A 53027-nucleotide genomic window follows, 5' to 3' on the forward strand; every position below is an offset into this window, starting at 1 on the left:
CCTCCAGGACGCAGACCAGCAACCTCATCCGCTGTAACTCCTTGGGAGTCATCGAAATCATGTCCTTCTTCATGGGGGACATAATCGCTAAGCAGTTACAGGGGACAAAGTCGCTAAGCTAATACAGGCGCGAACCGCGTTTTTCACTCCGCGATATTTCGTACAAAACGCCGATTTTCGTCGGTTTTGTTTGGCCGGCCGATGAGGAAAACGGCGAACCGGGCGCGTAAACTTTTTTTCCTCGCGGGGAAAAATCGTATACAATGGTTCGGCACACTGATGTGAGGAGGTCACATGCCGTATTGTCCCCGATGCAAAACCGAGTACGTCGCCGGCGTGTCCGTTTGTTCCGATTGCGGCGTGGAACTGGTTCCCGCGCTGACGCCCGAACAAATGGAGGACGAAGACCACCCCAATTACCAATACGAAGTGGCCACCGAGGCGCTCGGCGAAATCCAAACCCGGATCCTCTGCGCCGAACTCGAACAGGCCGGCATCCCCTACATCCTGTCGGGCGACGAGTTGGGCACGGTGCACGTCTATCCCGCCAAGGATTCGCGCGTCTGGGTGCCCAAGCGCTACCTGGAAAAAACCAAGGAACTGCTGGAAACCGTTCTGACCCCGGCCGACGACGAGTCGTTGGAAACCGACGCGGCCGGCGACAATGTCGAAATCTTCTTTTGCGACCATTGCGGCGCCGAGGTACCGAGCGACGCCAAGAAATGCCCGGAGTGCGGCGAATCGTTCGAATAAAAGAAAAACAATCCTGATCAGGCCGGGGCGCGTTTCACCGCCCGCACGATCACTTCACTGCCCAGAATGGCGATCTCTTCGTCGACGGCCAACCCGAGCCGCTCCAGTTCGGCGCGCAGGCGCTCGCGGGTGTAAGGGTTCGGATGCCGGCCCGCCGTGCGGGTCGGTTGGATGCGGGAATAAAACCAATTGACCAGCGGCCAGCGCCACGAGCCGTAATCGGGCGTGCCGACGATCAGCGAACCGCCCGCGGCCAGGACGCGCGCGGCCTCGGCCAGGAGGTTCCGGTCGGCGTTATCCTCGATGACCTCCGAACAGACGACCGTGGCGAAGGCGCCGTCGGCGAAGGGGAGCCGGCCGGCGTCGGCCAGCACCACCCGGCGGTTGTAGCGCCGCAAAAACCGCAGCTTCGCCGGATTGGCGTCCACCGCGATCACCCCCGGGTACTGCGCGGCGAAGACCGACGATCCGCTGCCCACGTCCAGCACCGGGCCCGGCGCGCGTAGCAGCGAGGTCACGGCCCGGTAGCGGCGGCGTTGCCAGAACCGTTGCAGGGGAATCCGGCTGTAAAACGCGTTGAAATCGTAATCCGCCGCGTTCAGGTCGTGGCGCTGCTTCCAGAGGTCGACGACGGTCCGCAGATAGCCGACGCCGAAGCGCAGAATGCGGGCGTTGCTGGCCCCGGCCAGGCGCGGCTGGTAAAAAAACGGTACCTCGCGCACGTGGTAGCCGCCGCGCAGCAGCGCCACCAGGATTTGCTGCAGCACGTCGAAATTGCCGCCCGCGAACGACAGCTCGCGCAGCGCGGCGCGCCGGTACAACCGGAAGCCCGATGACAGGTCGCCGATGGGAATCGACAGCGCCGTCGCGAAAAAGGCGTTGAGCACGCGCGACAGCAGGTAGCGCCCGTAGGGCATCACGGCGTAACCGCCCGGCACGTAACGGCTGGCGATGACCAGGTCGGCGTCCGCCCGCGCCCGCCAGAGGCTTTCGACGAATTGCGGCGGATGCGAAAGGTCGGCGTCCATCGTCAGCACCCACTCGCCCCGGGCCCGCGCGAACCCGGCCAGCAGCGCGCCGCCGTAACCCGGCTGCGTCTGTCCGATCACCTCGGCGCCGTGCCGCCGTGCGACCTCCGCCGTGCCGTCCGGCGACGCGGCGTCGACCACCACCACCTCGAAAGCGAGGCCGAGCCGCGCGCCGACCCCGCGCACGCCGTCCACGGCCGACCCGATGCTGTCCGCCTCGTTGCGGGCCGGGATGATGACGCTCAGGTCCAAATCTTTTTCGGGCGAAGTCGCCACCGCGTTGCTCCAGATTGCCGGGATAACCCGATTTCGGTGCGGCGATCATAATGCAAAGCGGCCGGCCGGACAAACGGACCGCCGGCGCTCAGCGGGAAAAAAAACGGCCGCCCGCGCGGGCGGCCGTCCGTTCTTGCGCGATCGCCGGCCGGCTCAGTACAACGTGCCGAGCACCTCGGCGGAGGTGACCGGCTCGTCGCTCTCGATTTCGGCCAGCTTGTCGGCGATGTTTTCCGGAAGCTGAACGAGCAATTCGCGGTTGCGGTCTTCGGGCGAACCCATGCCGCCCAGATCGCCCAGGCCGTCGTAGCCGCCGATCAACTCGTCCTCGAACGCCAATTCGCGGCCCAGCTCGGACAGCTTGTCGGCGTCGTCGTTTTCGATCGACCAGTGATCGTAAAGGGTCAAGTAGATCGACGCAGTGCCGTCGCGGTTGTCCACCAGTTCCACGATATGCGCCTGCTGCGGGAAGGTCATGGCCGACGGCGTCTCCACTTCCCAATAGCCGAACAGCGGGTCGCCTTCCGGGTCGGGGTGCGGCACGATTTTGTTGTCGTGGCCGTGGCCCACCAGGTGCAAAATGACGTTTTCGTAGCTGTTGAGCAGCGCCGTCAGCTCCTCGCCGCCTTGCGGCGTCGACTCGACCGAATGGTGCGAACCGAGGATGACCAGCACCTCGTCGGCGGCGGCCTGATCCAGTTCGTCGGCCAGCCAGGCCAACTGCGTTTCGCCGATGCCGCCGTCGTCCAGCACGGTTTCCTCGCAACTGTCGAGCATCAAAATCCGCACCGGCATCGGCGCCTCGGGCCGGACGTCGCTCCATTCGATGCGGTAGTAGCCACCGTCCGCGCCGTTCACCTTGCCGTCGCTGTTGCGGTCGACGAACCCGTGGCCTTGCGCGTGCAGCATTTGCATGACGCCGTCATGGTACAAAAACGCGCGATCGGGGTCGGAGGCGATCACCACGCCGTCGTCGCTCGCGTCGCCCGGCGTGTCGTGGGTCAGCGTTAGCAGGTCGAACCGCGGATCGAGGTCGTTCAGATAGTTGTCGGGGATCTGACCGGCGAGTTTCGCCACCTGAAACACCAGCCGCCAGTCGAGGTTCATGCCGAACAGGCCGTTGCCGATGTACAGCGGCTGGTCGGGATTGGCTTCCCAGTATTGCACGGCGGAGGCCAGGCCGGGGATATAGCCGAAGTACGACAGGTCGCCCGTGAAATCGTCGTCCTTGAAAAAGGTCAGCGCGGTATCCGGCTCGAAGTTGCCGGTGGCCAGCACGTCGTGGTTGCCGATCGCCGAGAACCACGGCAGCGGGTCGCCGTCGGACCGCAACAGGCCCGGGGTCGGCACGTCGGCGTTGGAGTTGGGATAGCCCGACCGGTTGAAGGCGTCGATGTTATTGCCGTCGCCGTCGGTTTCCTGGATGCCGAAATCGCGTTCGCCGCGATCGAGGCCCGTATCCGGATCGAGGTCGAGATCGCCGGAATCGACGCGGGTGTAACCGGGTTTGCCCGACGCTAAACCGTTGCCGTCGAACACGTCGATGAGCTGCCGCAGCTCGTTCAACTGGCCGTTGTCGGTGCTGTCGCCCAAGCTTAGCGCCAGGTCGAAGTCGCGGCCGTAATCCGACTGGAGGCGATTGGCGGTGCGCACCAGCGCGTTGAGCTGCTGGGCCCCCAGATCCTCCTGCGGCCGGAACGCCGCGTTGAACGTGCCGCCGAGGATGAGGTTGGAGTCGAAGAACGTCAGCCGCGTCGGCGCTTCCTCGTCGGTCTGGTGCAAATCGGTGAAGACGGTGAAGTAGCTCATCGAGAGCCGCTTGGCCTCGCCCGGTTCCAGGTAAGGCGTCGCGCCCAGGTCGTTGCGCTGCTCATGCGGTTCGCCGGGACCCTCGCCGAGCACGTAGCTGTTGCCCTCCGGCACCGGTATCAACGTGACATCCAGCGTCGTGGGCACGGGCGTCGTCGCGGGGCTGGCATCGTCGTTGTCGTCGTTGTCGTCGTCATCGCCGCCGTTGTCGTCGTCGGCCGCGTCGTCGTTATCGTCGTCGTCGCCGCCGCAGCCGGTTCCAAACAGCCAACAGGCCGATAAAACCAGCCCGAGCAACAACCAAAAGAGAACCTGCATCTTGCGTGACATGGGGACTCCTTGAAAAAAGCTTGCTTTCGGATTGATCGGAGATTCACCGGAACCAAACCGATTTTTAGCATTTTTTTCATCAAAGCAAAGCCCTTTTCCTTTTTGCGGCGATTCTCAATAAAATGGCTTGTTGTCGAAGGCCAGAAACATGCCGGCTCGGCGGGAGGAAGGATCATGAATAAAAAACGGCTCGGCGGCGTTCTCATGCTGCTGTTGTTGCTGGCGGTTTCCATCGCGTTGTCGGCCGACCGGCGGGTCGCTCCCGACTGCACCTGCAAGGGCTTCAAGCTCTACGGAAAAATCCAGTTCGTCAGCGCCTTCCCCGATCTGAAGGTCAAGGCGGTCGGCGCGTTTCCTGATCTGAAGGTGCAAACCGTTTCGGCGTTTCCCGACAAATGCGGCAAATGGCAGGTGGTGGACGCCTTTCCCGACACCAAGGTGCAGTTCGTCGACGCGTTCGAGGACGTCAAGGTGCAGTTCGTCGACGCCTTTCCCGGCCTGCCCTGAGTTTTTGCGACCCGTTCCAACCGGCGTTTGAACCGCCGCGTTTTGCGCCGGCCGCCGATCCCGCATACAATCGGTTTTTTCGGAGGTCAGGCCCGATGAAGCCCCGTCTGCTCCTGCTCAACCCGCCGGCCGCGCGGCCGACCCTGCGGGATGATTTTTGCTCCTCGACGAGCAAGGCGGGATACCTTTGGCAGCCGATCGACCTGATTTGCCAGAGCGGTTACCTGGACGCCGATTACGACCTGCGCCTGCTGGACGCACCGGTGGCGCAAACGGCCGCGGGACCGGCCGAGGAAGCGATCGTCGCCTGGCGGCCGGAGGCGATTTTTTCGCTGACGGGCAGCGCCGCTTTTCCGGAGGACTTCGAATTTTTGGGCCGCGTGGCGGAGCGGTTACCGGCGGCGCGGCTGTTCGTCGGCGGCGATCTGGCGCGCTTCCATCCGGACTGGGTGCTGGCCGAGTATCCGTTCATCGAGGGCGTCGTGTTGGATTTCACCCGCCCAGCGCTGCGCGATTGCCTCGCGGGACGCCCCGCCGACCGGTCGGCCCTGGCGCGGCGCGGCGAAACCGCTTCGCCCCTCCCCCTGGCCGCCGGCGAGTTTTCGTATCCGTGGCCGCGCCACGACCTGTTTTGGGCCTTGCCGTACCGCATGCCGTTTCTCGGCCGGCCGTTCGCGTCCGTCCTGACCAATTACGGTTGCGCCAATTCGTGCGCCTACTGCAATTCGTGCCGGATCGGTTTCGCCCGGCGGTCGTTCGACAATCTCTTCGCCGAACTCGACCGCCTCGACGCCCTGGGCATCCGCCACTTGTTCGTCAAGGATTTCACCTTCAACCAGCCGCCGGCGCGCGCCCGGGAACTGCTGGAAACCTGGGCCGCGCGACGGTATCGCTTTCGCTGGACCGGCTACCTGCGCGCCGAGACGATCGACGCCGAACTGGCCGCCCTGCTCGCCCGGACGGGTTGCGTCATGGCACAGATCGGCCTGGAAACGGCGAATCAATCCGCGCTCGCGGCGGCGCGGCCGGGGGCGGACCTGGCGCGGGCCCGCGAGGGCATCGCGCACCTGCGGCGGGCGGGCGTCAGCGCCGGCGCGCATTTCATTTTCGGACTGCCGGGCGACGGCGAGGCCGGTTACGACGCGACGATCGCGCTGGCCGAATCGCTGCCGCTCGCCTACGCGTCGTTCAACCATTACACCAACCGGCCGGGCGCGCGGTTGGCGGCGGAGTCGCCGGCGACAGGCATCGCGCGACTCGATCCCTCGGGCCAAGCGGCGGCCGATCCGGCGTTGTCCCGCTGGGTTGGTCTGGCGTACCGGCGGTTTTATCGGCGGCCCGCCTACTGGTTTTCGCTGTGGCGTTCGGCGCGCGCGGCGGGTAGTCTGGCGGCCTTGTGGTCGATGGGCGTTTCGTGGCTGGCCGCCCGTCTGAGGAAAGCAGCATGAACCGGGTCTGGAAACATCTGAAATACCCCTGGCGCTACCCCGGCATCGTGCCGCGCGCCGCCGGGAACTATTTCCGCCTCTTCGTGCTGTCGCAGCCGCGCCTGCGCGCCGTCGAATTCGCCCTGACCTACGATTGCTCGTGCCGTTGCGAACATTGCTCCGCCGCGCTGCTGAAAAAACACGGCGGGCCGCTTCTGGACACGGCGGAGGTTTGCGACGCACTGGGACAGTTGCATCGCCTCGGCGCGATGAACATCAACCTGACCGGCGGCGAGGCGCTGCTGCGGCCCGACCTGGAGGCTATCGTCCGCGCCGCGCACCCGCGAAGCACGGTCGTTTCGCTGGCGACCAGCGGCGTGCTGCTGACGGCGGCGGTCGCGGCCGATCTGCGCCGCTGGGGTGTGCGCATCGTCACCATCAGCATCGATTCGGCCGACCCCGCGACGCACGACCGCTCGCGCGGCCGGGCCGGCGTTTTCGAGGCCGCGATGGCCGCGACGCGCCACTGCCGCGAGCGGGGCATCGACGTTTTCTGGTGCACGATCCTGACGCCCGAGAACGCGGCCGACGGCGACCTGCGGCGGCTGGTGGATCGCGCGGGGGCCGAAGGGCTGACGATCACCATCAATTATCCCTGCCCGGTCGGCGGCTGGGCGGACCGCCGTTTCGCGATCACCGACGAGCTGCGCGCGCTGCACGCCGAGTTGCTGCGCCAACCGCACGTGCGCTGGGAAGGCCATTCGAACTTCCGCCGCGAAGGCTGCCCGGCAGGCCTCGAAAAGCTCTACCTCGGCCCGTGGGGCGACGTCATGCCCTGCCCGTTCATTCACCTTTCGTACGGCAACCTGCGCGAACGGCCGCTGGCCGAGATCTGGCGCACGATGCGGTCGGCCGGCACCTTCGACACCATCCGCGACGGGTGCCCGCTGGCGACCGACCCCAAGTTCGTCCGCGAAATGATCGAACCAATCTACCGGCAGGAAGAGCACCCCATGCCGCACACGCGCCATCCGCACGAGGGAAAGGCGGGCCGATGATCGCCGGCGCGCGGAACCTGCGCTACGTGGCGCGTTTCCCGCGCCTGCTGCCCAAGCTGGCCGGCGACTACCTGCGCGTGCTGGCCGGCCGGCGCGTGCTGCGCGGCGTCGAGTTCGCCGTCACCTACCGCTGCAATTTCGACTGCGCCCACTGCCTGACCAAAAGCGTCGTCGATGCGCGACAGACGGAACTCACCCGCGAGGAAATCGGCGACATCGCGCGGCAGATCGACCGCCTGGGCGCGATCTTCATTAACTTCACCGGCGGCGAGGCCCTGCTGCGCGACGACCTGGAAGCGATCGTCGCCGACACCGCCCGGCTCCGCGGCCTGCTGGTCACCCTGGCGTCCAACGCCTACGCGCTGACGCCGGAAAAACTGGCGGCGTTGCAAAAACGCGGCCTGGCCATGCTGACCCTGTCGCTCGACGGGCCCGACCCCGCGTCGCACAACCGCTTTCGCCAACGGCCGGGCGCGTTCGCCCGCGTCGCCGCGACCGTCCGCGCGTCGCGGTCGCTACGGATGCCGGTCTGGCTCAACGCCGTGGCGACCCGCAACAACCTGAACGACGGTTCCCTGGAACGGCTGGCCGATCTCGCCCGCGAATGGGGCTGCCTGCTGACGATCAATCTGCCGTACGCCACGGGCGGCTGGCGCGACGCGGACGTGCGCCTGGGCGACGCCGAATATCGACGGTATCTCGCCCTGCTGCGCTTGCCGCAGGTGCGTTGGGAGGGGTCGTCCAACTGGGGACGCGCGGGCTGCCCGGCCGGCTCGGAGAAGATTTACGTTTCGCCCTACGGCGACGTGTTTCCCTGCGCCGTCCTGCAAACGAGTTACGGGAATTTGCGCCAAGAGCCGCTGGCCACGATCTTTCGCCGGCTGGGAGAAGAGCCGCTGTTCGACGGCCGGTGCAAACCGTGCCTGTCGGCGGAAGCCCCCGAACTGCTGCCCGACCGTCTGAAGAACCGGTGATCGCCGTCCTGAAGAGATCCATGGCCGTTACGCTCTGAATTCGCGATGGCCGCTTACTTCTTCGCCGCCCATCCCCAGCCCAAAGGCAGGTGAATCGACCGGCTGCCGTCGGCCCAGGCACGGCGCTCCTGGCGCTCGGTCACCCGCAGCCGCCGCTCGTTGGCGAAGCCGTCGAGCAGCCGATGATGGTGCTCCCACAGCGCGTCGAGGTCGCCCGGCGCGGGTCGCCACGGCCCGCCGGTCAGTCCGACCGCCGGCTCCAGGCCCGCCCGCGCGGCCCAATCGGCCAGTTTGCGCCCGGCCAGCGGATCGGCGCCCCGCGCGGCCAGGGCGGCGCAGATCAATTCGCGCAGTCCGAAATCGGGCCATTCGATATAACCGTCCCAATCCGGCTCGGCAAACCAAACGACCGCCCCTCCCGGCGCGGCGACCCGCTTCATTTCGCGCAGCAGCGCCACGGGATCGGCCGCCCAGAGCAGAGTGAAATGGCAGGCGACGAAATCGAATGCGCCGTCGGCGAATGGCAGGGCGGCGGGTTGTGAGCGGACGAATTCCAGGCTCGGCTGCGCCGCGCGCGCGGCGTCCAGCGCCGCCTCGTCGATGTCGCAGCCGACCGCTTCCCGCCGGACCTTGCCCGCCAGTTCCGCCGTCAGCCAGCCGTCACCGCAGCCGACGTCCAGGGCGCGCTCGCGTGTGCCGACGGCCGCCAGACGGTACAGATGCGCCCGCAGGCCGGCGGTCCAGGCGGCCTGCCGGCGATAGTAGGCGAATTGCGCCGCCGGATTGGCTTCAGGCATCGTGGTTCAAGGCTCCGGATGGTGGCGCCGGTACAGCGGGCAGCCGCCGCCGCAGACCGCCAGGTCGTGGCAGGCCTCGCATTTCTCGTCGACCCAGGTGTGCTCGCGCAGTTCGACCAGGCGCGGGTCGCCCCAGATCTTGCCCCAGTCGTCGCGCAGGAAATCGCCGAGGCTTTCGAAATAGCTCTGGCAGGGAATCACCGCGCCGTTGGGCTCGATGCACATGTTGTAACGACCGGCGGTGCATTGCTTGACGCCCAGGCCCAGGTCGATCGGGTTGCAGGTGCAGTACTGCGTCGGGGTGTACCACAAAAACGACAGCACGCGCGCCGCCGCGCCGTCGCGCACCCGCTCCAGCACGTCGGGCAGTTCGGTTTCCGAGAGGGCGTCGGGGTTGTCGGCGCCCTTGCCGGCATGGATGAATCCGTTCATCGCGAACTGCCGCACTCCCAGGTCGCGTAAGAAATCGAGCAACCGCTCGACCTCGCCCACGTTGCGGCGCGACAGCGTCGTGTTGGTCAGCAGGTACGTCCCCGCCGCGACGACGTGGCGGATGCCTTGCTCCGTTTCGGCGTGCGCGCCGGGCGTCGACACCATCGCGTCGTGAATCGCCGGATCGTGGCTTTCGATCGTCACCTGGACGTGATCGAGGCCCGCGGCGATCAGGCTTTGCAGGTACGCCTCGTCGGCCAGGCGGCGGCCGTTGGTGATCAGGCCGGTCACCTGCCCCTGCTCCTCGGCCAGTTGAATGAACGCGGGCAGGCCCGGATGCAACGTGGCCTCGCCGCCGGTGAAAATGAGCTGCGGTACGCCCAGATCCCACGTTTTGCGGATTACCGCGCGCCATTGGTCGTCCGGCAGGCTCGGCAGGGCCGCGTCGCGCGCGACGTAGCAATGGCCGCACCGGTTGTTGCATTCGTAGGTGAGCGCGAGGTCCAGCCGGTGCGGGACGCTGCCGCGCGTTTCGAACGGCTCGACGCGATCCAGCCCGAGGTAGGTCACCGGGCAGATGTCGTCGCGCGAGGCCAGCAGGCGGATCTTGTCTTTCAGGTCGAGGTAGTCGCGGCGCAGGGTTTCCTTCGGGGCGCGGTACCGCCGAGCCAGCCGGCGGATCGCCTCGTCGTCGGGGGTTTTTTCGAGCACCGCCAGCGCCATTTCGGCGGCGGTGGAATTCAGATGCACGACCTTCGCCGCGTTGACGATCAGCACGCCGCCGCCGTCGGGCTCGATGCGCAGGTGAAGCCGGATGCCTTCCGTTTCGCCCGCGCCGCGAAAATGCGTGATGCCCGGCCGCGGATCGGGCGGCGGCGTCACCCATTGCACGAATTTTTGCCAGACCGACATGGCCACGTCTCCCCGGTTGGTGATTGCCTCACCCTTCTACCAAGATCCGCGCCGGGCGAAAAGGGTTGCGCGCCCGGTTCCCCGCCGCGGCGGTCAGTAGCGCGACAACGCGGTGCCGACGATGAACTCCGGCGAAACGTCGAAAAGCTGCCGCGGCTTGAACGGCCTCTTCAGGTGCCGTCGCGCGCCGTCGGAAACCGGCGGCGCGTTCAGGTTCGCGGCGAGCGTGTACTGCACCTTCGCCTCCTCGCGCCGTTCCAGCAGATCGAGGCAGCGGCCCACCCATACGTAGGCCTCGGCCTTCATCAGCACGTCCCGGTAATCGTACTCGGCGTTGCGCCGCAGCAAGGTCAGGGCCTGCCGGTACTTCTTCTGCTTCAGCAGAAAGAGGCCGGCCAGGCGCGGATAGATCGCCTCGTCCGGCGCCAGGGCGGCGGCGCGGCGGAGGTGGAAGACCGCCTGGTTGTTGTTGAGTTGGTCCATGTGGGCCGACCAGGCGTCGGCGTATTCCTTCAGGGTCGCGCGCTCGGTTTCGTCGAGCTGCTTGCCGCCGGCCAAATCCGGCAGTTCGTAGCGCGCCGCATCGCCGGCCAGCAGCGCCGAAAGGCGGAAACCGGCAAAGCGGTCGCTGTGGCAGACGGGATAATCGGCGTTCGCCAGCCACACGGCGTCGTCCTCGGGCGAGAACACGAGGCTCTGGGCGTTGTTGACGCAGGCCAGGATGTTGCCGGTCAGCCGCTTGCGGTTTTCGTACACGTCCCAACAGTCGCTGAGCATCGCCGGCACGTCCGCGGGCTGGAGTTTGCCGCGCTTGGCTTCCAGCAGTTGCACCAGGCGCTCGCGCCGGCCGTGCGAATTGCGCTGCCAGGGATAAGGCACGACCAGCAGTTTCTGCATCTCCGGCGTGAGGTAATGATTGGTCTGCACCAGCAGGTCGTTCGCCGGCCGCACGATCGCGTGCCGGTTGGCCGAAAATTCGACCGCGGCGGCGTTGCGGTTCCGGGAATCGACCACGAACAGCGTCAGGCCGCAGAGCCGCGGCCGCGCGAGGATGCGGCGGATCGCCTCGTCGAGCGTCCGGCAGTCGGCCAGCACCTCGTGGCAGATTTTGAAGATCGGTTCGCCGGCCGTCTGCACGTCGCGCGTGAACTGCGTGTGCATGCAGACGTAGAGACCGCTCTCGTTGAAGCCCTGGGCGCTGCCCGGCACGCTCAGCGCGCCCAGCCAGCAGAAGCTCTGCCCGCCCGTCGGGTGCATCACGATGGCCGCGTTGTTGGCGTTCCAGACGCCCCGGCCGAAGAAGTCGAAGTTCCGCCCGACGAGCACCCGGCCGTTGCCGGTCATCTCGCCGCGGGCGAAAAAGCCCGAGCAGCTCGGCGGCGCGGCGAACGGCGGAAAGGCCCGGCCGATCAGGTAGTGGATGATGTCCGGCACGAGGAAGATCCGTTCCGCCTCGATCGCCGGCACGTCGAAGGCCTCGGCGAACGCGCCCAGGTGCTCCTTCATCCGGTCGCCCAGGCGGTGCTGATTGCGCTTGTGGAACAGCCATTTCAGCGAATGCCCCACCGCCCCGGCCGCCGGCGGCAGCGAATGCGCCACCAGGTTTTCGACGACCCGGTTGAAATATTGCAGCGTGACGTCGCCGCAGGCTTCCTTCGCCAATTCCGCGTGCTGGCGCCCCATTTCCTCGTAGCTGCCGCGCAACTGCGCGATGAAGATGCCCTTGCGCCGCTCGAGCGAGCCGTCGCCGTATTTCATGATCAACGGGCTGGCCGATTCGGCGGGCGGCGCGGCCCGGCGGGTTCCGGTTTTGTGCGGCGCGACCGGCTTCGGTTTCGGGGTCTTTCTCATGGCCTATTCTCCTGAAGTTTCAAGCAAGCTGATGCCGACCATCGACCCGTCAGATTCGGGCAAAACGGCCGGCGGATCAATAGCCCCGGTCGGCGTCGCATTTTTGGGAACCGGCGGCCGGCACAGGTTGTCTTTCCCGTTTGAATCCCGGCGGCGTCAATTTTGCGGCCGACATGCTTTTTGCTTGCGGAACCCGCCGAATTTCGCTTTAACCGTGCTAAACCGAACAGGAGATCCCCGCGATGTTCCAAGGCGTCTACGTCGCCACGGCGACCCCTTTCCACGATGACGGTTCTTTCGACGAAACCGCCTATCAGAAGCACGTCGAATGGCTGGTGCAAAACGGCGTCCACGGGCTGGTGCCGGCCGGCACCACGGGCGAAAGCCCGACCCTGAGCGACGAGGAAAAAGCGGCGATGTTCGGCATCTGCGTCGCCGCGGCCAAGGGCAAGGCCAAGGTCGTCGCCGGCGCCGGAACCAACAGCACCGCCAAGAGCGTCCTGGCCGCCGAAAAAGCCGCCCGGGCGGGCGTCGACGGCGTGCTGGCCGTCAACCCGTACTACAACAAGCCGACGCAGGCGGGCATGGTCGCGCACTTCCAGGCCATCGCCGCGGTCGGCGTGCCGGTGATGATCTACAACATTCCGGGCCGCACCGGGGTGAACATGACGCCCGAGGCCATCGCCAAGGCCGCCGCGCATCCGCAAATCGTCGCCGTGAAGGAAGCGTCGGGCACCGTGGCCGCGACCGTCGACCTGAAGCTGCTCGCGCCGCGGCTGGACGTGCTGTCGGGCGACGACGGGCTGTTCCTGCCCTGTCTGGCCGTCGGCGGCGACGGGATCGTCAGCGTCGCGGCGAACGTGCTGCCCGCCGAGCTGGTCGCGCTGTGGAACGCCTGGCGGGCGGGCGATCCGGCGCGGGCGATCGAACTCAACAACCGCCTCTGGAATCTGTTCCGCAACCTGTTTGTCGAAACCAATCCCATCCCGGTCAAGGCGGCGCTGCACCTGATGGGCCGCTACGGCAAAACCCTGCGCCTGCCGATGACCGAGGCCACGCCGGAGACGGTGCAGAAGGTGGCCGCGACCCTCAAAGCGCTGGGTGTGTAAGCGAGGAAAGCGATGAACAAAACCGCCTTGAAGATCGTCGTGCCGGGGGCGCTGGGCCGCATGGGCCGGGCCGTCATCCGCCTGATCGACACCCAGCCCGATTGCGCGCTCCACGGCGCGATCGAACGCCCCGACCACCCGGACGCCGGCCGGGACGTCGGCAACCTGGTGCTGGGTCGCCACCTGGGCGTGAGCCTCGAGGACGACCTGCGCCACGTCCTGCTCGGCGCCGACGCCGTCGTCGACTTCACCGCCCCCGAGGCCACGCTGTCGCACGCGAGCGTCGCGGCCGAGCACCGCGTGCCGCTGATCATCGGCACCACCGGCCTGACCACCGAACAAAAGGAAACGATCCGCGCCGCCGCCGCGTCGACGCCGATCGTCCTGGCCCCGAACATGAGCATCGGCGTGAACCTGCTGTTTTTCCTGACCCGCCTGGTGGCCCGGACGCTGGCCGCGGACACCGACGTCGAAATCGTCGAAACCCACCACCGCCACAAGGCCGACGCGCCGTCGGGCACCGCGCTGAAACTGGCGGAGGTGATCGGCGAGGAACTGGGCTACGAAAATCCGGCGGCGCATTACGAATACGGCCGCCAGGGCCGGACCGGCGAACGCGAGAGCGGCCGCATCGGCCTGCACGCGGTGCGGGGCGGCGACATCGTCGGCCTTCACGACGTGAACTTTTTCGGCGCCGGCGAGGTGCTCACCCTCACCCACCGCGCCACGAGCCGCGACAACTTCGCCAAGGGCGCACTGCGCGCCGCCGCCTGGTTGCAGGGCAAACCGAGCGGCCTCTACGACATGGGCGATGTGCTGGGTCTGAAATGAAACTGGTGCGCTTCCGGACGCCGACCGCGACCCGCTTCGGCCGGCTGGCCGGCGACCGCGTGCGCGAACTGGACGGCGATCCCCTGGTCGATCCGCGGGAAACGGGCCGGGTCTACAGCCTGAACCAGGTGCACCTGCTGGCCCCGGTGCGGCCGGGCAAGATCGTCGGCATCGGCCGCAATTACCGCGACCATGCGCTGGAGATGGGCGGCGAACCGCCCCCCTGGCCCGACATCTTCCTCAAACCGTCGACGGCCGTGATCGGCCCCGGCGACGCCATCGAAATTCCCGCCGCCTCCGCGCGCGTCGAAATCGAAGCCGAGTTGGCGGTGGTCGTCGGCCGGCCCCTGCGCGACGCGACGGTCGCCGCGGCCCGCGAGGCGGTTTTCGGCTACACGATCGTCAACGACGTCACCGCCCGCGACCTGCAGCGCGCCGATCGTACCTGGACGCGCGGCAAGGGACACGACACCTTCGCGCCGCTCGGGCCGTGCATCGTCACCGATCTGGACCCGGCCGCTTTAACCATCGAAGGGTATATCAACGGGGAACGCAAGCAGTTCGCGCCGACCGCCGAGATGATTCACGATGTTTTTGAACTGCTCGCCTACGTCTCGCGCGTGATGACCCTCGAACCGGGCGACGTGCTGGCCACCGGCACGCCGCAAGGCGTCTCGCCGATCGCGCCCGGCGACGTGGTGGAAATCGTCATCGAGGGCATCGGCCGCCTGCGCAACCCGGTGATCGCCCGCGCCGCGCCACCGATGGGCGAATAGCCTCTCCGCGAATCTTCAACAGGCAGAGATAGTTCCTTCGCTTACACTCAAGATGACAAATTCAGCGCTTCGGATGATGACCAAGCGTGCCTGTCATTCTGAGGCCCTTGGCCGAAGAATCTGCTTACACCAGCGAATACAGCAGCTCCAGCAACTGTTCGTAGGTCTGTTTGCCGTAGGCGGCGGGGACGTTGATTTCGTGGCACGGGCGGTCGGCGAGGACGCGGCGGAAGTGTTCGCGCTCGAGTTCGAAGAAGCAGGCCAGGTCGCCGCGCGGGTGCACGTAGGCGTAGGCCTTGAGGTAGTGGGCGAACTGGCGCAGCTCGTAAAAATTGATGACCTGCAGCTTGGTCAGGATGTCCTCGCGGTCGGCCGGTCGCGCCACGGGCCGCTCGACGTCGGCGCGGGTGATGACGAACAACCCCGTCCACGGCGTCGATTCGCTGACCGGCACCTGGGGCAGCGCCGCGCGGATGCCGATGTTGTAGGTGACGTCGGCATAGCCGCCGCTGGCCTTGAGCAGCGCCGTGCGCAGGCGAATCTGCCGCTTGGCGTCCTCCGGCAGGCCCTGCAGAATCGGGTTCATCTCGAGGTTGTGGGCGTGAAAGCGAAACGGCGTGACGTAGCCCCACGCCCGGTCCGCGGCGAGGATGGTGTATTCGTCGGACACGAACGGATGGCCGGCGGCCAGCCAGTTGAGCAGCGTCGTGGTCTTGCCGGTGCTGGGCGACGCCGCCAGCACGAAGCCGCGCTCGCCGTCCGACAGGCAGCTCGAATGGATCATCGGCATTCCGGCCAGCGTGAACTTCAGGCGAATCAGCGGCTCGAGAAACAGCTTGACGACGATGATCATCGAAAAGCGGTTGCCGCGAAAACGCACCCGCGTCGTCCCCTGCGCCAGACCCTCGATCCACACCTTCCAGAAAGCCACCTTGTAGCGGTCGGCCGCGTAAATCGCGTCGTCGCCGACGAGGTACTTCTTGTCGACCGTCTGCGCCGCGGGAAAACGCGGCGGGGTGAAATCGTTCAGGTCGAAGTCGATGTCGGGCTCGCGGTTCGCCGGCGCGGCGGCGCGGTAATAGGCGTATTCCTTGTCGAGCTTGGCGAACTGCCCCTGCGGGCCGCGCAGCCGAATCCACACCCGGTCGTGAATGTTGTACCAGCCTTCCGGCATCGGTCGTTCCTCGCGGTTACCGGGTCGGTATGGTAGTGGCGGACGGCGGGGAAAGCAAATCCGGTCGCGGCCGGATCCCGCTCAGGCTTCGGACGATTCGCTCTTCAGCGCGGCCAGCACCTTTTGCCGGGCGATCGGCGACAGGGCCGGCAGGTGGTCGCCGTTGGCGTCGAGAAATTCGGTGAAACGGCCGGCGGCCTCATGGAGCGTTTGCAACTGTTCGTGGTAACTCCGGCACTGTCGGCAAATCTTCAGATGCGCCCGCAGCGCCGCCTTCTCCCGTAAACTCAGCGAACGATCCAACGAATGCGAAGCCAGTTCGGCCGCCTTTTGGCAGGATATCATGCGTTGCCCTCATGACCGTTTCGGATACCAATGGCGCTCCAGGCATCGCCGGATGCTGGAGCGCGCGCGGTGCAATCGTACCCATAGATTATTCGCCGAGATGTTCAAAACCTTACAGATTTCTTCGCTGGAAAAGCCGTCGATCTCGCGCATGGCGAAGGCCTGGGCGGTCGCCGCCGGCAGCTTCGCCAGGCAGTTTTGCAGCACCTGCCAGAATTCCTTTTGCTCGCGAACCTGCTCGGGTTGGACCGTCCAATTGCCCGACTTCGCGGTCCAAAGGCCCAACGCGGTGAATTCACCCTCTGGTTCCGTCTCCTCCGAGGCGTGATCGATGACGGCCTTTTCGCGGTAGACCTTGCGCAGGTGGTCGATCAACTTGTGCTTCAGGATGCCGATCAGCCAGGTCCGTTCGGAGGATTTGCCGGTGAAATCCAGCCGGCTGCGCAGGGCCGCGAGAAAGGTTTCCTGAACCAGATCCTCGGCGGCGGCCGGGTCGCCCAGGCGGAAAAGGGCGTATCGGAACAGATAGTCGCCATGCGCCTGAACCCACGATTCGGGATTGAGCCGATCGTTTCCGGCCGCCATGATTGCACCTGTTTCGTTGGCTTGGACTTTTACCGTATTCCCTTTTAATGGCCGGCACAAGATCGATTACCTGCCTGAATTCACTCATTTATCGCGGTTCCCGGACCCGGCGCGCCAAACCGCCGAAAGAATGACCGCCCGCGTGAAAGTTGCTATTGGTCTTTGCCGGACCGGCCGAAAAAACAATTACCATGGTGATTCCGGGCAAGCAGGCCTGTCTCAGCGGATGGGAATCCGGGCGGAACGGGAAAGGATGAGCGGTTTGACGAACGGTTTCACCCACGAGAACGGAAAAATAAAAAAATCCGGCCTCTGGCCAAAGCAAAGCAGGCAATAGACCATGGCGCCTTCCCTGACCCAAAGCGAATTCGACCTGCTCCGCAAATTGATCGAGGATGATTGCGGCATCGTCGTCGAACCGGGCAAGGAATACCTGATCGAAAGTCGTCTGGCCAATCTGGTGACCGAAACCGGGTGCGCCTCCTTCGGCGATTTTTACCTCAAGGCCAAGGCCGACCTCCGCGGCCCCTTGCGCGACAAGATCGTCGACGCCATGACGACCAACGAAACCCTCTGGTTCCGCGACAATTCGCCGTACGTCATCCTCGAGGAAGTCGTGCTGCCGGCGATGATCGAACGGATCAAAACGGGGCAGAAAATCAAAATGCGCATCTGGTCGGCCGCCTGCAGCACCGGCCAGGAACCCTATTCCATCGCCATGTTGATCCAGGACGCCTGCCGGTTTCGCGGCGGCGGCAAGGTCACGCCCGCCAATTTCGAGATCCTGGCCACCGACATCTCGCCCTCGGCGCTGTTTCTGGGCATGTCGGGGCGCTACGACCAGATCTCCATTTCGCGCGGGATGCGGCAGGATTTCCGGGACCGCTACTTCCGGCAGGACGGCCGCGTCTGGCTGCTGGCCGATTCGGTCAAGCAGATGGTGACGTTCAAACGCTTCAACCTGCAAAACTCTTTTTCCGCGCTGGGCAGTTTCGACTTGGTTTTTTGCCGCAACGTTGCTATTTACTTTTCGATGCAATTCAAGCAGGACTTGTTCCGGAAAATCGCGGATACGCTCAACCCCGCCGGGTTGCTCTTTCTCGGCAGCGCCGAAAGCCTGGCCCAGTATTCGACCGATTACGAGATGCAGGAACACAAAGGCAGCCTCTACTATCGGGTGAAGAAATGACCGGCGCGGCCGCGGGAAGGCGCCAGGAAAAGAAGAGGGGATGGTAAGATGAAGATTTTGTCCGTCGACGACTCGCGGATGATCCGCCGGCTGATCGGCAGCGCCATTTCCGTCATGGGCTTCGACGTGCTCGAGGCCGGCGACGGCAAGCAGGCGCTGGCCGTCCTGGAGACGGAATACCCAAACGTCGGGCTGATCATGCTCGATTGGAACATGCCCGAAATGGACGGCTACGAATGCCTGGTGGCCATCAAGGCCGACGAGCGCTTCAAGCATATTCCCGTGATGATGTGCACCACCGAATCCGAGCGTGAAAACGTCATCAAGGCGATCAAGGCCGGCGCCAAATCCTACGTCTCCAAGCCCTTCACCCCCGAGGATCTGGTCACCAAAATCATGGAATGCCTGGGCCAGGGGCTGGACCTGTAAGCGTCAACCAACCTTCGTTTTCAACGGCGGGCGACTCGTTCGGGTCGCCCGTGGTTTTTTTAAACCACGTTCAGCAGCCGATATGGTGAAGTAAGGCGTCCCGCCCAACGAAGCGTTTCCTGCACGATTCCGCCCGGCGGAACTCTGTGCGAATGGGTGTCCTTGAACGCACACGAAAGAAAGTAGAAGGCTTCGCTCCAACGGGTTGTTTAGGACCCGTTTCCGCGATGCCAAACGAACAGGCGGGGGCCTATTGACCTACGCGGTTATGGGGGTCACCGGAATTGCGGAATTACCATATTTCACGACCAAGGTCTGTCGGGATTTGTAAATAAGGCGCAATATTTTCCGATTTTGACACTAGATGACATTTTGTTTGATAAATATATCTTGACAAATATAAGAATGAATGATATTCTATCTTTGTTATTTTTTTATTGGCTTTTTGATGCACAATTTGTTGGAGGATGATTTTGAAAAATGTTTTCGCTATTTATATATTATTTATTAATTCCAAACAAAATACAAAACCCTTTATTTCCCTCAACATCGAATCTAAAAAGGGAAAGGAGAAGTCATGACAAAGCATTTTTTCTTTTTTTTGTTATCAATTCTCTCGATTGCATTGCTGAATTCAAATGAGGCACGTTGTCAAGGATTATCTAGGGGGCCATTTGCGGCTTATATAAATGAAGAATATAATAATGAGTATTGTGAAGCTGAAGATCTAAATGGTGAATTAACATATATAGTAGATTTATGGTATCAGGAAATGGAAATTAATTTATTTGAAGGTGATTATGTACTTAATTATATTAGACCAAAACGATATGTTGATTTATCTCTTCGCAATTGGGGAAGAGATTATGAATATCTCGATACAAATAATATTGCATTAATCGCCGGTCATGGCGGTTATGGCTGTGATAGCAATAATGTTTATTATGCTTATCACAAACTTGATCGTACGAGACCTGACTATCCGACCAATTGTACAATCTGGCCTTCGGTCGATATGGAGTTAGGGAACCTTTCTGATGATGTTGGTGGTATTGAAATACTTCATGTACTTTCTTGTAATATGATGACGGTAGATAATGGGATAATTCATAACACTTGGCAACCAGTTTTTAGGGGAATCCACCAAGTAAATGGATTTCATGGTGTTGTTGCTGTTACAGGAACACTTCGCAATGGCCTTCACCGTATTGCAATTTATGGTCTGGATAATGCAGTAGGAGAGAGATGGGTAGATGAATTGTATGAGGAAAATGCCAATAATGGAATGGATAATTGTCCAATTACCTATGTTGGCGGAAACACTACTGCTGGAGCGACATACAGATTACAACACGAAACATATAGTAATAGAAATACTTTTAGTGATTTGATCCAACCTTGGATGTATGTTTATTACTACATCGAGGGTTGCGATCCTGAGAATGGCAGCGAACTATAATAAATAGCATTCGATCTGAAAGGAGACGAAAATGAAATTAAAGAAACTGCAGATTATTACAGCAGCGTTATGCTTTTTAATCGGTATACACAACCAATTATGTCACGCCAAAAATATGCCAATATTTGCAATCAATCCTTTAGACAATTACAAAGAAACACTTATAAATTATGCCGACGCATTAAATCTTGATCTATCATCGGCTGAATATAGTTATTCCGAAAATGGATTTGTAAAATTTATTAGCGCAGAATTTGAAATAAGCCTCAACATTGCGACTGGCGAGTTTGTATACTTTAATAAAGTTGCAAGGAAAACAATATATTCAAGTGATAATGAGCCAATTTCAAAGGATGATATAGAAATAAGTGCGAGAGATATTTTGGATTCATTTGGCGTCAATAGTAAAGAAATATTACGATTATCAATAAAAAGAAAAATGTTAAAATCTGTTGAAAAAGGCAGTATTGAAGTTGAAGAGACCATGACTGCTGGCTACTTAGTCTATGCATTAAGAGCCATTGATAGCTATCCTGTCGATGAATCAAACGCGAAAATTATTTTCAATGCTGAAGGAGAGCTTGATGAAATAGTTTTAAATTGGGGTCCAATCGAAAGCAATCCATTGCGATATGATGAAGTAATTAGTGAAGACCAATTAAAGATAATTGCGTACAATGATATTATTCAACTAAAAGGCATAGAGAATCTCAAAATACACAGTTCATATTTAGCCTATACTGAAAAAGTTGGGAATACTGGTGCGAAAGAATTGGTGCCACATTTTATTACTATATACTCATATGATTCATTTCTCCAACGGGTTGTAATCGATGCTACTAAATAATTAGAAAGGGTCAATCCAATGAAATTGAAAAAAAATAATTTCATTTTGAATATCTTGTTTGTCATTTTTTGCTCGCTGACTTTTTTCTCCTGCACGGAAAAAAACGACCAGGACTCATCCGGCTCGTGCACGAAGACGGTTGAGGTCGGGGCTGAGGCGGATCGCTTCGCTGTCGCCGCCAACGGATCGACCGACGATTGCCTGCCGCCCAAACCCGATGGAGTTTCCGAGGAAGACTACCAGGAAGCAGGCAAGTTACTGGATCTCTACACCGGTCTTTATGAAAACTCGGCGGATGGAACACAGCTTACGATGTCTTGTACGCCTGATGGTGGATGGGCATTTCCAGTTCATTACGACGGCGACGGCAATGCGATCATTTGCGACTCGGGTTGGACCGTGCCGGTTGTGGTGGCAACGGAGCAAAATGCCCTTTATCGTTGTGGCTTGAATCAAACAGGTCCGCAGATTGAATCCGCTCAACTGATTTGTTCTATCGAAGGAGAATCCTATTTCGCCTTCCGTCGCGATCTGGCTGACGGCGGTTTCGAATGGGATTTTATGAATCTGGATCTATCATGGCGAAAAATCGATTGATGGGGATGCCGAAACAAGTTCGGCATGACGGGTTAATGGGCGTTGGCATGGATTCCGGCTTGCGGAGACTGTCGATAAATATGAGTTTCAAGTCAGAAAAAATGATTTACAACCATTTTTCGAGGTGAACGAAGACCGCGCTCGCATTTTGTTTCGGTAGACGAACGATCAGACCGACGAGTCGCCAAACGCCTTGCGGAGTCCGCCAGAGGCCGACAAAGAGCGTAAAAAAGGTCGAAAAAGGCGCCGTCTGGCGCAGGGTCCGCTTGAGATTATAGGCCGTGCAGTGCAAGGCAAATTCCAGGCGCACGCCGACCAGGCCGCGGCGCCGAAAACGGGTGAGCCCCTGTCGTTCGCGCAATTCGGCGAAGACCGGCTCGACCAACGCGCGTCGTCGCGCATAGGCGTGACGCGCGGCCGGTTGCGCCAGCACCTGCCGCATCGCCTCTTTCCATTCATCGCCCTCGAACCGATACAAAACCCGCCCCGCCTTCGCCGTCGTGCAGCGCCCGCGTTGCGCGCAAGTCGCGCAAGGCGCGCCGCGATACGCCCGGTAGCAAAGGCCATCGCGATTCCGGCTCGCGCCGCGATACCGCAACCGCTGCCCGGCCGGGCAGGCGTATTCATCCCGCGCCTCGTCATACACAAAATCCGCTTTGCCGTAACGACCCCGCGCCCCTTGTTTCCGCCACCGGCCGGCCGCCGTCGTCGCACCCGCTGGACAAAGCACGTCCAGCTCCAACGAAACAAACAATCCCAGCACCTCGTGCGTGTGATAACCCGCGTCCAGCAGTGTCCGTTGCGGCAGCGCACCCAGCACCGCCGTGTGTTGCTCAAGCAAATCCGGCAGGACCGCCGCCTCCGCTCCCGGTTCCACCCGCTGGCCGACGATCAGCCCGCTCTCGTGCGCCAGCACCGAGGGTTTGTACGACGGCCGATAGGTGTTGTTCTTCTGCTTCTGCACCCGCGCTTCCGGCTCGGTCGGCGATAACTGCACCTTCCCCGGATCCTCGCCCCGTGCCCGCCGTTCCGCCGCGCGTTCCGTGGCGATCGCCGCCGTTGTTTGGGCTCGCGCGTCGTCGGGGGCTTGGGACGCGGCCTCCCGCGCGGCCTCGGCCTGAAGCAGCCGGTAGTGACTCGCCGCCGCCTCGATCACCGTGCCGTCGCCGGCCACCGTGCCGGCGGTCAACTTGAGTTGGCGGCACAATTGACTCGTCAGCGTGATGAAAAAAGATTCCGTCAACTCCGCCGCGTGCCGCCGTAAAAACTCGCCGATCGTGCTGTGGTCCGGTTGCAGCCCGCCCGTCAACCACCACGCCCCGACATCCCGTTGGGCCAGCTTCTCCAACGACCGCAGCGACGAGTGGCGCTCGATGATCCCGTAAAACACGAGGCCCAGCATCACAACCGGATGAATCGCCCGGCGGCCGAGCGGGTCGTAGGCGGCGATCAGCGCCGACAAATCGGCCGCTTCCAACTCGGCCCGCAAGCGAATGACCCAGCCCAGGTCGTGCTCCCGCAAATAGCGGCGCAACGGCACCTCACCGATGAAAATCGTCTCCGGCGACGGAGAAAGAAATTGAATCGTCGCCGGGGACAACGGCGCTTCAATCTCCGGCAGCGGTTGGGAAAAAAGACCGGGCTGTTGGCTCTGGGGAAGCCGCTTGGCCCGGCGACGGGAGCGCTTGACGTTTGTAGGACTCATCTGATGAATATATCAGTTCCAACCGTAAAAGCCAGAAAACTGCCGCTGGCAGGAGAAAATCGACAGTCTCTTGCGCACGGAAAGACGGCGTAGGGTTTTTATCGCGACTGGGAAGTCGCTCCTACACTGGACATGCGGTCGGCGAAGCCGGGGTGACGGAAAAATCAGCAGCCGCAGCCGCCGGCGTCGTCGTTGTCGTCGTCGGCGTTCGGTCCGCCGCCCGCATCGTCGTCGTTGTCGTCGTTGTCGTCGTTGTCATCGTTATCGTCGTTATCGTCGTTGTCGTCGTTGTCGTCGTCGGCGGAGTCGTCGTCGGTCGTTTCGTCGGGAGGCCAGTAGATGTCGTTCGGATTGCCCGGTTCGATCAGGTCGTAGTAACGGCCCATCCAGTAGGCGAGCAGGTAGTCGATGCCCGGGTAGACCTCGGTGCCGTCGCCGCCGACGCAATCGATGTTGTAGGGCGACTTCTGCCACATGAACGACGCGGGGCAACGCCAGACCACCGGGCGCGGGTCGAGGGTTTGCGGCTCGATGTCGATCAATTCGCGGATGCCCAGCAGGTCGATCAGGTTCGACGCCCAGACGGTGAATGGGTCGAGCGGCCATTCGGGAATCTCGACCGTCACGTCGCGCACCGGCGGATCCTGAAAATCGCCGATCTGCGCCTGGAGGTCGGCCAGCGAGTCGTCGTAATTGCGGCATTCGCCGGCGCGGGCGCAGTTGGCGAGGTAGATGTCGTCGAAGAACACGTTGTGGGTCAGTTCGACGAGCGGGCGGATCATCGCATGGAAGACGCGCAGATATTCGGCGCGCCGCTCCGGATTCGTTTCCAGCCGGAACAGGCTGAAGTAGGTCATGTGACTCAGGTTGAAACCGAAGTAATCGGAGTACTTGTTGAACCAGGAAAACGAGGAGAGCATCAACCCGTCCTTTTCAGCTTCCCACCGTTCCCGGTAAAGGTTCCAGTATTCCTCGGTATCCAGCACGTGGGCGGTGATCAGGTGCCAGCACAGGCGCATGATGCCGATGACGTTCGGCGCGGCGTCGGTCGGTTTGCCGTCCTCGCCGAGAATCCAATAATGATTGGCCATCAATTCGTCGAGAACCACGGCGATGTCGTCGCGGATCATCTGGCGCGTCGGCTCGTCGTCGATCAGGTCGTAGGCGATCGCCAGGCCGAAGAACCAGCCGGTGTATTGGTCGCGGCTGGTGTTGTTGACCCAGAACGAGCCGGCCCATTCGCCGGTGCCCGCCACGTAGCGGTCGTTGCCGATGTAGTTGGTGTTCCAGGGCGCCTCGTCCGGGCCGCCGAACCGCGCGATGAACCCGGGCGTCTGGGTGATTTGCAGGTGAGTATCGAGGGCGCCGACCGTGCGGATGGCGTTCACCTTGGCGTCGGGGTCGCCGGTCACGGCGTAGCGAAAGGCTTCGGCGGCCAGGTAGGCGCCGGTCCAGATGGTGGAATCGCTCAAGGAATAGGAAACGACGTTGAAACTGCCCGGGGCTTCGAAGTGGGCGTAACCGGTGCCGCCGTAGGGTGTCACGTGGTAGGTGTTGAACCATTCCTCGAAGGCCGCGGCGCGATCCTCCAGTTCGTCGGCCCAGACAACAGCCGCTCCGGCCGTTAACGAAACGATCAACGCCAAAAGCAAAGCTTTGTTCATCATGGCTATCCCTCAATTTTTTAAGGCGGTCGCCGCAGGATGCGAATCTCGATCTATTTAAAGCACGAACGGGGGTTTAAACCAACATCGCCGCATGGGCCGACAGACTTTCGCCTTCTTCCTCCAGCCGGACAACCAGGCGGGCCAGCACTTTTTCCGACGGCAGCCGTTTGGCGGCGCGCAGGGCTTGCGCGGTGGGCGAGGCGAGGAAGGAATCCAGATCGGTTTTCGGCTCGTTGTCGGTCGCGGCAAAGCCGCCGATATGGGCGAGCGTGTTGGCGCAGAAAGTGAGCACGGCCATCGGGTCGGGATTGACTTCCGGCGTGTGATGACCGCCGGCACCGGCGGCCAGATCGTCGGGCAGGTTCCAGTGTTTGAGCAGGAACGCGCCGACCTCGTCGTGGCCGATGCCCACCAGGGTCTGTTCGGCCTCGCGGAAGGAAATGCCGGCGCTGGTGACGCGCGAAACGATCGAGCGGAACAGGTCGGGGAAGTACTTGTCGAGAAAGACCTTGCCGACGTCGTGCAGCAGGCCCGCCGTGAAGGCATTGCCGCCCGATTGCTGCTGGGCGCGCGCCAATTCGCGGGTGAGGAAGGCGACGACGAAGCAATGCTCCCAAAAACGGGCACGGTCGAAATACGCCCCGGCCTTGGTCGGCATGTAAAGCGAATCGAAGACGCTGATCGACAGCGACAGGTCGCGCACCTCGCGGAAGCCCAGCAGGGCGATCGCCCGCTCGATGTCGCTGACCTTGCGGGGCATCGAGTAAAAGGGACTGTTGGCCACCCGCAACAACTTGGCGGAAAGCGCCTGATCGGCCATGACAACGCGGGCCAGATCGGCGATCGTCGAGTCCTCGCGATTGGTGATTTCCATGATGTGCGTTACCGTGGTCGGAATCGTCGGCAGATCGACTATCTGCGATAGCTGGTCCAGGATAGACATCGTTTTCCCTCTTTACTTTTTCCCCACCGGCGCCACCGTTCTCCCTGCTAACCTATCGCGAGTCACCACGCAAGGCAAACCTGCGGGTGGTAATAACAAAATCGGCTGAAACGGCGAAAAAGTTGAGAACCTTCAAATAGTTCGGGTAATTATTGGGACTGTATGGTGGCATTTTCGCCGAATCGGTGTATATTTAGTATTCATATCGATCAGCCGTAAATCGAACTCGGGTGGCGAATGTCGGAACACGACGCCTATGTGGCCGAAAAATTAGGGGAATTATTGGAGAGCCTGGAGGCGTTGCGCCGGCTGGGACGGCAACTTACCGTCCACGAACAGGAACTGGTCGAACTGGCCCGCTCGCAGCCGCGATTGAAACCCACCCTCAAAAAGGAAGCGGAACCGCCCAAAACGGCGGCGCGGCCGGCGCGGCCCGCCAAGCCCAAAACGGCGACGGAAAAACCTTTGGCCGACTCAGCGGGGGAAAACGAGCTGCGAAGCATCCGGGAAGAAATCGGCGACTGCACCCGTTGCAAGCTACACCAGGGCCGCAAAAACATCGTATTCGGTGACGGCACCGCCACCGCCGAGTTGATGTTCGTCGGCGAAGGGCCGGGGGCGGACGAGGACGAACAGGGATTGCCGTTCGTCGGCCGGGCCGGGCAACTGCTCAATAAAATGATCGCGGCGATGGGCAAGCGGCGCGACGAGGTCTACATCGGCAACATCGTCAAATGCCGTCCGCCCGGCAACCGCGAGCCCGAGGGCGACGAAGTCGCCATGTGCCTGCCGTTTCTCCAACGGCAAATCCGGACGATTCATCCCAAGATGATCGTCTGCCTGGGGCGCGTGGCCATTCAGAATTTGCTCGACACCAAGCGGCCGATCAGCCAGTTGCGCGGCCAATGGCAGCTTTACGAGGACATCCGGGTGATGCCGACATTCCACCCGGCCTATTTGTTGCGCAACCCGGCGGCGAAAAAGCCCGCCTGGGAAGACCTGCAAAAAGTGATGGCCGAACTGGGTTGGCCGCTGCCGAAGAAGGAAGGGTGAACCGATGCGACGCGTGCGGTGGACGTTCTGTCTGGCGCTGCTGCTGGCGGGCGCGGTCTGGCTGGCCGCCGCGGCGGAGGAACCGGCCGCGCCGGCGGTCGTCCAGGTGATCACCATCGACGGGGCGATCAACCCGGGCAGCGCGGATTTCATCATCAGTTCGATCAGCAACGCCGCGCGGGAAAACGCCGCCGCGCTGCTGATCGAATTGGACACCCCCGGCGGGCTGGTCGATTCCACCCAGGACATCGTCAAGGAAATGCTCGACAGCCCGGTGCCGATCATCGTCTACGTGACACCTCCGGGGGCCCACGCCGGCAGCGCCGGAGTGATGATCACCCTGGCCGGCCACCTGGCGGTGATGGCGCCGTCGACCCGCATCGGCGCGGCCAGTCCGGTGGCGATGGGCGGCGAGATGGACGAAACGATGAAAGCCAAGGCGACCAACGACGTCGTCGGCTTTGTCGAGGCGATCGCCAAGCGCCGCGGGCGGAACGTGGAATGGGCCAAGCGGGCGGTGACCGAGGCGGCCGTGGTGACCGACGACCAGGCGGTCAAGGACGGCATCGTCGACTTCGTCGCCAAGAACCTCGACGACCTGTTGACCCAGGCCGACGGCCGCGAGGTAACGCTCGGCCAGGACGTGAAGCGCGAGTTGCATTTGCAAGGGGCCGCGGTCGACCGGCGGGCGATGGGCTTGAAGCACAAGATCATCTTCCATCTGGCCGATCCGAACCTCGTCTATCTGTTTATGATCATCGGCATGCTCGGCCTCTATGCCGAGTTTTCCAATCCGGGCATGGTCGTGCCGGGCATCGTCGGCGGCATCTGCCTGATTTTGTTCGCGGTCAGCACGCAGATCCTGCCGATCAACGCGGTCGGCCTGCTGCTGATCGCCGCCGGTATCGTGATGCTCGTGCTCGAATTCAAATTCACCAGCTACGGGGCGTTGACCGCCGGAGGAGTGGTGCTTATGGTCCTGGGCTCGCTGTTCATGTTCGACAATGCGCCCGACAAGGTGTTTCCCGCCCCGACGTTCCGCCTGCAGGCGTCGTGGGGCGTGATTCTGCCCAGCGTGGTCGCCATCGGCGCCTTCTCGCTTTTCGTGGCCTACAAGATCATCCGCGCCCAGGTGCGCAAGGGCCTGACCGGGCAGGAAGGCATCGTCGGGGAAACCGGCGAGGCGGCCACGGCGATCGAGCCGCGGGGCAAGGTCTTGGTGCAGGGAACCTATTGGGACGCCGACGCCGACGCGCCGATCGAGCAGGGCGCGCGCATTCAGGTGGTCGCCGTCCGCGGTTTGCGGCTGAAAGTGAAAAAACTCTAATCACAAAGGAGAATGACGATGGGCGTGCCAATCACGATGGGTCTGCTGATCCTTTTCGGCATCGTGGCGCTGATTCTGCTGTCGGGCATCCGCGTCCTGAACGAATACGAACGCGGCGTCATTTTCCGTTTCGGCCGCATCACCGACACCAAACAGGCCGGCATCCGCTGGATCATTCCCTTCGTCGACCGGATGGTGCGGATGAGCACCCGCATCCTCGCCACGGACGTGCCGCCGCAGGACGTGATCACCCGCGATAACGTCTCGGTGAAGGTCAACGCGGTCATCTACTTCAAGGTGATGGATCCGGTCAAAGCCGTCATCGAGGTCGAGAACTACCTCTACGCGACCAGCCAGATCAGCCAGACCACCCTGCGGTCGGTGCTCGGCCAGAGCGAACTGGACGAACTGCTGGCGGAGCGCGAGAAGATCAACATGAAGCTGCAGTCGATCATCGACGGCCACACCGAGCCGTGGGGCGTGAAGGTCACGGCGGTCGAGGTCAAGCAGGTCGACCTGCCGCAGGAAATGCAGCGCGCCATGGCGAAACAGGCCGAGGCGGACCGCGAGCGCCGCGCGAAGATCATCGCCGCCGACGGCGAAATGCAGGCCTCGACGAAACTCAACGAGGCGGCGGACATCCTCGCCCGGAACCCGATGGCGTTGCAGTTGCGCTACCTGCAGACCCTGGCGGAGATCGCCACCGAGAACAATTCGACGACGATCTTCCCGGTGCCGATCGACGTATTTCGGCCGTTCCTGGAAAAAATGGGCAAATAGGGGGCGGCCGATCCGATGAGCGAAGAGCAAGCGAACCGCGAACGCGAGACGGCCGAACTGCGCCGTCGCGTGGCCGAACTCGAAGCCGAGGTTGCGCGGTTGCGCGCCGTCAACGACGAGCTTTCCGAGCGCACGCTGGAACTGTTCAGCCTGTTCGAACTGAGCTATTCGCTCGGCTCCGGCATCCGCTACGACCGCCTGAAGGACGGGTCGATGGATTTCCTCGGCGATTTGCTGGGGATCGACCAGTTCAGTCTCATGCTCCTGGATCCGGACGACGGCAAACTGCACATCCGCGCCGCGCTGGGGATTCCCAAGTCGGTGCGGCGCAAATGCGTGCTCACGCCGCCGGAAGGCATCGCCGGCATGGTGTTCACGACCGGCCAGGCGGTTTACGTGCCCGACGTCAGCCGCGAACCGCGCTATCTCTACTACAAGGGCGCCTACAAGCAGGGCGGCAGCCTGATTTCGCTGCCGCTGCTCGACGAGGACGACAAACCGTTCGGCGTGCTCAACATCTCCAAGCCCGAGATCGACGCCTTCAGCGAAAGCGATCAAAAACAGTTCGGCGCCCTCGCCTTTCAGATCGCCGTGATCATCCAGAATTTCACTTCCTACACGCAGTTGCACGAGTTGTCGCAAACCGATGAGCTGACCTCGCTGGCCAACCGCCGGTCCTTCTTCGAGTCGCTGGAAGTGGAGCACGACCGCCATACCCGCGTCGGCAAGAGCTATACCCTGCTGCTCATCGACGTCGATTTCTTCAAGCAGTACAACGACCGGCACGGCCACCTCGAGGGCGACCGGGCGCTGCGCGAACTGGCGGCGCTGTTGAAGAAGCGCGGGCGCCAGACGGATATCCTGGCCCGCTACGGCGGCGAGGAATTCGTCGTCTGCGCGACGCGCACGACCAAACAGGACGGCATCATCCTGGCCGACGCCCTGCGCACCGCCATCGCCGAACACCGCTTTTTGCTCGCCGACGGCCGGCCCGCCGCCGATCTGTCCATCACCGTGGGCGTGGCCAGTTATCCGGATGACGCCGCCGAATCGCTGCAGGTGCTCGCCAAGGCCGATCAGGCGCTGTTCGTCGGCAAGACCCGCGGCCGCAATACCGTCGCGCCCTATACGCCCGACATCGTGCTGCCCGAAACGGCCCGCGGGGCGAAGGGCGACGATCCGGGCCGCCGCGGCAAGGGCGAACTGGAAAGCTGAACCATGCCCCCACTCGCTGACGACAACCGCCTGGCGCGTTACGATTTCGATCTGCCCGCCGAACTCATCGCCCAACATCCGGCGGCCCGGCGTTCGGCCAGCCGGCTGCTGGTCATTCCCCGCGAGCGGCCGCTCGAACACCGCCGTTTCGCCGACCTCGTCGAACTGTTCCGGCCCGGCGACGTGCTGGTCCGTAACAACACCAAGGTGCTGCCCGCCCGTTTGATCGGCCGGCGCGAATCCGGCGGGCGGATCGAGCTGTTGCTGCTGGCGCCGGCGGCGGGCGTCGCGGATCGCTGGCGGGCGATGGCCAGGCCGGGGCGGGCGATGGTTCCGGGGGCCGAGTTCCGGTTCGGCGAGTTGCCCGTCCGGATCGCCGCCCGGCACCCGGACGGCACGGTGGACGTCGATTTCCTCGTTCCGGCCGGGCAATTGCTCGAACTCCTGGCCCGCGAAGGCCGGATGCCCCTGCCGCCGTACATCCGGCGCGAGGACAGCGAAGACCCGCGCGTCCTGGCCGAGGATCGCGAGCGCTACCAGACGGTGTACGCCAAAATCCCCGGCGCGGTCGCCGCGCCGACCGCCGGCCTCCATTTCACGCCGGAATTGTTCGCGCAACTGGCCGCCCGCGGCGTGACCGTCGCGGATCTCACCTTGCACGTCGGCGCGGGCACTTTTCTGCCGGTGCGCTCGGCGACCCTGGACGATCACGTCATGCACGCCGAACGCTACGAACTGCCCGCCGCGGCGGCCGAGGCGATCAACCGCGGCCGCGCCGCCGGGGGCCGGATCGTCGCGGTCGGCACGACTTCGGCGCGGGTGTTGGAAACGCTGGGCGAGTCGGCGGGGCCGCTCGCGGCCGCGCAGGGCGAAACCCGGCTGTTCATCCGGCCCGGGCGTCCCTGGCGGATCGTCGACGTGTTGGTGACGAATTTCCATCTACCGAAAAGCACGCTGCTTGTGCTAGTGTGCGCCCTCGCCGGAACCGAGCGTCTGCTGGCGGCTTATCGCGAGGCGGTCGCGCAGGGTTATCGGTTTTTCAGTTACGGCGACGCATGTTGGATCGAACGGGCATGACCAAATCGTTTACCTTCGAGGTGCTGGCGACGGACGGGCGCACGCGGGCGCGCCGGGGGCGCTTGCAGACGCCGCACGGCGAGGTGGAAACGCCGGTCTTCATGCCGGTGGGCACCGCCGGATCGGTGAAAACCCTCGACAACCGCGACCTCGAGGAACTCGGCGCCCAACTGGTGCTCGCCAATACCTATCACCTCTATCTGCGGCCCGGCCACGAGGTCGTTAAAAACCTGGGCGGACTGCACGGCTTCATCAACCGGCCGCGGCCCTACCTCACCGATTCGGGCGGCTACCAGGTATTTTCGCTGGGCGATTTCCGCAAAATCACCGAGGAAGGGGTCCGGTTCGCCAGCCACATCGACGGCAGCCGCCATCTGCTGACGCCCGAACTGTCGATCGCGGTGCAGGAAGCCCTCGGCGCCGACATCATCATGGCGTTCGACGAGTGCATCCCGTTTCCGGCGACGACCGAATACGTCCGCCAATCCACCGAACGCACCCTGCGCTGGACCGAGCGCTGTTTGCGGGCCAGAACGCGCGACGACCAAGCCCTTTTCGGCATCGTCCAGGGGGGCATGGACGAGGAACTGCGCCGTTGGAGCGCCGAGCGGACGGTGGCGCTCGACCTGCCCGGCTACGCGCTGGGCGGTCTGTCGGTGGGCGAAAGCAAGGACCAGATGATGCGTGTCGCCGCCTTTGCCGCGCCGCTCCTGCCGGCGGAAAAGCCGCGTTACGTGATGGGCGTCGGGCACCCGGAGGACATCCTGGAAATGATCGCCTACGGGGTCGACATGTTCGACTGCGTGATGCCAACCCGCAACGCCCGCACCGGCACCCTGTACACCCACGAGGGACGGATCAACATCCGCAACGCCCGCCACAAAACCGACCCGGCGCCGCTGGACCCGGAGTGCGGCTGCCCCACCTGCCGCACCCATAGCCGGGCTTACCTGCGCCACCTGTTCATGGCGGGCGAACCCTCCGTTCTGCGGCTCCTGACCCTGCACAACATTCATTTTTATTTTGAGATGATAAACGGAGCCCGAGCGGCGATTGCCAACGGCACCTACTTTGACTATTATTCCGCATTCCGCGACAAGATGGAACGAACGGAAATATTGAAAGGAAAAGCAAATGTGGATTAATCTCGCGCACGCGGCCGGCGGAACCGGTGGCGCCGGCGGCAACCCCCAGGATCTGTGGAGCACCTTGATGCTCTTCGGCCTGATGGCGGTGATTTTCTATTTCTTCCTGATCCGGCCCCAGGCGAAAAAGCAAAAAGAGCACCTGAAGATGCTCGGCGAACTCAAACGCGGCGACGAGGTGGTCACCACCGGGGGTATTCTCGGCAAGATTCACAGCGTTACCGACAAGTTGATCGTTCTGGAAGTGGCGCAGAACGTCCGGATTCGCGTTTTGAAGGGCCAGATCGCGGGCCAGCACGCCGCCGAAACCAACAATAAAGAAGAGCAATAGAGCTTTTTTTCGTTTCACACGGGTAGGAAACAGTTGAAATGAAGGACTATCGAATTCTGATCATTCTGGCGCTGACCGCCGTCTGTATCGTCTTTCTGATACCGACGGTCACCGGTTTCGAGGCCAAATGGTATCCGGCGCAGCCGATCAACCTCGGCCTCGATCTCCAGGGCGGGATGCACGTGGTGTTGCACGTCGACGTGGAAAAGGCCATCTCCGACGAGTACGGCCACCTGGCGCAGAGCAACATCCCCGAGGTTTTCAAAGACAAGAACCTGGCTTTCGAGAAAGCCGTGGTCAGTTCGGACGGCAAAAAACTGACCATTCAGTTCGCCGGAGAAAACGACCGCGCCTCGGCTCAGCAGTTCCTCACCGCCGAATGGACCCGCTTCAAGGTGACGACCGAAGAGGCCGAGGGCAAGCCGGCCCTGGCCCTGACGCTCAGCGACGACGAAGTCAAATACCTGCGCGACAACGCCCTGAAACAGGCGCGCGAAACCATCAACAACCGCGTCGATGAATTCAACGTCCGCGAACCCGAAATCTACACCCAGGGCAAGGACCAGATCGTCGTTCGGTTGCCGGGCGTCGTCGATCCGGGCCGGGCCAAGAAGCTCATCGGGCGCACCGCCGCCCTCGAATTCAAACTGGTGACCGGCGAAGCCACCTTCGCCCCCACCAAGGAAGCGTTGCTGGCCAAGTTCAACGGCAAAATCCCCGACGGCTACGACATCTACCCGAACAAGGACAGCCGCACCGGGCAGGACGCCTTTTACGTCATGCGCAAGACCCCCGACCTGTCCGGCGCCTACCTGACCGACGCCCGGGTCGGTTACGACCAGTACCAGAACCCGGCCGTCGACTTCACCTTCAACGAGGAAGGCGCGGCGAAATTCGCCGCGATCACCGGCGCCAACATCGACAAGCAACTGGCGATCCTGCTCGACGGCGTCGTTTACAGCGCCCCGGTCATCCGTTCGCGGATCAGCAACCGCGGCCAGATCACCGGCGAATTTTCGCGCGAGGACGCGCTGGACCTGGCGATCGTGCTGCGCGCGGGCGCCTTGCCCGTGCCGGTGCGCATCGACGAAGAACGGACCGTCGGCGCGACCCTGGGCACCGACTCCATCCATAAAGGCGTCATCAGCTTTATCGTCGGCGGCATCGCGGTCATCCTGTTCATGGCCGTTTACTACCGCAAAATCGGCTTCTCCGCCGACCTCGCGTTGATCCTCAACGTGTTGATGATCCTGGCCGGTTTGTCGATGTTCGGCGCCACGCTGACCATGCCCGGCATCGCCGGCATCATTCTGACGATCGGCATGGCGGTCGACGCGAACGTCATCATCGACGAGCGCGTCCGCGAAGAGTTGCGCAACGGCAAGACGCCGACGGCGGCCGTGCGCACCGGTTACGACCGCGCGCTCTGGACGATTCTCGACTCCAACATCACGACCCTGGTCGCCGCGGTGGTGCTCTATCAATTCGGTACCGGCCCGATCAAGGGTTTCGCGGTTACGCTGACCATCGGTCTGATCTCCAGCGTGTTCACCTCGATCGTGGTGACCCGCGTGATCGCGGAGCGGTTGGCGAAGACTTCCAAGGACTATTTGAGTATCTGAGGTAAAATCATGGCGAAGACCAATTTCTTCGAAATCATACCGCAGGGCACGAAGTTCGACTTCATGCGCGCGGGAAAAATCTTCATTCCGCTGTCCGCCTTGCTGGTCGCCGCGTCCCTGGTGATCATTTTCACGAAGGGCTTCAACTGGGGCATCGACTTCGCCGGCGGCCTGGAAATGCGCGTCGAGTTCAAGGGCGCCGCGCAAAACGTGCGAATCGGCGACATGCGAAAAACCATGGAAAACCTGCCGCCCGACCTGCCGTTGCAAGGCGTCCAGGTCACCAATTTCGTCATGCCCGGCCGCAACGTATTTTCGATCAAGGCCAAGGGCGAGGAAAACGTCACCCGCGCCGGCGGCGACGCCGCGCTACAAGACCTGGCGAGCAAGGTGTTGACCTTCCTCGAAACCAAATACGGCAAGGGCGACGTGGTCGTCGTCTCGACCGACATGGTCGGCCCGCGCGTCGGTTCCAGCCTGCGCAAACAGGGTTTGTACGCCATCATCTACGCGATGATCGGCATTCTGGTGTACGTCGGCTTCCGGTTCAACTTCAAGTACAGCCCGGGCGGCGTGATCGCCCTGGTCCACGACGTCATCATCACCGCCGGCATCTTTTCGTTGTTCAGCCGGGAAATGAACCTGGTGATCGTCGCGGCGTTACTGACCATCGCCGGTTACTCGATCAACGATACGATCGTCATTTTCGACCGGATTCGCGAAGGCCGGGCCGGCCGCTATCGGGCCATCCCGCTGCATCAGGCGGTCAACAATTCGATCAACGAAACGCTCAGCCGCACCGTGCTCACTTCCGGAGTCACGATGTTGGTGGTCATCGCCCTGCTGTTCCTCGGCGGCGAAATCCTCTTCGATTTCGCCTTGGCGATGACGATCGGCATCGTCATCGGCACCTACTCCTCCATTTTTATCGCCAGCCCGATTTTCGTGATGCTGGAGGACATCTTCGCCGCGCGACGGAAGGCCAAGGGGGCGGCCCGCTAGCCACGAGGAGCGGCCCAAACGGTGCCCATCAACCGCAAGCGGTGGGTTTTCGCGGATGAAGATCCGCTGGCCGAACGCCGGTTGCGCGATGAACTGGGCATCGGCGCGGTCACCGCGCGAATCCTCGCCAGCCGCGGCCTGATCGAACCGGCGGTCGTCAAACGGTTTCTCCAACCGCGCCTGGCCGATCTGCCCCATCCCCATCAAATGGCCGGCGCCGCAGCCGCCGCGCGCCGCATCGCCGACGCCTTGGAGCGCGGCGAAAAGATCGGCGTGCACGGCGACTACGACGCCGACGGCATCACCGCAACCGCCCTGCTCGCCGATTTTTTCAATCGCCTGGGCCATCCGATCGAACCGTACATTCCGCGGCGGTTGGATCAGGGCTACGGCTTCGGCCCCGATTCCGCGCGCGAACTGGCCGACCGCGGCGTCAAGCTGCTGATCACCGTCGACTGCGGCGCCAACGATCACGACGCGGTGCGGGCCGCCAACGAGCGGGGCCTCGCGGTGATCGTCAGCGACCACCACGAGATCGCCGGCCCCCTGCCCCCGGCGGCCGTGGTCATCAACCCCCACCGGCCGGACTGCGGTTTTCACGCGGAACACCTGTCGGGCGTGGGCATCGCGTTTTTTCTCGCGGCGGCGGTGCGCCTCGAATTGGCGGGCCGCGGCTGGGCGGCGGCGGACGACTACGATCTGAAGAGCGTGCTCGACCTGGTCGCGCTGGGCACGGTGGCGGACATCGTGCCGCTGGTCGGAGTCAACCGCATCCTGGTGTTCCACGGCCTGGAACTACTCAACCAGGACCGCCGGGCCGGGCTGACCGCCTTGCGCAAGGTGGCGGCGGTGCAGACGCCGGTGCGTTGCGGCGACATCGGCTACCGGCTGGCGCCGCGCATCAACGCCGCCGGCCGGCTGGGCGACGCGGCGGTGGGACTGAACCTGCTGCTGACCGACGACGAGGCCGAAGCCGGGCGCCTGGCGCGGCTGCTGCACGAGGAAAACGCGCGCCGGCAGTCGATCGAAAGCGCCATTTTCCAGCAGGCGCAAAAAATGTTCGGCCAGATTGCCCGCGCCGAGCGCTTGCAATCGATCGTGCTGGCGCACCCCGATTGGCACCCGGGGGTGATCGGCATCGTCGCCAGCCGGATGGTCGAAATGTTCAACCGGCCGACCATCCTGATCAGCGCCGTGGGCGACGTCGGCCGCGGCTCCGGCCGTTCCCTGCCGGGATTCAACCTGTATGAAGCCCTGCAGGCGTGCGAGGAACATTTGGAGGGTTACGGCGGGCACGAGCAGGCGGCCGGCGTGCAAATCAAGCTCGACCAGATTTTCGAATTCGCCAAGGCCTTCGATCAATACGCGCGGCGCACCCTGCAGGCCGAGGATCTCGTGCCCAAGCAGCGCGTCGACGCCTGGTGCGAAATCGACGAGGTCACCGAAACCCTGGTGCGCGAACTGGGTTCGCTGGCGCCGTTCGGCTTCGGCAACCCGGAGCCGGTGCTGGCGGCCCGCGACGTCCGCGTCCTCAACAAGCAACTGGTCGGCGGCGAACACCTGAAACTGCGGATTCCCTGGCGGAAGACGGCGCTGGCGGTGATCGCCTTCGGCCGCGCCGAACTGCTCGAACAGCTCGGCTCGCGCCTGGACCTCGCCTACTCGCCGGAATTCAATTATTACGGCGGCGTCGAACACATCCAACTGCGGGCGCGGGATATCGTCATCCCGGATCTATAGCCGGCGGCAATCATTTTCCGCTACCGCGAGCGGATTGTTACGCCTCTTGAGCTTCTCACCTCACTTCACCGTCTTGAGTTCGAACTCTACCACCACCTGCGGCGTCGGGTTTTGGATGCCGGTTGCGCTGCCGAAGCCAGGCCCCTTGGTGAGCGGCGTGCAGCCCTGCGGTTTGGGCACGAAGTGGAACGGCGCGGCGGTGGTAGCCTCGACGCGGATCACGTCCGCCGCGCCGATGGGCTCGCTCACCTTGAAGTGGGTCCCCTGGGGCAATAGCTCCGCCGAGTAGGTGTACCCCGCCTTGAACAGCGCCGACTGCCGCGTGCCGGTCATATGGTTGGGGTAATACTGGCAGACGTTGCCCAGCCCCTTGGTCTCGGCCGTGACGCGCACGTAGGCGTCGGCGCTGGCGGAAACGTACACGTCGTACTCGTCGCCGAGCTTGAGCGCCGTCTGGCCCGGGATCACCGGCGTACCGTCGCTCTTGCGCACCTCGACCTGGAGCGTCAAGCCGTTCGCCGTGGCGGGGATCGGCTTCGCCCCCGCCAGCATCCAGTCGTACTGATTCGCGGAGTTGTCGGCGTAGCCCACGGGCTGGAGGTAGACGACCTGCGGGCCCTCCTTGACATAGCCGACCTGACCGCTTTCGTCCTTGACTTTCAGCCAGCCGCCGACCTCCTTGGCCAGAACGAGCAGCTCCTTGCCCATCGCCAGCACGCCGTCGGCCTGCCGCACCTCGGCGTCGCCGAGGCCGAACAGCTTCATGAACCAGCTCACTGCCTTGGCGATCACGATCTTCCCGAAGGGAGTGGCCGCAGCGATCATGATCGGCAGGAACAGGCCCTTGGTCTTGGTCTGCTGGAGCGCGTCGGCCTGCACGTAGCCGGTCTTGCCGTCCGGCGTTTGCACACGCCAGTACGTTCCCGCTTGATGCGTGACCTCGACGATCGCGCCGGATGCGAGGCTGGCCACCGGGGCGTCGGTTGCGCCAGGCGCGGCGAGCACGGCCGTCGACTTCGTCGCCGTGAAGGGCGCGGCGAAGGCGAGGCTGGCAAATAAAAACACGGCGGCGACGGTAAACACGCTGACGAGGGTTTTCCGCTTCATCACGATCTCCCCACTACAAAAAACACCATATCATCTTTATAAGTAAGCGACTCCGCGGGCGACGTTCGGCCGTTCGGCCTACCGGCCGCCCGGGAGTCCGGTCTCTTCGGCCTGGCCCGTCGACCAGCCCGGGAAAGGGCCAGGACTGCGGCGGTGCGCTTGGGCGATAATCCATCGCTCAACTCCGACCGGCCTCTCGGCGCGGATGCAGTCCCGGGAACATCGGAACCCCTTGTTGTTGTTCGTATTCGTCGGTTGATTCCTGTTCCGATTCGACGCGCGCACATTCCTGGGATTATTGTTCCAGCTACCACCCCGAAGCACGCGGTTCGATTGCGGCCCTCCCCCCTTTTACAAAAACGAACGACGGGAGCAACTCCTCCCGCAGCCGGTAGCTATCGGCATAGGATGCGTGCGCGAGCCAGGATGCCAAGGAAGCGCGCACGCGGTCGATGGTCACCCGCCCCTCGGTGTAGTCGTCTTGCAGCGCCCGCATCCTTTTTCCGAATCGTTTCACGTTCTCCCGCCGCACCCGCACCCGATCCGGCAGGTGCCGAAAGCCGAGGAACTCGATCCCCTCCCGCGCGGTGTAGATGCGGCTCTTGCCGTCGTGAAGGCGCAGCCGGTGCCCGCCGAGGTAGTCGATGATCGCGGCGCGCACCTGGTTCAGGCGCGCTTTGTCGTCGGCGAACACGCAGAAGTCGTCGACGTACCGCAGGTAAGAACCGGCGCGCAGTTCCTCGGTCAGCCAATGGTCGAAGTCGTTCAGGTAGAGGTTGGCGAAAAACTGGCTGGTGAGGTTGCCCACCGGGATTCCCCGACGGCGTTTGTGCGGCGTGAAGAGGTCGTCGCCGGAGAAGAAAAATCGAGGGGCCGTCTCGTTGAAGTCCCGCGAGCCGACGATCTTCTCCAGCAGCCGCAGCGCGTCACGGTCGGCGACCTTGCGGCGCAGCTTACCCAGCAGGATCTCGTGATCCATGCTCTGGAAGTATTTGCGGATGTCGCACTTCAGGACATACCGATGTTTGGCCAGGAAACCCCGAAAGCGAAACAGCGCCGCGTGCGTACCCTTACCCTTGCGGCAGGCGTAGGCGTCGTAAATGAACATGGGGTCGAACAGCGGCTCGATCACGTTCATCACGGCGTGGTGGACGACCCGATCCCGATAGGGTGCGGCGGAGATGAGCCGCTTCTTGGAGTCCTTGACGATAAAGTCCCGATACGGCCCGGGCTCGTAGTCGCCGGATCGCAGTTCGTCTTGGAGGCGAAAGAGGTTGCTTTCCAGCTCGAAGTTGAAGGCCAAGGCGCTCGGCTTGTAACGGCGGCCGGTCTGCGCCTTTTTCGCCGCCAGCAGCAGGTTCTGGAAGTCGGCGATTCGCGGAAACAGGTGCTTGAAGGTCTTAGCCATCGCCACTCGCCTGCTTGCGCCAACCGCCGAGTTGTTGCCCGAGGTCGGTGAGAATCCCCATGACGTGCTCGTAGCCCTTGTCCGACAGGGCTCCGAGTTCCCGCGACAGCCGCAGCAGCATCCGCAGCCGCTCCAGTCGGATGTTCGCCTCGTCCAGTAGATCAACCTTCTTTTTCGTATAGGCGGCCTGCACCAGCAACTCCAGCACGGTCAGCACGTTGTCCGCGATCCGGTCGCCCAGCGTAAACTTGTGGTCGCGCGGAAACTTCGCCAACCGCACCAGCACCTCCTTGGCCAGATCGTACGCCTTCTGGATCGCCGGAAGATCTTTCTTCATCGTCTATGACTCGCTTTTTCGTAGCGAACAGGGCTTCGCCCTGTACCTACCAAAGAGGGCTGCCCTCTTTGGAATCTCCCCAGGGTAAAAGGGTAAAAGAGCCCAAGAGTAAAATTCAGTCCCGGGAACATCGGAACCCCAGGAGGTGGTCGTATTCGCCGGGCGATTCCTGAGCCGATACGACGCGCGCACATTCCTGGGATCAAAGTTCCAGCTACCACCCCGAAGCACGCGGAGCGAGTTATTTTTAGTGTTTACGGGATTGCGCTCCGGCATTTGCGAGTACCAGTTTTCATCGTACCAGTCCTGATTCCACTCCCACACGTTGCCCAGCATGTCGTACAGGCCATAGGCGTTCGGCTGCTTCTGGCCCACCGGGTGCGTCTTGTTGCCGGAGTTGCCGCCGTACCAGGCAACGTCATCGAGGTTCCCGTACCGCGCACCGGTCGTGCCGCCCCGCGCCGCGTACTCCCACTCCGCCTCCGTCGGCAGGCGCTTGCCGACCTTCGCGCAGTAGTTGCTGGCGTCGTTCCAGGAGACGTTTTCCACGGGGCAGTCGGCGCAGTTCTTGAAGGAGCTGGGGTTCGTGCCGGTCACCCGCTGGTACTCCGACTGCGTCACCTCGTATACGTCCATGTGGAAGGCATCCACGTAAACATTCTTGGCTGGCTTTTCGTCGCTTTGACAATCCGAATCCCCCGTCGAGCAGCCCATCGTGAACCAGCCGCCGGGGATCCACGCCATGCCCTCCGGCGCATCGGCTTGGTTCAGCCATCCATTTACCTCGTCATACCAGGGGTTATCGCTTTTGTCGCCGTAGTCCGAAAGAAATTTTTGGTACAAGGCCTTCTTGGTGCTTTTGTTATACGAGGCGCTTTCCTTGTATTCCTTTACCTTCGAGTAGGCGCTCTGTGCTGCTTTCTGCTTTGACCTTTTCACCGACTCGGCGGCTTCCGCTTTTTGCTGCTCGGCCTGCGCGAGGGCGTCGTAGCCCGACAGATCGGGGACCGGTTCGGGCTTTACAGCCACGGGTGGCGGGGGAGCTGAACCGCCGTATTGAAACACCATCTGGCTCGTGCCGTCCCACCAGCCGAACGAGGGCGACAGCCCAGGCACCTTGGCCGGAATCTGCGCTTGAAGGTAAGTCCCCACCTCGGCGAAGGTGACATAGCCGTCCCGCTGGCCGCCCACGCCGTCGGCGCTGCCGTTGATGGCGTTGACGAAGTCGTAGGAGAACGCGCCGTCGGGCGTCGGCTGACCGGCGTCACCGGCGGTGAGCACGTTGATCGCGGGCTGCCCGAGGAAGTAGTTAACGTTGCCGGTCATCGTGCCGCTCTTAGTCAACGCCGTGCCGGAGAAGCAGGAGTCGAAGATGACCAGCACGTGCTTGGCGGGAATCTTGTTGTTGATCTGCCCGCGCAGGGCGTCCATCGAGATGTAGCTGGACCAGTCGTCGGTGCCGCCAGTCATGCGGCCGTCGGCCGGAATAATGTAACCGAGCTGTCGGCCGCTACGCGCAGCCACCTCGGTCTGACCGTGACCCGAGTAGTAGAAGATGAACCGGCCGTTCTTGCCGACCTTCGCGGGGATGACTGTCTCGATCTGCCGCATGATGTTCGCGCGGCTCGCCTGCGTGTCAGTGAGTTTGATGACCTCGAAGCCCTGCGCCTGGAGCGCCTGCGCCACGCGGTTGGCGTCATTGCGCGGCTCGGTCAGTGACGACCAGCCGTTGCCGTACTGGCTGATCCCCACGACCAGCGCGACCGACCGGTCGTACCATTGACCGCCGTTGGCCGTGGAAAAACCCGGGCCCTTGTTCTGCGCCAGTGCGGCGGAGATCAACACCACGAGGGCGAGGCCCAGAACCGCGATTAGTCTCTTCTTCATCGTTACACTCCACGAGGTGGCGGTCAAAAGCTGGGGTTACCTGGTTGCTATTAGGTCAGAATGATACACCTCAAGCGGGGAAAATCCATCCGTAAGCGTACTCGACGATACCGACCGGTCGGCGGGGGTTTTACTTTTCGAACAAGCGCGGCAGCGATTCGTTAAACGGCGGATAAGCGACGCCCTTTTCGGTGATGATGGCCGTGATCAGGTCCGCCGGCGTCACGTCGAACGCCGGGTTGCGCACCGGTACGCCGGCGGGCGCGATCTGGAGGCGGTCGAAAACGTGCGTCACCTCGCGCGCCGGCCGTTCCTCGATGGGAATCCGGGCGCCGTTCGGGCAGCGGAGATCGATCGTCGAGAGCGGCGCGGCGATGTAAAACGGCAGGCCGTGGCGTCGGCACAGCACCGCGACCATGTACGTGCCGATCTTGTTCGCCGTGTCGCCGTTGGCCGCGATGCGGTCGGCGCCGGTCACCGCCAGGTCGATTTCGCCGCGGCTCATCAGATGGCCGGACATGTTGTCGGCAATCAGCGTCACCGGAACGCCGTCGGCGGCCAGCTCCCAGGCGGTCAGCCGCGCGCCCTGCAAAAACGGCCGCGTCTCGTCGGCGTAGACCATCGCCAGTTTGCCGGCCGCGTGCGCCGCGCGCACGACGCCCAGCGCCGTGCCGTAACCGCCGGTCGCCAGCGCGCCCGCGTTGCAGTGGGTCAGCAGGCGGGCGCCCGCCGGCACCAGCGCGGCGCCGAACGCGCCCATCGCCCGGCAGGCCGCCACGTCTTCTTGCCGGATGAGGTGCGCGTCTTCCAGCAAAGCTTCCCGCACCGCCGCCGGCCCCGCGGCCCGCGTCCGGCGGAACACCTCGCGCAGCCGTTCGACGGCCCAGGCCAGGTTGACCGCCGTGGGCCGCGCCCGGACGAACCGGTCGCACAGTTCGTCCCAGGCGGCGTCGAAACGCTCGTCGGGCGCCTGCCGCGCGCCGAGCGCCAGGCCGTACGCGGCGGTGTCGCCGATCGCCGGGGCGCCGCGCACGACCATGTCGGTGATGGCGCGCGCCACGTCGGCCGCCGTGGCCAGGCGCAGGTAGGTTTCCTCGAGCGGCAGTTTCCGTTGATCGAGCAGGACCAGCGCATCGCCGTCCCAGCGCAGGGTATCAAAACTCATCGCGACCTCGTGCGGTTGTGGATGGATTGAGTATCCGGCGCGGCGGCGGCCTGTCAACCCAATACTGTTTGGCGCGGGATTTGGGTATAATGCGGCGGCTAACCTTTTGACCGGCAACGAGGTGGTTCATGAAAAAGTTCGGCGCCCTCGGACTGATCCTCTGGCTGTCGCTCGGCTTGCTGTCCGCCTGCTCGACCGGCGACGATGACGACAACGATTCCCGCCTCGATGACGATACCGTCGACGACGACGATGACAATGACGACAACGACGATAACGACGATAACGACGACAACGACGACAACGACGATAACGACGATAACGACGACAACGATGACAATGACGACAACGATGACAACGACACCACTCCTTACTGGGCCGACGGCGAGGATCTGGGCGCCGTGTCGCTGGACGAATACCGGCCGCTCGGCGACCAGGGCCTGAACGAATGGGAATGGGACGCCGGCCTGACGGCCAAGGACGCGCTGCTCGCAAGCGGCAGCGTCAAATGGGTCGCCACGCTGGATGTCGAGAACAACCAATATTACCTGTGGCACCACGACGGCGAACTCGTCTTTACGCGGACGTTCGGCGCGGACGGCTTGGAATTCGACCTCGTCAGCCAGACCGGCCCCGACCCGTTCCCCAACCAGGATCCGTTGTTCGCCGACGACTACGACGCCGAGCTGGCGCTGTTCGAAAATCCCGACAACATCCAGCTGCCCGAACACGGCTACGACACCGACGACCCGCGCGTCGGCTGGATTCTCGACGACCAGGCCTGCTACCCGGACGCGCTGCGGCGCATCGCCCAGATTTTCGATTCGCCCGAAGGACCGGACCTCGCTTTTGACGTGCATGCCTCGCACGGCAACGGCACCGGTTCGCACGGCAACCTGGGGCTGATGCAAAGCCGCTCGCCGCTGCTGTTTTCGGGCGCCGGCATCCTCGCCGGCGAGGTGATCGAGGCGGCGGCGCGGCAGGCGGATATCGCCCCGACGGCGATGGCGCTGTTGGGGGCGGACGTGGTGGAGGGCATCGACGAACGCGGCCACCGCGTCACCAACAACTTCCTGCCCTGGCAGGACGGCCACGCGCTGGCGGAAGTGCTGACCGATCCCAGCGTGCAGGGCCTGGCCGATCAGGTGGTCCTCTTCGTTTTCGACGGCCTGGCGGCGAACGAGCTGTTTTACCATTACGATCATCAGGGCGGCGGCGGTTGGGATCTGCCGAATTTCTTTTCGCTGATCGACAACGGCGTTTATTACCGCGGCGGGGCGATCGTCGGCTGGCCGAGTTTCTCGCTGCCGGGCCACACCTCGGTCAGCACCGGCGTCTATCAGGGCCACCACCAACTGCTGAGCAACGACAACTATTTGCGCGTCAGCGGCGAGATGTTCAGCTACGACTGGTTCGTCGACCACGTGCAGGAGTTGCTGCAAGATCCGTCGATCGGCCTCGCCTACTACCTGAAATTCTACGGCGACGAGCGCGGCATCGAAAACATCTACCAGGCGGCGCATCGCAATTTCGGCGACTGGGACCTCGAGCATCCGGGCACCTGGGGCAAGGCCTACACCGCGAGCGTCAACGACCTGTCCTTCTACGCGGCCGACTACAGCTTTTATTCGCTCTTGGAACTGATCGCCGGGATCCTGCCCAACGGCGACAAGTTCGATCCGCAAGTCTACTCGCTCGCCGACCTGAGCGTGCCTATCCAGGTGGACCTGATGTTCCTCGACCCGACGCACCAGGCGCCCAAAACGGCGATCATGTCCTTCTACACCACCGACCACCAGGGCGAAGCCAACGGCCCGCACAGCGAGGGCTTGCGCACCGAACTGGTCAACATCGACCGTTATCTCGGCTTGATTTTCGACGCCTACGAAAAAGCGGGGATTCTCGACCGGACGGCCTTCATCCTCACCAGCGATCACGGCATGGAATTGTTGCGCCCCGGGGTGTTCGTCGACTGGCGGCCGGGATTGCAGAGTTCCGGCGTCAAATATTTCGCGCTCGGCGGCCAGCAACTGCTGTTCCTCGAGGTCATGCGCGTCGTTCCCGATCCAGCCGCGGTGCCGGCCGGCTCGCCGGTGGAGATCACCGTGACGGTGACCAACGACGACGACGATCTGCCGGTGGTCGGCGCGGCGCTGAGCCTGACGGGCGGCGACTGTGCCCCCTGCACGGCCACGACCGACGACGCCGGCGAGGCGGTTTTCACGGTCACGCCCGCGGCGGGCGAAAATCTGCAATTGCAGGCGACGCACGGCGATTTCACGCCGGCGACGGCGACCGTTGCGGTTACCGATTAGCCGCCTTATCGTTGCCTTCAGGAGGCGCGACCGCGCATGAAATTCATTCTCGCCCAAAGCGCCGGTTTCTGCTTCGGTGTGCGCCGGGCCGTCGACCTGGTGCTCGCCGAAAGCGCGGCGCAGCACGGCGGCATCACCACCTACGGGCCGCTGGTGCACAATCCGCAGGTCATCGAACTGCTGACCCTGCGGGAGGTGAACTGCGTCGACAACCTCGATCTGATCCGCGAGGGAATGGCGGTCATCCGGACCCACGGCGTGCCGCCCGAGGCGGTCGACGACCTGCGCGGACGCGGCCTGGAAATCCTCGACGCCACCTGTCCGAAGGTGCGCGCCGTTCAGAAAGTCATCGAAAAACACGCGACGGAAGGCCGGACGATCGTCATTTTCGGTGAACGCGAGCACCCCGAGGTGGTCGGGCTGGTCGGGGCGGCGCGCGGCCGGCCGTGCCATGTCGTCCTCGACCCGGAACAGTTCGACGCGCTGGGCTTGCCGCCGGAAACGCCGCTGACCCTGGTGGCGCAGACGACGGCCAACCGGCAGCGCTTCCTTGCGTTCGTCGCGCACGCGCAGGCGCGCCATCCGCAGTGCGACGTCCGCCACACGATCTGCGACGCCACCGAGACGCGCCAGGCGGAAGTCCGCGAACTGGCGAAACAGGTGCAGGCGATGATCGTCGTCGGCGGCCGCAACAGCGGCAACACCCGGCGCCTCGCGGCCATCAGCCAGGACCTGGGCCTGCCGACCTGGCACGTCGAAACGGCCGACGAACTCGACGGGCTGGATTTCTCGGCTTACGACAAGGTCGGCGTCACCGCGGGCGCCAGCACGCCGAGTTGGATCATCGACCGGGTGATGAACCGCCTGAACGAGATGGAAGAGGAAAAGTCGCGGCCGTTGCTGGCGTGGAGCCGTCGCCTGATCGAGTCGCTGACCTCGATGCACTTCACCACGGGGCTGGCGGCCGGTTCGCTGGCGTACGTCGGCGCGGTGCTGATGGGCCTGGATTTCCGCCTCGATTTCTTCCTGCTGGTCGGCTGCTACGTCCTGGCGATGCACGTGCTCAACCGGTTCGCCGAAACCGGGGTCGACAAGTTCCGCGACGACCCGAAGCGGCAGGTTTTCTACCGCCGCCATTCGTCCGGCTTGTGGACCCTGGGCATCGGCGCGGGGCTGCTGTCGATCCTGCTCGGTTTTCAGCTCGGCGTCATTCCGTTCATCTTCGTGCTGATCGCCTCGATCATCGGGGTGCTGTATTCGGTGCGGGTCGTGCCGAAATCCTGGATGGGGTTCCTCGGCTTCCGCCGCCTGAAGGACATCGCGGCCAGCAAGAACTTTTTCGTCGCCTCGGCCTGGGCGCTGGTCAGCATTTTCCCGCTCTTTTTCGTGACCGCGACCCACGATTGGGGCCGGCTGATCCTTTCCTTCTTCTTTCTGTTCGTGGTCACCGGCATCCGGTCGGTGTTGCTCGACCTGTCGGACATGACCTCCGATCGGCTGGTCGGCCGCGAAACCATTCCGCTGGCCCTCGGCCCGGATCGCACCCGCCGGCTGGTGACGGTCGTGGTCACCGGTCTGACGCTGGGCTTGTTCGCGACGGCGGGCTTGGGCTGGCTGCCCGGGCTGGCGTGGTTGTTGGGATTCTGGACCCTGTTCGAACTGTTGTACTTCCGCTATTTCTACCGGTCGCGGAAATTGCCGACGCTGACCCGCGACCTATGGGTCGATCTGCATTTCATCGCCGCCGGCCTGCTGGCGCTGGGTTGGCGGCTGCTTAATGCTTGAAGCCGGCCCTCAAAAAGACTGTTGCAGCAGGAACAGCGCGTCCTCGTAAGTCAGTTCCACCGGATTGTAGTTGGCCGAACCGTCGTTGACGGCCGTGCGGGCGATGACCTCGAGCTGGTCGCGGCCGACGCCCGCCTCGCTGAGCGTCAACGGCAGACCGCACATATCGTGCAACCGGCCGCGCAGCATGCGCACGGCCTGGATCGCCTCGCGGGCACGCTCGCGCGGTTCGGCCGCCGGATACTTGACGGCCATCGGGCCGACGAGATCGGCCATGCTGGCGATGGTTTTGGGCAGGTTGTATTCCATGCCGTACGGCAGAAAGATCGAGTTGGCGACGCCGTGCGGCACGCGGGCCACGGCGCCGGTCGCGTGCGCCAGCGCGTGCACCACGCCGACCATGGAATTCGAAAACGCGACGCCCGCCATCAGGGCGGCGTTGGCCATCGCCAGGCGGGCCGTTTTGTCGGCGCCCTTGTGCACCGCCGTCGGCAGGTACTCGAAGACGATCTCGATCGCCGCGATCGCCAGCGCGTCGGAAAGCGGGTTTTTCTGCAGGTTGCAATAGGCCTCGACGGCGTGGGTCAACGCGTCCATCCCCGTCGCGGCGGTGATTTTCGGGGGCATGGTCTTGGTCATGTGCGAATCGATGATCGCCAGGTGCGGATAGAGGCGGTCGTCGACGAACGGCATTTTGACTTTCTTGTCGACATCCTTGATGACCGCCACGCAAGTGGCTTCCGACCCCGTGCCGGCGGTGGTGGGCACGACGATGAGTGGCCGCATCTTGGCCGTCAGCCGGTCCATGCCCTGGAACTTCATCAGGTCGTCGGTGCCCTCGGAAATCACGATGTTCGCGCCCTTGGCCGTGTCGATGACGCTGCCGCCGCCCACCGCCACGAAACAGTCGCAATTCTGCCGGCGAAACAGGGCGGCCACATCGTTGACGACATGGTTGCTGGAGTCGACCGGCGTCTGGTCATACGTCGCGCCCACCGCGCAGTGCGAACCGCGCATCGCCTTCTCGACCAGCGGCAGCAGGCCCGCGGCCTGCACGCCCTGGTCGGTGACGACCAGCGCCCGGCGAACCCCGAGCAGTTCCATCTCGTAAGGCAGATGCGACAAGGCCTTGTGGCCGCAGATGATCTTGACCGGGCAGAAAAATTCGTAAAACGACGGAATCGACTTCATGATTCGTCTCCTGGCTCCGCGGGGGCGCGTTACGCCCGCCGGGCTATTTTGGTCAGCAACGCCGGCGTCAACCCGGCATAGATTTTCGCCTTGATCCACAGCCGCTGGGCCGAGACCGCGGGCGGTTTTTTGTAGGTTTTCATCACGATGAAGCGGGGAAAAACGTACGCCTGAACGATGCTCAGGGCGCGGGCGATTTTCATGCTTTCGGAGATGTTGCCGCGAATGATGAACCGTTTTTCGGCGGCCGCGGTATGCGTGCCGATCTGGCCGGTAAAGACCAGCATCGCCGCGTCGAGATTCTTAAACAGAATGGCGACATCGGGATCGCGCATGCCCAGCCCCAGGTATTGGGCCTCGCCGTTCGCGCAACGGATGGAAATGTACGGGCCCTTGGGCAGGATGCCCATGGAGAACACCTCGCCGTTGCGCCAGCGCGACAGTTCCTCCCGCAATTCGGGGTCGTACCTGGCCGCCAGTTCGAAGGCCACCCCCACCGCGACCAGCGCCGACGAAGCGACGGCCGACTTGGCCAGATGGGAAACGGATATGTCGGAAAAATTCATCGCCGCGATCTCCCGATCCGTTCGCTACGGTTCGAATGGTTTTTCGTTGCACCGGAAACCGGAATGTTGAAAAGCGAGGTGAATGTAGCACTGGGCACCGGGTTTTTTCAATCCCGAATCACCTGGTGAACCTATTGTTAAATAATGACAAATGCGGCATTTTTCTTCGATATTCGGACCGGCTGAAGGATCGCGTTTCCGCGTTTTACATTCCCGCCAGGGTCAGCGAAATCGCCGGAACGTAGGTGATCAACAGCACCACCAGCAGCAGAATCAGGATAAACGGCACCGAGGCCCGGTAGAGTTTGACGACCGGCTCGTTGAACCGATAACTGGCGATGAACAGGTTCATTCCCACCGGCGGCGTGTTGTAACCGATCTGCATGTTGGCCAGGAAAATGATTCCCAGGTGGATCGGATTGATACCGTAATTCGCGGCAATCGGTAGTAGCAGCGGGACGATCAGCACGATCGCCGAAAAGATGTCGAGCAGGCAGCCGAGGATCAGCAGGAACACGTTGAGCAGCATGAGGAACGTGTACTTGCTGCTGATGTGCTGCCGGACGATCTCGAACAGCTTCATCGGCACCTGCTGGTCGATCAGGTAGTTCGTCGACGCCAGGCTGGCGCCCAGGATGACCAGGATGCCGCCGACCAGCGTCATGCTGCGCGCCATCACCGACGGCAGCTTGCGCAGCGGCACTTCCCGGTAAATGAACACCTCGACGATCAGCACGTAGAAGGCCGTCACGGCGGCGGCCTCGGAAATCGCGAAATAGCCGGAGTAGATGCCGCCCAGAACCAGGAACGGCAGCGGCAGTTCCCACGCGGCGCTGCGCATCGCCCGGCCCAGCGCCGCCCACTCGAACTTTCGGAGCGGAATCTTGGCCCGCTGCGCGACGTACATGCCGTAGGCCGACAGCAACACCACCATCAGCAGCCCCGGCGCGATGCCCGCCAGAAAAAGCTTGTCGATGCTGGCCTCGGCGACGACGCCGAACAGAATCAGCGGAATGGCCGGCGGAAACAAAAGCCCCAGGCTGCCCGTGGTGGTGATCGCGCCCAGGCTGAACTTTTCGGGGTATTTCTCGGCGAGCAGCGCCGGGTAAAGCAACGAGCCGAGGGCGATGATCGTCACGCCCGACGCGCCGGTCAGCGCGGTGAACGCGGCGCAGACCGACATCGTCACGACCGTCAGGCCGCCGGGCATCCAACCCAACGCGGCGCGCGACAGCTCCAGCAGCCGCTTGGGCGTGCCGGATTCGCCCATCAGGTACCCGGCGAAGGTGAACAGCGGAATGGTGACCAGCACCGGCATGTCCACGATGCGGTTGATCTCCAGCACGACCACCGAGATGTCGATGCCGCCGGTGTGAAAACCGTTGAGCGCGCTGGCGGCGATGACGATAAAAAGCGGAGCGCCCAGAATCGCGGCCAACAACAACAGCAGTGGAATCATCATGACGGCGATCCCCCCGCTTTCTCGGCGGCCTGCACGCCGCGCACCGCCTGATGCAGATGCCGGCCGGCGTGGAACAGGAACCGCAGACCGATGATCGCCAGGCCGATGGGTAGAATCACCTCGGCCGCCCAGTTCGGCACCGGCCCGAAAGCCAGTTCGCCGCCGGCCATTTCATCGCGTAAAAACAGCACCCCGGCGTAAGCCAGCAGCAGGCTGACTCCGCCGGCGAACAGGTCGGTCACGACCGCCACCGCCGCCTTGCCGCGCGGCGGCAACAGGTGCGACAGCAGGTCGACGGTGATGTGATTGTATTCGCGCGTCGCGACCATCGCGCCGAAAATCGCCACCCACAGAACCATATATCGCAGGAAGGCGTCGGCCCAGATCAGGCTGACGCCGAAGAAATTGCGCAGGACGATCTGCCCGAACGCCAGGACGATCATCGTCAACAACAACAGCGTCAGGACCAGTTCTTCCAAACCGTGCAGCAGGCGCAGCGCCAGCGGCTTTTCCTTCTTCTCCATCGGCGATTATTTCCCTTGGCGCACCGTTTGGGTGATCGACCGCACCTCGGCCACCAACGCCGCGGTGAACTGGCCTTCCCTCACCAGCGAGTCGATCGTCTGGCTGGCGATCGTTTGCATCCGCGGCAGGTTGTCGGGTTGGATTTTCACGAACTGGATCCCCTGGCGTTTCAGGGTTTCCAGCGCCCGTTCGTTGTCGATGCGGTTTTGCACGTCCACCCGTTTGAGGTTGCGCACCAGGATTTCGCGCACGACCGGCTGATCCGCCGCCGGAATCTGGTTCCAGGCCTGCTTGGTGAAAGCCAGCGTGCCGTAGGAATACAGCAAGGGGGTTTCGGTGAGGTACTTCACCTTGGTGAACCACTGCAGCACGACCGTGCCCACCGGCGAACTGCTGACGGTATCGAGCAGGCCGGTTTGCAGGCCGGTCAACACGTCGGACAAGGGCAGCGGCACCGGCGGCACACCGAGGGCCTTAAAGGCCCGCTGGCCGATCGGATCGCCTTCGGGAATCCACACCTTGTGGCCCTTGAGGTTTTCGAGGGTGGTGATCGGCGAGTTGCTCATCATGTAAACGAAGCCCGCCTCCATGATGCCGGTCGAAACGTAACCGGCCGCCTCGAGGCCCTGATTGAGCCGCGGCTCGATTTTCGCCCGCACCATGTCCACTTCGCGGTAATCCTGGAACAGCAGCGGCAAGCTGAGCACCTGGTAATCGCGGTAGACGGTCGAAACGCCGCCGGCGGTGAACGTCGAGCCGTGAATCTGGCCGGTGCGCATTTTGCGCAGCACGACCGAATCGTTGCCCATCACGCCGCCGGGGTAGACGCGCAAGCCGACCCGCCCCGCGGTCCGCTGTTCGATTTCCTTGGCCGCCGCGTTCATCGCGTTGGTCAGCGCGGAGTTGTCGGGGGAGATGGTGGCCACCTTCAGCACGAACGAAGGCGCGGTCCGGCCGGGCATGGCCAGGACGAGAGTCGCGAGGAGCGCCACGGCAAACAGGGTTCCAAACCAGCGTTTCATGAGCTCATCCTTCCTGATCGAAAATCGTCGCGGCCTCGGCCAGCAGTTTTTCGGCTTGCTGCCGGGCCAGGGTATTGACGAGGGTCAATTCGGGAACGACGTCGGCCGGGGTGTCGAGCACCCGGTGCAACAGTTTTTCATAGAGTTCGCGATCATAGACGACTTTCGCGTAGTTTTGCGCGTAATACACGAAGGCGAGCAGGAACTTCCCCTGGGAAAGTTCGATCGCCCGTTCGAAATGCGCCTTCGCCTCGTCGGGTTTGCCGCCCAGCGCCGGCGGCAGGATGCCGGCGAGCACGCCCAGCAGCAAATGGCCGGCCCCGTAATAGTAGCCCTCGTCCAGCGCCAGCAGGCGTTCGGTGAGCAATTTCACCTTGGAGATTTCGGCCAGCCGGTCCCAGTTGCCGGAATCGGCCTGGATAATGCCGACCCAGGCGCCGATGACCAGATACAACAGTTCCTCGTCGCCGGCCTGAAACTCGTCGGCCACCGGCGCGAATTCGGGATATGGTTTATCCCAAAGCGCGCCGAATTTCGGTTTTTTCAGCGCGGCGGCGCGGAACGCGTAATCGCGGGCGCGCCACGTCAGCCGCTTGGCCCGCGCCGGATCGTCGCCCAGGACGAACGCGGAGGTATACGACGAATACAGGCGCGCCGCCGTGGCCAGGGTTTCCGGATCGTTCGGGGAATTTTCGACCAGGCCGTCGGCCAGCAGCAGGTAGGCCGGCGCGCCGTCGCGCACGGTTTGCGGATCGTTCTGCTTCTGGATCGCCGCCGAGAGCCCGTCGATCATCGGAGCCGTCGCCTGCCGCACCAAACCGCCGCAGCCGGCCACCGCCAGGCAAGAAACAAGGACGATCAGACCCATGGCGGTTCGTCGCCCGGCGCGACTCCGACCATGGTTCGCCGCTGCCATCACCGTTTACCCCTTGGCGCAAATAATTGCGATCGCGATCGAATAACGATTTCGCTTGAAATTAGTCATATTTTCCCGCGCTGGCAAGGCTTGCCGGGGAATGTGTATTAGCTTAGCGACTTTGTCCCCTGTAACTGCTTAGCGATTATGTCCCCCATGAAGAAGGACATGATTTCGATGACTCCCAAGGAGTTACAGCGGATGAGGTTGCTGGTCTGCGTCCTGGAGGGGCAGCTGCC

Annotated in this window: 49 protein-coding genes; 26 read left to right on the forward strand and 23 right to left on the reverse strand. The window is 63.0% G+C overall.

The window, feature by feature from the left end; all coding sequences use genetic code 11:
- Positions 1–294 precede the first annotated feature (294 nt).
- Positions 295–753: a zinc ribbon domain-containing protein gene (locus GX444_02590; GenBank protein NLH47470.1), complete on the forward strand. Its 459-nt coding sequence runs from the start codon at positions 295–297 to the stop codon at positions 751–753.
- A 17-nt stretch (positions 754–770) separates the two neighbouring features.
- Here GX444_02590 and GX444_02595 read toward each other — a convergent pair whose 3' ends face one another.
- Positions 771–2057: a glycosyltransferase gene (locus GX444_02595; protein NLH47471.1), complete on the reverse strand. Its 1287-nt coding sequence runs from the start codon at positions 2055–2057 to the stop codon at positions 771–773.
- A 153-nt stretch (positions 2058–2210) separates the two neighbouring features.
- Positions 2211–4196, reverse strand: coding sequence for a hypothetical protein (locus GX444_02600; protein ID NLH47472.1), 1986 nt, complete (start codon positions 4194–4196; stop codon positions 2211–2213).
- Between the two features lie 174 nt (positions 4197–4370).
- Between GX444_02600 and GX444_02605 the strand changes: the two genes are divergently transcribed.
- From GX444_02605 to GX444_02620, 4 genes are all read left to right on the forward strand, one after another.
- Positions 4371–4703, forward strand: a complete 333-nt coding sequence (locus GX444_02605) for a hypothetical protein (GenBank protein NLH47473.1) — start codon at positions 4371–4373, stop codon at positions 4701–4703.
- A 95-nt stretch (positions 4704–4798) separates the two neighbouring features.
- A complete protein-coding gene (locus GX444_02610; protein NLH47474.1) occupies positions 4799–6151 on the forward strand; it encodes a radical SAM protein in 1353 nt (450 codons plus the stop codon).
- Positions 6148–7188 carry a radical SAM protein gene (locus GX444_02615; GenBank protein NLH47475.1) on the forward strand — a complete coding sequence of 347 codons (1041 nt, stop codon included), beginning with the start codon at positions 6148–6150 and terminating at the stop codon, positions 7186–7188. The genes GX444_02610 and GX444_02615 overlap by 4 nt, the downstream gene beginning before the upstream one ends.
- Complete coding sequence (locus GX444_02620) at positions 7185–8162, forward strand: radical SAM protein (GenBank protein NLH47476.1); 978 nt, start codon at positions 7185–7187, stop codon at positions 8160–8162. The genes GX444_02615 and GX444_02620 overlap by 4 nt, the downstream gene beginning before the upstream one ends.
- Positions 8163–8215: 53 nt before the next feature.
- On the opposite strand, the gene GX444_02625 is transcribed toward GX444_02620, so the two are convergent.
- From GX444_02625 to GX444_02635, 3 genes are all read right to left on the reverse strand, one after another.
- Positions 8216–8959, reverse strand: coding sequence for a methyltransferase domain-containing protein (locus GX444_02625; protein ID NLH47477.1), 744 nt, complete (start codon positions 8957–8959; stop codon positions 8216–8218).
- A gap of 6 nt (positions 8960–8965) precedes the next feature.
- Complete coding sequence (locus tag GX444_02630; GenBank protein NLH47478.1) at positions 8966–10303, reverse strand: radical SAM protein; 1338 nt, start codon at positions 10301–10303, stop codon at positions 8966–8968.
- A gap of 93 nt (positions 10304–10396) precedes the next feature.
- On the reverse strand, positions 10397–12154 hold the full coding sequence (locus GX444_02635; protein NLH47479.1) for a hypothetical protein: 1758 nt from the start codon (positions 12152–12154) through the stop codon (positions 10397–10399).
- Positions 12155–12396: 242 nt separating this feature from the next.
- Here GX444_02635 and GX444_02640 point away from each other — a divergent pair, with 242 nt between their 5' ends.
- Genes GX444_02640 through GX444_02650 form a run of 3 tightly spaced genes read left to right on the forward strand, consistent with a single transcriptional unit; the run spans position 12397 to position 14870 of the window.
- Positions 12397–13263 (forward strand): 4-hydroxy-tetrahydrodipicolinate synthase, encoded by an 867-nt coding sequence (locus GX444_02640; protein NLH47480.1) that lies wholly within the window; start codon positions 12397–12399, stop codon positions 13261–13263.
- 12 nt (positions 13264–13275) lie between these two features.
- Complete coding sequence (locus GX444_02645; GenBank protein NLH47481.1) at positions 13276–14094, forward strand: 4-hydroxy-tetrahydrodipicolinate reductase; 819 nt, start codon at positions 13276–13278, stop codon at positions 14092–14094.
- Positions 14091–14870: a fumarylacetoacetate hydrolase family protein gene (locus GX444_02650; GenBank protein ID NLH47482.1), complete on the forward strand. Its 780-nt coding sequence runs from the start codon at positions 14091–14093 to the stop codon at positions 14868–14870. The genes GX444_02645 and GX444_02650 overlap by 4 nt, the downstream gene beginning before the upstream one ends.
- A gap of 124 nt (positions 14871–14994) precedes the next feature.
- On the opposite strand, the gene GX444_02655 is transcribed toward GX444_02650, so the two are convergent.
- The 3 genes from GX444_02655 to GX444_02665 all read right to left on the reverse strand — a co-directional run bounded on the left by GX444_02655 (position 14995) and on the right by GX444_02665 (position 16974).
- Positions 14995–16044 (reverse strand): hypothetical protein, encoded by a 1050-nt coding sequence (locus GX444_02655; protein ID NLH47483.1) that lies wholly within the window; start codon positions 16042–16044, stop codon positions 14995–14997.
- Between the two features lie 81 nt (positions 16045–16125).
- Positions 16126–16389: a zf-HC2 domain-containing protein gene (locus GX444_02660; GenBank protein NLH47484.1), complete on the reverse strand. Its 264-nt coding sequence runs from the start codon at positions 16387–16389 to the stop codon at positions 16126–16128.
- A 9-nt stretch (positions 16390–16398) separates the two neighbouring features.
- On the reverse strand, positions 16399–16974 hold the full coding sequence (locus GX444_02665; GenBank protein NLH47485.1) for a sigma-70 family RNA polymerase sigma factor: 576 nt from the start codon (positions 16972–16974) through the stop codon (positions 16399–16401).
- On the opposite strand from GX444_02665, the gene GX444_02670 reads away from it, so the two are divergent.
- The 6 genes from GX444_02670 (at position 16949) to GX444_02695 (ending at position 21495) form a co-directional block, all read left to right on the forward strand.
- Complete coding sequence (locus GX444_02670) at positions 16949–17311, forward strand: hypothetical protein (protein ID NLH47486.1); 363 nt, start codon at positions 16949–16951, stop codon at positions 17309–17311. The two genes, GX444_02665 and GX444_02670, sit on opposite strands and share 26 nt — an antisense overlap.
- Positions 17312–17314: 3 nt before the next feature.
- Positions 17315–18163 (forward strand): protein-glutamate O-methyltransferase CheR, encoded by an 849-nt coding sequence (locus GX444_02675; protein NLH47487.1) that lies wholly within the window; start codon positions 17315–17317, stop codon positions 18161–18163.
- A gap of 48 nt (positions 18164–18211) precedes the next feature.
- Complete coding sequence (locus tag GX444_02680; GenBank protein ID NLH47488.1) at positions 18212–18592, forward strand: response regulator; 381 nt, start codon at positions 18212–18214, stop codon at positions 18590–18592.
- Positions 18593–19169: 577 nt separating this feature from the next.
- On the forward strand, positions 19170–20051 hold the full coding sequence (locus GX444_02685) for a hypothetical protein (GenBank protein ID NLH47489.1): 882 nt from the start codon (positions 19170–19172) through the stop codon (positions 20049–20051).
- 31 nt (positions 20052–20082) lie between these two features.
- Positions 20083–20898 (forward strand): hypothetical protein, encoded by an 816-nt coding sequence (locus GX444_02690; GenBank protein NLH47490.1) that lies wholly within the window; start codon positions 20083–20085, stop codon positions 20896–20898.
- Positions 20899–20916: 18 nt separating this feature from the next.
- Positions 20917–21495, forward strand: coding sequence for a hypothetical protein (locus GX444_02695; protein NLH47491.1), 579 nt, complete (start codon positions 20917–20919; stop codon positions 21493–21495).
- 106 nt (positions 21496–21601) lie between these two features.
- On the opposite strand, the gene GX444_02700 is transcribed toward GX444_02695, so the two are convergent.
- The 3 genes from GX444_02700 to GX444_02710 all read right to left on the reverse strand — a co-directional run bounded on the left by GX444_02700 (position 21602) and on the right by GX444_02710 (position 25810).
- Positions 21602–23095, reverse strand: a complete 1494-nt coding sequence (locus tag GX444_02700) for an IS1182 family transposase (protein ID NLH47492.1) — start codon at positions 23093–23095, stop codon at positions 21602–21604.
- A 269-nt stretch (positions 23096–23364) separates the two neighbouring features.
- Positions 23365–24864, reverse strand: coding sequence for a hypothetical protein (locus GX444_02705; protein ID NLH47493.1), 1500 nt, complete (start codon positions 24862–24864; stop codon positions 23365–23367).
- Between the two features lie 76 nt (positions 24865–24940).
- A complete protein-coding gene (locus GX444_02710; protein NLH47494.1) occupies positions 24941–25810 on the reverse strand; it encodes an HDOD domain-containing protein in 870 nt (289 codons plus the stop codon).
- Positions 25811–26047: 237 nt separating this feature from the next.
- On the opposite strand from GX444_02710, the gene GX444_02715 reads away from it, so the two are divergent.
- Genes GX444_02715 through recJ form a run of 10 tightly spaced genes read left to right on the forward strand, consistent with a single transcriptional unit; the run spans position 26048 to position 37102 of the window.
- Positions 26048–26863: a uracil-DNA glycosylase gene (locus GX444_02715; GenBank protein NLH47495.1), complete on the forward strand. Its 816-nt coding sequence runs from the start codon at positions 26048–26050 to the stop codon at positions 26861–26863.
- Between the two features lie 4 nt (positions 26864–26867).
- Positions 26868–28190: a nodulation protein NfeD gene (locus GX444_02720; protein ID NLH47496.1), complete on the forward strand. Its 1323-nt coding sequence runs from the start codon at positions 26868–26870 to the stop codon at positions 28188–28190.
- 36 nt (positions 28191–28226) lie between these two features.
- Complete coding sequence (locus GX444_02725) at positions 28227–28970, forward strand: slipin family protein (protein NLH47497.1); 744 nt, start codon at positions 28227–28229, stop codon at positions 28968–28970.
- Positions 28971–28985: 15 nt separating this feature from the next.
- Positions 28986–30185, forward strand: coding sequence for a diguanylate cyclase (locus GX444_02730; protein ID NLH47498.1), 1200 nt, complete (start codon positions 28986–28988; stop codon positions 30183–30185).
- Positions 30186–30188: 3 nt separating this feature from the next.
- A complete protein-coding gene (queA, locus tag GX444_02735; GenBank protein NLH47499.1) occupies positions 30189–31262 on the forward strand; it encodes a tRNA preQ1(34) S-adenosylmethionine ribosyltransferase-isomerase QueA in 1074 nt (357 codons plus the stop codon).
- A complete protein-coding gene (tgt, locus tag GX444_02740; GenBank protein ID NLH47500.1) occupies positions 31259–32407 on the forward strand; it encodes a tRNA guanosine(34) transglycosylase Tgt in 1149 nt (382 codons plus the stop codon). The genes queA and tgt overlap by 4 nt, the downstream gene beginning before the upstream one ends.
- A complete protein-coding gene (gene yajC / locus GX444_02745; protein NLH47501.1) occupies positions 32397–32738 on the forward strand; it encodes a preprotein translocase subunit YajC in 342 nt (113 codons plus the stop codon). Before tgt ends, yajC begins: the two co-directional genes overlap by 11 nt.
- 38 nt (positions 32739–32776) lie before the next feature.
- Complete coding sequence (gene secD, locus GX444_02750; protein ID NLH47502.1) at positions 32777–34360, forward strand: protein translocase subunit SecD; 1584 nt, start codon at positions 32777–32779, stop codon at positions 34358–34360.
- 9 nt (positions 34361–34369) lie between these two features.
- Positions 34370–35362 (forward strand): protein translocase subunit SecF, encoded by a 993-nt coding sequence (secF, locus tag GX444_02755; GenBank protein NLH47503.1) that lies wholly within the window; start codon positions 34370–34372, stop codon positions 35360–35362.
- Positions 35363–35383: 21 nt separating this feature from the next.
- Positions 35384–37102: a single-stranded-DNA-specific exonuclease RecJ gene (gene recJ / locus GX444_02760; protein ID NLH47504.1), complete on the forward strand. Its 1719-nt coding sequence runs from the start codon at positions 35384–35386 to the stop codon at positions 37100–37102.
- Between the two features lie 60 nt (positions 37103–37162).
- Here the strand turns inward: recJ and GX444_02765 are convergent, their stop codons facing one another.
- From GX444_02765 to mtnA, 6 genes are all read right to left on the reverse strand, one after another.
- Entirely contained in the window at positions 37163–38209 is a 1047-nt protein-coding gene (locus GX444_02765) for a DUF4384 domain-containing protein (GenBank protein ID NLH47505.1), read from the reverse strand.
- 78 nt (positions 38210–38287) lie between these two features.
- The gene (locus GX444_02770) at positions 38288–38533 is read right to left on the reverse strand and encodes a hypothetical protein (protein ID NLH47506.1); all 246 of its coding nucleotides are present in this window, start codon (positions 38531–38533) and stop codon (positions 38288–38290) included.
- The gene (locus tag GX444_02775; protein NLH47507.1) at positions 38517–39617 is read right to left on the reverse strand and encodes an RNA-dependent DNA polymerase; all 1101 of its coding nucleotides are present in this window, start codon (positions 39615–39617) and stop codon (positions 38517–38519) included. The genes GX444_02770 and GX444_02775 overlap by 17 nt, the downstream gene beginning before the upstream one ends.
- Positions 39610–39954 (reverse strand): diversity-generating retroelement protein Avd, encoded by a 345-nt coding sequence (avd, locus tag GX444_02780; protein ID NLH47508.1) that lies wholly within the window; start codon positions 39952–39954, stop codon positions 39610–39612. Before avd ends, GX444_02775 begins: the two co-directional genes overlap by 8 nt.
- A gap of 3 nt (positions 39955–39957) precedes the next feature.
- Entirely contained in the window at positions 39958–41841 is a 1884-nt protein-coding gene (locus GX444_02785; GenBank protein ID NLH47509.1) for an SUMF1/EgtB/PvdO family nonheme iron enzyme, read from the reverse strand.
- A gap of 130 nt (positions 41842–41971) precedes the next feature.
- On the reverse strand, positions 41972–43006 hold the full coding sequence (gene mtnA / locus GX444_02790; GenBank protein NLH47510.1) for an S-methyl-5-thioribose-1-phosphate isomerase: 1035 nt from the start codon (positions 43004–43006) through the stop codon (positions 41972–41974).
- Positions 43007–43134: 128 nt separating this feature from the next.
- Between mtnA and GX444_02795 the strand changes: the two genes are divergently transcribed.
- Together GX444_02795 and ispH are read left to right on the forward strand one after the other, a co-directional pair.
- Positions 43135–45321 carry a hypothetical protein gene (locus GX444_02795; protein NLH47511.1) on the forward strand — a complete coding sequence of 729 codons (2187 nt, stop codon included), beginning with the start codon at positions 43135–43137 and terminating at the stop codon, positions 45319–45321.
- A gap of 36 nt (positions 45322–45357) precedes the next feature.
- On the forward strand, positions 45358–47106 hold the full coding sequence (ispH, locus tag GX444_02800; protein NLH47512.1) for a 4-hydroxy-3-methylbut-2-enyl diphosphate reductase: 1749 nt from the start codon (positions 45358–45360) through the stop codon (positions 47104–47106).
- 9 nt (positions 47107–47115) lie between these two features.
- Here the strand turns inward: ispH and GX444_02805 are convergent, their stop codons facing one another.
- From GX444_02805 to GX444_02830, 6 genes are all read right to left on the reverse strand, one after another.
- Positions 47116–48297 (reverse strand): iron-containing alcohol dehydrogenase, encoded by a 1182-nt coding sequence (locus GX444_02805; protein NLH47513.1) that lies wholly within the window; start codon positions 48295–48297, stop codon positions 47116–47118.
- A gap of 29 nt (positions 48298–48326) precedes the next feature.
- A complete protein-coding gene (locus GX444_02810) occupies positions 48327–48863 on the reverse strand; it encodes an SCP2 sterol-binding domain-containing protein (GenBank protein NLH47514.1) in 537 nt (178 codons plus the stop codon).
- A gap of 205 nt (positions 48864–49068) precedes the next feature.
- A complete protein-coding gene (locus tag GX444_02815; GenBank protein ID NLH47515.1) occupies positions 49069–50325 on the reverse strand; it encodes a TRAP transporter large permease subunit in 1257 nt (418 codons plus the stop codon).
- A complete protein-coding gene (locus tag GX444_02820; GenBank protein ID NLH47516.1) occupies positions 50322–50849 on the reverse strand; it encodes a TRAP transporter small permease in 528 nt (175 codons plus the stop codon). The genes GX444_02815 and GX444_02820 overlap by 4 nt, the downstream gene beginning before the upstream one ends.
- 6 nt (positions 50850–50855) lie before the next feature.
- Positions 50856–51872 carry a TRAP transporter substrate-binding protein DctP gene (gene dctP / locus GX444_02825; protein NLH47517.1) on the reverse strand — a complete coding sequence of 339 codons (1017 nt, stop codon included), beginning with the start codon at positions 51870–51872 and terminating at the stop codon, positions 50856–50858.
- 4 nt (positions 51873–51876) lie between these two features.
- Positions 51877–52740 carry a hypothetical protein gene (locus GX444_02830; GenBank protein NLH47518.1) on the reverse strand — a complete coding sequence of 288 codons (864 nt, stop codon included), beginning with the start codon at positions 52738–52740 and terminating at the stop codon, positions 51877–51879.
- Positions 52741–53027: the final 287 nt, after the last annotated feature.

The organism is Myxococcales bacterium (assembly GCA_012517325.1).
Classification (GTDB): Bacteria; Lernaellota; Lernaellaia; order Lernaellales; family Lernaellaceae; genus JAAYVF01.

Excerpts from the sequence above, each read along its gene's own strand:
- GX444_02590 (NLH47470.1), top strand. The coding sequence starts at position 295 with ATGCCGTATTGTCCCCGATGCAAAACCGAGTACGTCGCCGGCGTGTCC.
- GX444_02600 (NLH47472.1), bottom strand. The coding sequence starts at position 4,196 with ATGTCACGCAAGATGCAGGTTCTCTTTTGGTTGTTGCTCGGGCTGGTT.
- GX444_02605 (NLH47473.1), top strand. The coding sequence starts at position 4,371 with ATGAATAAAAAACGGCTCGGCGGCGTTCTCATGCTGCTGTTGTTGCTG.
- GX444_02610 (NLH47474.1), top strand. The coding sequence starts at position 4,799 with ATGAAGCCCCGTCTGCTCCTGCTCAACCCGCCGGCCGCGCGGCCGACC.
- GX444_02615 (NLH47475.1), top strand. The coding sequence starts at position 6,148 with ATGAACCGGGTCTGGAAACATCTGAAATACCCCTGGCGCTACCCCGGC.
- GX444_02620 (NLH47476.1), top strand. The coding sequence starts at position 7,185 with ATGATCGCCGGCGCGCGGAACCTGCGCTACGTGGCGCGTTTCCCGCGC.
- GX444_02625 (NLH47477.1), bottom strand. The coding sequence starts at position 8,959 with ATGCCTGAAGCCAATCCGGCGGCGCAATTCGCCTACTATCGCCGGCAG.
- GX444_02630 (NLH47478.1), bottom strand. The coding sequence starts at position 10,303 with ATGTCGGTCTGGCAAAAATTCGTGCAATGGGTGACGCCGCCGCCCGAT.
- GX444_02635 (NLH47479.1), bottom strand. The coding sequence starts at position 12,154 with ATGAGAAAGACCCCGAAACCGAAGCCGGTCGCGCCGCACAAAACCGGA.
- GX444_02640 (NLH47480.1), top strand. The coding sequence starts at position 12,397 with ATGTTCCAAGGCGTCTACGTCGCCACGGCGACCCCTTTCCACGATGAC.
- GX444_02645 (NLH47481.1), top strand. The coding sequence starts at position 13,276 with ATGAACAAAACCGCCTTGAAGATCGTCGTGCCGGGGGCGCTGGGCCGC.
- GX444_02650 (NLH47482.1), top strand. The coding sequence starts at position 14,091 with ATGAAACTGGTGCGCTTCCGGACGCCGACCGCGACCCGCTTCGGCCGG.
- GX444_02655 (NLH47483.1), bottom strand. The coding sequence starts at position 16,044 with ATGCCGGAAGGCTGGTACAACATTCACGACCGGGTGTGGATTCGGCTG.
- GX444_02660 (NLH47484.1), bottom strand. The coding sequence starts at position 16,389 with ATGATATCCTGCCAAAAGGCGGCCGAACTGGCTTCGCATTCGTTGGAT.
- GX444_02665 (NLH47485.1), bottom strand. The coding sequence starts at position 16,974 with ATGGCGGCCGGAAACGATCGGCTCAATCCCGAATCGTGGGTTCAGGCG.
- GX444_02675 (NLH47487.1), top strand. The coding sequence starts at position 17,315 with ATGGCGCCTTCCCTGACCCAAAGCGAATTCGACCTGCTCCGCAAATTG.
- GX444_02680 (NLH47488.1), top strand. The coding sequence starts at position 18,212 with ATGAAGATTTTGTCCGTCGACGACTCGCGGATGATCCGCCGGCTGATC.
- GX444_02685 (NLH47489.1), top strand. The coding sequence starts at position 19,170 with ATGACAAAGCATTTTTTCTTTTTTTTGTTATCAATTCTCTCGATTGCA.
- GX444_02690 (NLH47490.1), top strand. The coding sequence starts at position 20,083 with ATGAAATTAAAGAAACTGCAGATTATTACAGCAGCGTTATGCTTTTTA.
- GX444_02695 (NLH47491.1), top strand. The coding sequence starts at position 20,917 with ATGAAATTGAAAAAAAATAATTTCATTTTGAATATCTTGTTTGTCATT.
- GX444_02705 (NLH47493.1), bottom strand. The coding sequence starts at position 24,864 with ATGAACAAAGCTTTGCTTTTGGCGTTGATCGTTTCGTTAACGGCCGGA.
- GX444_02710 (NLH47494.1), bottom strand. The coding sequence starts at position 25,810 with ATGTCTATCCTGGACCAGCTATCGCAGATAGTCGATCTGCCGACGATT.
- GX444_02715 (NLH47495.1), top strand. The coding sequence starts at position 26,048 with ATGTCGGAACACGACGCCTATGTGGCCGAAAAATTAGGGGAATTATTG.
- GX444_02720 (NLH47496.1), top strand. The coding sequence starts at position 26,868 with ATGCGACGCGTGCGGTGGACGTTCTGTCTGGCGCTGCTGCTGGCGGGC.
- GX444_02725 (NLH47497.1), top strand. The coding sequence starts at position 28,227 with ATGGGTCTGCTGATCCTTTTCGGCATCGTGGCGCTGATTCTGCTGTCG.
- GX444_02730 (NLH47498.1), top strand. The coding sequence starts at position 28,986 with ATGAGCGAAGAGCAAGCGAACCGCGAACGCGAGACGGCCGAACTGCGC.
- queA (NLH47499.1), top strand. The coding sequence starts at position 30,189 with ATGCCCCCACTCGCTGACGACAACCGCCTGGCGCGTTACGATTTCGAT.
- tgt (NLH47500.1), top strand. The coding sequence starts at position 31,259 with ATGACCAAATCGTTTACCTTCGAGGTGCTGGCGACGGACGGGCGCACG.
- yajC (NLH47501.1), top strand. The coding sequence starts at position 32,397 with ATGTGGATTAATCTCGCGCACGCGGCCGGCGGAACCGGTGGCGCCGGC.
- secD (NLH47502.1), top strand. The coding sequence starts at position 32,777 with ATGAAGGACTATCGAATTCTGATCATTCTGGCGCTGACCGCCGTCTGT.
- secF (NLH47503.1), top strand. The coding sequence starts at position 34,370 with ATGGCGAAGACCAATTTCTTCGAAATCATACCGCAGGGCACGAAGTTC.
- GX444_02765 (NLH47505.1), bottom strand. The coding sequence starts at position 38,209 with ATGAAGCGGAAAACCCTCGTCAGCGTGTTTACCGTCGCCGCCGTGTTT.
- GX444_02775 (NLH47507.1), bottom strand. The coding sequence starts at position 39,617 with ATGGCTAAGACCTTCAAGCACCTGTTTCCGCGAATCGCCGACTTCCAG.
- avd (NLH47508.1), bottom strand. The coding sequence starts at position 39,954 with ATGAAGAAAGATCTTCCGGCGATCCAGAAGGCGTACGATCTGGCCAAG.
- GX444_02785 (NLH47509.1), bottom strand. The coding sequence starts at position 41,841 with ATGAAGAAGAGACTAATCGCGGTTCTGGGCCTCGCCCTCGTGGTGTTG.
- mtnA (NLH47510.1), bottom strand. The coding sequence starts at position 43,006 with ATGAGTTTTGATACCCTGCGCTGGGACGGCGATGCGCTGGTCCTGCTC.
- GX444_02795 (NLH47511.1), top strand. The coding sequence starts at position 43,135 with ATGAAAAAGTTCGGCGCCCTCGGACTGATCCTCTGGCTGTCGCTCGGC.
- ispH (NLH47512.1), top strand. The coding sequence starts at position 45,358 with ATGAAATTCATTCTCGCCCAAAGCGCCGGTTTCTGCTTCGGTGTGCGC.
- GX444_02805 (NLH47513.1), bottom strand. The coding sequence starts at position 48,297 with ATGAAGTCGATTCCGTCGTTTTACGAATTTTTCTGCCCGGTCAAGATC.
- GX444_02810 (NLH47514.1), bottom strand. The coding sequence starts at position 48,863 with ATGAATTTTTCCGACATATCCGTTTCCCATCTGGCCAAGTCGGCCGTC.
- GX444_02815 (NLH47515.1), bottom strand. The coding sequence starts at position 50,325 with ATGATGATTCCACTGCTGTTGTTGTTGGCCGCGATTCTGGGCGCTCCG.
- GX444_02820 (NLH47516.1), bottom strand. The coding sequence starts at position 50,849 with ATGGAGAAGAAGGAAAAGCCGCTGGCGCTGCGCCTGCTGCACGGTTTG.
- dctP (NLH47517.1), bottom strand. The coding sequence starts at position 51,872 with ATGAAACGCTGGTTTGGAACCCTGTTTGCCGTGGCGCTCCTCGCGACT.
- GX444_02830 (NLH47518.1), bottom strand. The coding sequence starts at position 52,740 with ATGGGTCTGATCGTCCTTGTTTCTTGCCTGGCGGTGGCCGGCTGCGGC.